Annotated in this window: 47 protein-coding genes and 1 tRNA gene (1 of these 48 only partly in view); 14 read left to right on the forward strand and 34 right to left on the reverse strand. The window is 70.5% G+C overall.

The genetic code is table 11. From position 1 onward, the window contains the following. On the forward strand, positions 1–537 hold the end of the coding sequence (locus BUB75_RS34570; protein ID WP_073263286.1) for a sugar transferase. Its footprint begins 1017 nt before the window's first position; 537 of the gene's 1554 nt are visible here — the last part of the coding sequence; the start codon falls outside the window, past its left edge; it ends in the stop codon at positions 535–537. A gap of 30 nt (positions 538–567) precedes the next feature. On the opposite strand, the gene BUB75_RS34575 is transcribed toward BUB75_RS34570, so the two are convergent. After that, positions 568–1347, reverse strand: a complete 780-nt coding sequence (locus BUB75_RS34575; protein WP_073263288.1) for a YveK family protein — start codon at positions 1345–1347, stop codon at positions 568–570. A gap of 73 nt (positions 1348–1420) precedes the next feature. Between BUB75_RS34575 and BUB75_RS34580 the strand changes: the two genes are divergently transcribed. Continuing rightward, positions 1421–2278: a phosphotransferase gene (locus BUB75_RS34580; protein ID WP_073263290.1), complete on the forward strand. Its 858-nt coding sequence runs from the start codon at positions 1421–1423 to the stop codon at positions 2276–2278. A 12-nt stretch (positions 2279–2290) separates the two neighbouring features. Here BUB75_RS34580 and BUB75_RS34585 read toward each other — a convergent pair whose 3' ends face one another. Beyond that, positions 2291–3412: a glycosyltransferase gene (locus BUB75_RS34585; RefSeq protein ID WP_218617951.1), complete on the reverse strand. Its 1122-nt coding sequence runs from the start codon at positions 3410–3412 to the stop codon at positions 2291–2293. A gap of 198 nt (positions 3413–3610) precedes the next feature. Here BUB75_RS34585 and BUB75_RS34590 point away from each other — a divergent pair, with 198 nt between their 5' ends. From BUB75_RS34590 to BUB75_RS34610, 5 genes are read left to right on the forward strand one after another with little or no spacing between them, the layout of a single operon-like run. Then, positions 3611–6034 carry a glycosyltransferase gene (locus BUB75_RS34590; RefSeq protein WP_073263293.1) on the forward strand — a complete coding sequence of 808 codons (2424 nt, stop codon included), beginning with the start codon at positions 3611–3613 and terminating at the stop codon, positions 6032–6034. Then, complete coding sequence (locus tag BUB75_RS34595) at positions 6031–7377, forward strand: O-antigen ligase family protein (protein ID WP_073263295.1); 1347 nt, start codon at positions 6031–6033, stop codon at positions 7375–7377. The genes BUB75_RS34590 and BUB75_RS34595 overlap by 4 nt, the downstream gene beginning before the upstream one ends. Beyond that, entirely contained in the window at positions 7374–9140 is a 1767-nt protein-coding gene (locus BUB75_RS34600; protein WP_143175607.1) for an oligosaccharide flippase family protein, read from the forward strand. The genes BUB75_RS34595 and BUB75_RS34600 overlap by 4 nt, the downstream gene beginning before the upstream one ends. After that, positions 9137–10123 carry a sulfotransferase domain-containing protein gene (locus BUB75_RS34605; protein ID WP_218617952.1) on the forward strand — a complete coding sequence of 329 codons (987 nt, stop codon included), beginning with the start codon at positions 9137–9139 and terminating at the stop codon, positions 10121–10123. Before BUB75_RS34600 ends, BUB75_RS34605 begins: the two co-directional genes overlap by 4 nt. Positions 10124–10172: 49 nt before the next feature. After that, on the forward strand, positions 10173–11960 hold the full coding sequence (locus BUB75_RS34610) for an NHL repeat-containing protein (protein ID WP_073263301.1): 1788 nt from the start codon (positions 10173–10175) through the stop codon (positions 11958–11960). Positions 11961–12006: 46 nt separating this feature from the next. Here BUB75_RS34610 and BUB75_RS34615 read toward each other — a convergent pair whose 3' ends face one another. The 9 genes from BUB75_RS34615 to BUB75_RS34655 form a co-directional block, all read right to left on the reverse strand. Next, the gene (locus BUB75_RS34615; protein ID WP_073263464.1) at positions 12007–12750 is read right to left on the reverse strand and encodes an inositol monophosphatase family protein; all 744 of its coding nucleotides are present in this window, start codon (positions 12748–12750) and stop codon (positions 12007–12009) included. 247 nt (positions 12751–12997) lie between these two features. Continuing rightward, positions 12998–13399: a hypothetical protein gene (locus BUB75_RS34620; RefSeq protein ID WP_073263303.1), complete on the reverse strand. Its 402-nt coding sequence runs from the start codon at positions 13397–13399 to the stop codon at positions 12998–13000. A 93-nt stretch (positions 13400–13492) separates the two neighbouring features. Continuing rightward, positions 13493–14077: an RNA polymerase sigma factor gene (locus tag BUB75_RS34625; protein WP_073263466.1), complete on the reverse strand. Its 585-nt coding sequence runs from the start codon at positions 14075–14077 to the stop codon at positions 13493–13495. A gap of 173 nt (positions 14078–14250) precedes the next feature. Then, positions 14251–14631 (reverse strand): hypothetical protein, encoded by a 381-nt coding sequence (locus BUB75_RS34630; RefSeq protein WP_073263305.1) that lies wholly within the window; start codon positions 14629–14631, stop codon positions 14251–14253. Between the two features lie 40 nt (positions 14632–14671). After that, positions 14672–15265 carry an aminoacyl-tRNA hydrolase gene (pth, locus tag BUB75_RS34635; RefSeq protein WP_073263307.1) on the reverse strand — a complete coding sequence of 198 codons (594 nt, stop codon included), beginning with the start codon at positions 15263–15265 and terminating at the stop codon, positions 14672–14674. 66 nt (positions 15266–15331) lie between these two features. Then, on the reverse strand, positions 15332–15955 hold the full coding sequence (locus tag BUB75_RS34640; RefSeq protein ID WP_073263308.1) for a 50S ribosomal protein L25/general stress protein Ctc: 624 nt from the start codon (positions 15953–15955) through the stop codon (positions 15332–15334). A 433-nt stretch (positions 15956–16388) separates the two neighbouring features. Further along, positions 16389–17366 (reverse strand): ribose-phosphate diphosphokinase, encoded by a 978-nt coding sequence (locus tag BUB75_RS34645; RefSeq protein WP_073263310.1) that lies wholly within the window; start codon positions 17364–17366, stop codon positions 16389–16391. Between the two features lie 72 nt (positions 17367–17438). Further along, on the reverse strand, positions 17439–18938 hold the full coding sequence (glmU, locus tag BUB75_RS34650) for a bifunctional UDP-N-acetylglucosamine diphosphorylase/glucosamine-1-phosphate N-acetyltransferase GlmU (RefSeq protein WP_073263312.1): 1500 nt from the start codon (positions 18936–18938) through the stop codon (positions 17439–17441). Positions 18939–19078: 140 nt separating this feature from the next. After that, positions 19079–19150, reverse strand: a tRNA-Gln gene (locus tag BUB75_RS34655). Positions 19151–19376: 226 nt separating this feature from the next. On the opposite strand from BUB75_RS34655, the gene BUB75_RS34660 reads away from it, so the two are divergent. After that, positions 19377–20384 carry an acyl-CoA desaturase gene (locus tag BUB75_RS34660; RefSeq protein ID WP_218617954.1) on the forward strand — a complete coding sequence of 336 codons (1008 nt, stop codon included), beginning with the start codon at positions 19377–19379 and terminating at the stop codon, positions 20382–20384. A 246-nt stretch (positions 20385–20630) separates the two neighbouring features. Next, positions 20631–21233 (forward strand): TetR family transcriptional regulator, encoded by a 603-nt coding sequence (locus tag BUB75_RS34665; protein WP_084742104.1) that lies wholly within the window; start codon positions 20631–20633, stop codon positions 21231–21233. A 46-nt stretch (positions 21234–21279) separates the two neighbouring features. Here the strand turns inward: BUB75_RS34665 and BUB75_RS34670 are convergent, their stop codons facing one another. The 9 genes from BUB75_RS34670 to metG form a co-directional block, all read right to left on the reverse strand. Then, complete coding sequence (locus tag BUB75_RS34670; RefSeq protein WP_073263316.1) at positions 21280–21759, reverse strand: hypothetical protein; 480 nt, start codon at positions 21757–21759, stop codon at positions 21280–21282. A gap of 111 nt (positions 21760–21870) precedes the next feature. After that, positions 21871–23709, reverse strand: a complete 1839-nt coding sequence (locus BUB75_RS34675) for an ABC-F family ATP-binding cassette domain-containing protein (RefSeq protein WP_073263318.1) — start codon at positions 23707–23709, stop codon at positions 21871–21873. Further along, positions 23709–24704, reverse strand: coding sequence for a 4-(cytidine 5'-diphospho)-2-C-methyl-D-erythritol kinase (locus tag BUB75_RS34680; RefSeq protein ID WP_073263320.1), 996 nt, complete (start codon positions 24702–24704; stop codon positions 23709–23711). Before BUB75_RS34680 ends, BUB75_RS34675 begins: the two co-directional genes overlap by 1 nt. Positions 24705–24839: 135 nt before the next feature. Next, on the reverse strand, positions 24840–27677 hold the full coding sequence (locus BUB75_RS34685) for an immunoglobulin domain-containing protein (protein WP_084742082.1): 2838 nt from the start codon (positions 27675–27677) through the stop codon (positions 24840–24842). A gap of 301 nt (positions 27678–27978) precedes the next feature. Beyond that, positions 27979–32109 (reverse strand): beta strand repeat-containing protein, encoded by a 4131-nt coding sequence (locus tag BUB75_RS34690; RefSeq protein ID WP_143175608.1) that lies wholly within the window; start codon positions 32107–32109, stop codon positions 27979–27981. A gap of 126 nt (positions 32110–32235) precedes the next feature. Further along, positions 32236–33267 carry a ribosomal RNA small subunit methyltransferase A gene (locus tag BUB75_RS34695; RefSeq protein WP_178380064.1) on the reverse strand — a complete coding sequence of 344 codons (1032 nt, stop codon included), beginning with the start codon at positions 33265–33267 and terminating at the stop codon, positions 32236–32238. Between the two features lie 165 nt (positions 33268–33432). Next, positions 33433–34533, reverse strand: coding sequence for a ubiquitin-like domain-containing protein (locus BUB75_RS34700; protein ID WP_084742084.1), 1101 nt, complete (start codon positions 34531–34533; stop codon positions 33433–33435). Positions 34534–34775: 242 nt separating this feature from the next. Beyond that, positions 34776–35597, reverse strand: a complete 822-nt coding sequence (locus BUB75_RS34705) for a TatD family hydrolase (protein ID WP_073263328.1) — start codon at positions 35595–35597, stop codon at positions 34776–34778. Then, entirely contained in the window at positions 35594–37384 is a 1791-nt protein-coding gene (metG, locus tag BUB75_RS34710) for a methionine--tRNA ligase (RefSeq protein ID WP_073263330.1), read from the reverse strand. Before metG ends, BUB75_RS34705 begins: the two co-directional genes overlap by 4 nt. Positions 37385–37500: 116 nt before the next feature. Here metG and BUB75_RS34715 point away from each other — a divergent pair, with 116 nt between their 5' ends. Beyond that, positions 37501–38526: a hypothetical protein gene (locus BUB75_RS34715; protein ID WP_143175610.1), complete on the forward strand. Its 1026-nt coding sequence runs from the start codon at positions 37501–37503 to the stop codon at positions 38524–38526. 43 nt (positions 38527–38569) lie between these two features. Here the strand turns inward: BUB75_RS34715 and BUB75_RS34720 are convergent, their stop codons facing one another. The 9 genes from BUB75_RS34720 to BUB75_RS34760 all read right to left on the reverse strand — a co-directional run bounded on the left by BUB75_RS34720 (position 38570) and on the right by BUB75_RS34760 (position 48897). Beyond that, positions 38570–39679, reverse strand: coding sequence for a hypothetical protein (locus tag BUB75_RS34720; RefSeq protein ID WP_073263334.1), 1110 nt, complete (start codon positions 39677–39679; stop codon positions 38570–38572). Continuing rightward, entirely contained in the window at positions 39612–41540 is a 1929-nt protein-coding gene (locus tag BUB75_RS34725) for a glycosyltransferase family 2 protein (RefSeq protein WP_073263336.1), read from the reverse strand. Before BUB75_RS34725 ends, BUB75_RS34720 begins: the two co-directional genes overlap by 68 nt. Before the next feature lie 12 nt (positions 41541–41552). Beyond that, positions 41553–42422: a 16S rRNA (cytidine(1402)-2'-O)-methyltransferase gene (gene rsmI / locus BUB75_RS34730; RefSeq protein ID WP_073263338.1), complete on the reverse strand. Its 870-nt coding sequence runs from the start codon at positions 42420–42422 to the stop codon at positions 41553–41555. Positions 42423–42443: 21 nt separating this feature from the next. Then, complete coding sequence (locus tag BUB75_RS34735; RefSeq protein ID WP_073263340.1) at positions 42444–43100, reverse strand: hypothetical protein; 657 nt, start codon at positions 43098–43100, stop codon at positions 42444–42446. Between the two features lie 77 nt (positions 43101–43177). Then, on the reverse strand, positions 43178–44164 hold the full coding sequence (locus tag BUB75_RS34740) for a DUF6879 family protein (protein ID WP_073263342.1): 987 nt from the start codon (positions 44162–44164) through the stop codon (positions 43178–43180). A 29-nt stretch (positions 44165–44193) separates the two neighbouring features. Continuing rightward, entirely contained in the window at positions 44194–45144 is a 951-nt protein-coding gene (locus BUB75_RS34745) for an SCO2521 family protein (protein ID WP_342761166.1), read from the reverse strand. 28 nt (positions 45145–45172) lie between these two features. Next, on the reverse strand, positions 45173–46144 hold the full coding sequence (locus tag BUB75_RS34750) for an SCO2522 family protein (RefSeq protein ID WP_073263347.1): 972 nt from the start codon (positions 46142–46144) through the stop codon (positions 45173–45175). Then, complete coding sequence (locus tag BUB75_RS34755; RefSeq protein ID WP_073263349.1) at positions 46141–47058, reverse strand: SCO2523 family variant P-loop protein; 918 nt, start codon at positions 47056–47058, stop codon at positions 46141–46143. The genes BUB75_RS34750 and BUB75_RS34755 overlap by 4 nt, the downstream gene beginning before the upstream one ends. Positions 47059–47064: 6 nt before the next feature. Continuing rightward, positions 47065–48897: an SCO2524 family protein gene (locus BUB75_RS34760; RefSeq protein WP_073263351.1), complete on the reverse strand. Its 1833-nt coding sequence runs from the start codon at positions 48895–48897 to the stop codon at positions 47065–47067. A gap of 687 nt (positions 48898–49584) precedes the next feature. On the opposite strand from BUB75_RS34760, the gene BUB75_RS34765 reads away from it, so the two are divergent. After that, on the forward strand, positions 49585–50490 hold the full coding sequence (locus tag BUB75_RS34765; RefSeq protein WP_143175611.1) for a GNAT family N-acetyltransferase: 906 nt from the start codon (positions 49585–49587) through the stop codon (positions 50488–50490). Positions 50491–50492: 2 nt separating this feature from the next. Here the strand turns inward: BUB75_RS34765 and BUB75_RS34770 are convergent, their stop codons facing one another. Next, positions 50493–51296, reverse strand: a complete 804-nt coding sequence (locus BUB75_RS34770) for an SCO2525 family SAM-dependent methyltransferase (RefSeq protein WP_073263355.1) — start codon at positions 51294–51296, stop codon at positions 50493–50495. A gap of 114 nt (positions 51297–51410) precedes the next feature. Between BUB75_RS34770 and BUB75_RS34775 the strand changes: the two genes are divergently transcribed. Next, positions 51411–51899 carry a GNAT family N-acetyltransferase gene (locus tag BUB75_RS34775; protein ID WP_084742086.1) on the forward strand — a complete coding sequence of 163 codons (489 nt, stop codon included), beginning with the start codon at positions 51411–51413 and terminating at the stop codon, positions 51897–51899. Here BUB75_RS34775 and BUB75_RS34780 read toward each other — a convergent pair. The 3 genes from BUB75_RS34780 to glgA all read right to left on the reverse strand — a co-directional run bounded on the left by BUB75_RS34780 (position 51896) and on the right by glgA (position 54788). Continuing rightward, the gene (locus BUB75_RS34780) at positions 51896–53104 is read right to left on the reverse strand and encodes a GNAT family N-acetyltransferase (RefSeq protein ID WP_073263357.1); all 1209 of its coding nucleotides are present in this window, start codon (positions 53102–53104) and stop codon (positions 51896–51898) included. The two genes, BUB75_RS34775 and BUB75_RS34780, sit on opposite strands and share 4 nt — an antisense overlap. A gap of 112 nt (positions 53105–53216) precedes the next feature. After that, a complete protein-coding gene (locus tag BUB75_RS34785; protein WP_073263359.1) occupies positions 53217–53612 on the reverse strand; it encodes a VOC family protein in 396 nt (131 codons plus the stop codon). Positions 53613–53648: 36 nt separating this feature from the next. Beyond that, positions 53649–54788, reverse strand: a complete 1140-nt coding sequence (gene glgA, locus BUB75_RS34790) for a glycogen synthase (RefSeq protein WP_073263361.1) — start codon at positions 54786–54788, stop codon at positions 53649–53651. 30 nt (positions 54789–54818) lie between these two features. Here glgA and BUB75_RS34795 point away from each other — a divergent pair, with 30 nt between their 5' ends. Together BUB75_RS34795 and BUB75_RS34800 are read left to right on the forward strand one after the other, a co-directional pair. After that, positions 54819–56009 carry an ROK family transcriptional regulator gene (locus BUB75_RS34795; protein WP_073263363.1) on the forward strand — a complete coding sequence of 397 codons (1191 nt, stop codon included), beginning with the start codon at positions 54819–54821 and terminating at the stop codon, positions 56007–56009. After that, on the forward strand, positions 56006–56812 hold the full coding sequence (locus tag BUB75_RS34800) for an inositol monophosphatase family protein (protein WP_073263365.1): 807 nt from the start codon (positions 56006–56008) through the stop codon (positions 56810–56812). Before BUB75_RS34795 ends, BUB75_RS34800 begins: the two co-directional genes overlap by 4 nt. On the opposite strand, the gene BUB75_RS34805 is transcribed toward BUB75_RS34800, so the two are convergent. After that, positions 56797–57660 (reverse strand): haloalkane dehalogenase, encoded by an 864-nt coding sequence (locus BUB75_RS34805; RefSeq protein WP_218617956.1) that lies wholly within the window; start codon positions 57658–57660, stop codon positions 56797–56799. The two genes, BUB75_RS34800 and BUB75_RS34805, sit on opposite strands and share 16 nt — an antisense overlap. Between the last annotated feature and the right edge of the window lie 11 nt (positions 57661–57671).

Consider the following 57671-nt stretch of genomic DNA (forward strand, 5'->3'; position numbering starts at 1 on the left):
TCGCCGCTGCTGCTCGGCGTCGCGCTCGTGGTGAAGCTGACCAGCCCGGGGCCGGTGTTCTTCACCCAGCTCCGTACCGGCCAGGGCGGCAGGCGGTTCCGGCTGCTGAAGTTCCGGACGATGGTCGCGGACGCCGAGGCGCTGAAGGACGCGCTGTCCGGCGCGAACCAGTACACCGCCGGGACGTTGTTCAAGGTCAGAGACGACCCGCGGATCACACCGGTCGGCACGATCCTGCGCGCGCTCTCGCTCGACGAGCTGCCGCAGCTGGTGAACGTCGTCCGCGGCGACATGGCGCTGGTCGGGCCGCGACCCACCGCGACTCCACCCGAGCAGATGCCGCCCGACTACCGGCGCCGCACGCTCGTGAAGCCGGGGATGACCGGGCTTTGGCAGGTCAGCGGGCGGTCGAACCTGCCGTGGGAGGAAGCGGTCCGGCTCGACCTGCGCTACGTGGAGAACCGATCGCTCGCGATGGACATCGACATCGTCCGCCGGACGCTGCCCGCGGTGCTCTCCCGCGACGGCGCGTACTGAGGTTCCGGGGGGCCGCCCCCGGAACCCAGCTCAGCGGCTGCTCGGCGTGGCCGACCGGGTGACCACGGTCGCCGGGTCGAAGTCGACGGTGTCCTGCTCCTCGAGCGGCGGCATCTCGACGGTGTCCTCCGGCGGGACCGGCCGGGGCAGGGCCGCGGTGCCGAGCACGGTGTCGGGGCCCGGGCGTCGCATCGACGGAGGTACGACCGGCACGGTGACCGGCGGATACCGGCGCCGCACGTACCACCGCACTCCACAAGCCGCGAACGCCCCGACCACCAACGCCCCGACCGCCGCCCCACCGAGCAGCGTGCTCTCGCCCGGCCCGGCCGGGCTCGTCGGCACCGTCGCCTCGGCGAGCATCCGCGCGGCGAGCACCGGATCGGCCGACGCCCGCTCCACCACCAGCGCCGCGATCCGGTTCGCCGCCTCGGCCGCCACCGCCGCCGACCGGCCGGACACCGTGATCGCCACGTTTGCGGTCGTCGCGGGCATCGTGACGTTCAGCCCGCCCTGCAGCTCGGTCGACGGCACCCCGACCGCAGCCGCGGCCTGCCGCACGACGTAGGGCGACGCCGCGTAGGCGACGTACCGCGGCACCATCAGCGTCACCGAGGTCGCGCTCACCGGCCGCTCCCCCACCGGGACGAACGCGATGACCGATTGCGCCGACCAGGTCACCGGCCTGGTGACGACGTGGGCGGCCGCCCCACCCAGCACCGCCACCGCGGTTACCAGGAAGAAGAGCCAGCCACGGAGCAGGGCCGGCGGGCGGTGCCGGGCGGGCGGCGGGGCGTCGAGGGTGGTCAAGACGAGTCCCTTCAGTGAGGTTTTGCGCTCTTTGTATAGTTTGACCCATCTTCGTCCCTTAGGCTGCCGACCCGTGACCCCCTCCCTCCCGCCTGCCGTCCGGACGCTGCTGACCGACGCGGGGATTCCGCCGGAAACGCTGCGAACCGCTGCGTTCGCGGGGCCGCGGCGGCCGGTCCAGCGACTGCTCGGCGACGGGGTGGTGGTCGAGGTCGCGTCGACCGAGACCGGCAGGCTGCGGCTGCGCCGAGAACTCTGGGGACGCGAATGGGCGCGGCAGGTCGGCGTGCCGACCGTCCCGGTACTGGACGCCGACCCGGGCGGCGGCTGGATGGTCGCCGAGTGGTGGCGCCCGCACCCACCCACCGGCACCGAGTTCCTGGACGCCGCGGTCACGACCGCGCTGCGGATCGCCGGTTCGCCGCCACCGCAGCCGGGTCCACCCCCGGCACGGTGGACGTCACCCCGGTGGGCGGCGCCGATCCGGCTGGCCAGGGGCGCGCTGGGCGGGGTTCCGACCCGGCTCTGGCTGGCGGCGCGCCGGGCCGCCGCCGCACTGCCGAGCGTCCCGGTGGCGCACGGCGACTTCTACCACCGCAACGCGCTGTGGTGTCCGGAGCAGGGCGGCGTCCACGTCGTCGACTGGGAGTACCTGGGGCACGGACCCAAACACGGCGACCTGCTGCGGCTCTGGACGCTGCTCCCGCACCGCACCGACCGGGACGCGCTGCTCGACCGGCTCTTGGCCCTGACACCGCCCGGCGAGCACCGGGCGGTGGGGACGTTGGCGCTCTATCTGGCGTTGCGGCTGCTCGGCGAGAACGTCAAGGGCCAGCGGGCCGACCGGCACCGGGCCGACCTGGACCACGCCCGGACGATCCAGCCGGAGGCCCGGGCGGTGGCGCGATCGCTGGACGCCTGGCCCGTGTGAAGCCCGCGCCGGTCAGCTGCTCACGGTGGCCGGGGGACGGCGTCCGCGGAGTAGTTCGCCGTAGAGGTCGAGCAACCTCGCCGACGAGTCGTCGCCGATCGTCAACGCGGCGCGGCGCCGGCCGGCGTCTGCCGCAGCGCGGGCGGCCTCGTGATCGGTGAGCACGGTCACGACGGCCCCGGCGAGCGCCTCCGGATCCTCCGGCGGCACGATCCACCCGGTTCCCGGCGGTACCGACTCGGCCATGCCGTCGACCGCGGTGACGACCACCGGACGCCCGAGCGCCATCGCCTCCAGCGGCACCAGCGACATGCCCTCCCAGCGCGAGGGACAGACCACGACGTCGGACGCGTAAAGCCAGCTCAGGGCTATGGAACGGTCCACCGGGCCGGTGAAGTGGACACCCTCGGCGCCGACCTCCTCGACCGCGGCCTCCAGCGCCGGCCGGGCCACCCCGTCGCCGACCAGCACCAGGCGCGCACCCGGGATCGCCGCCCGGACCGCGGGCCACGCGTCGATCAGTACGTCCTGACCCTTCTGCCGGGCCAGCCGGGCGGTGCAGACCGCCACCGGGACGCCGGGCTCGACCCCGAGCGACTCCCGAACCTCCTGGCGCGAACGCGCCCGGATCGGCTCCACGGCGCCCGGCAGCACGGCGTTGGGCAGCACCTCCATCCGGCCGCGCAGACCGTGGGCTACCCCGGTGTCCCGCTCGGCCGCGCTGACGCAGACGACGACGTCCGTCCACCTCATCGCGTGTCTCTCCCAGCCGAGCACCAGGCGTCTGAGCGCACCGTCTACCGCCTGGAACGACCAGGCGTGGGGGCTGAAGACGGTCGGAACCCGGCCACGCAGCACTGCCCGCCCGATCAGCCCGGCCTTGGCGCAGTGCAGGTGGACGACGTCCGGCCGGATGTCCTCGAAGATCCGCCGGAACTGCTGGGCCTCGGCCAGCATCCCCGGCCCCGGCCCTCGCGCGGCGCGCCAGGTGACGACGTCCGCGCCGCGGGCACCGGTGAGCGCCGCGAGCCGCCCGCCGGGGCACGCGACGGTCACGTGCACGCCGTGCTTGGCCTGGTACTCGACATAGTCCCCGACGCAGTGGGCCAGACCGGTGTTGACGGCATGGGACACATGCAGAACCTGGACGGACGACACTAATAACCCTCCAGTACACAAAGTCTTCGTTCTTGCTTTTATCGTCGTAAAGAGACTAAAACGACCCAGGCGACCAGTGAGCGTGCCACAGCCGGAGCCACCGACGCGAGCCACGCCACGCCGGGGCGGGCCCGCACCCCCACCGCGACCGGCCTACCGGGAGGACAAGCACCGATGGCTCATTCCGCGATCACCCGACCGCTCGAAGCGCTGGTCGTCACGCCCAGCGGGGTTCTCGGGGGTGCGGAGTCCTGGCTGCTCTCGATGCTCGACCACACCGATCGCCTGCAACCGCGGGTGGTGATGCTGGAGGACGGCCCGCTGCGGGCCGAGCTGATCCGGCGGGGCATCCCGGTGACCGTGCGGCCGGTGGGACGCACCGGCGCCGCGATCGCCGCCGCCACGGCCTGGCTCGCGCGGGCGCTGCGCGCGGTCGACCCGGACGTCGTCATCGGCAACGGCGTGAAGGCCCAGTGCGTGGTGGCGCCTGCGGCGCTCGCGGTCGGTGTCCCGTCGGTGTGGGTCAAGCACGACTACAGCTACGACCGACGACTGGCGCGCGGGCTCGCCGCGGCATCCGGCCGGGTCGTCGCGACCGCCGACGACGTGGCGCTCGCCGCCCGCCGCGCGGACACGCTGACGATCACCCCGCCCCGCCCCCGGCCACCGCACTCGCGGGACGAGGCCGTGCAGGTCCTCCGCGCGCTGAACGTGCCCGCCGACGAGCGGCTGATCCTGGCGATGCCGGTGCGGTTCGTGCCGTACAAGGGCATCGACACCGCGATCCGGGCGCTCGCCGAGCCGTACGCCGCCGGCTGGGACCTGCTCGCGATCGGCCCCGACGACCCGAGCCGCCCCGGCGAGCGGGACCGGCTGGCCTCGCTGGCTGCCGACTGGGGTGTGGCCGACCGGGTCCATCTCCGGCAGAGCGTCCCGTCGGTCGGCCGGTTGCTCGCCGGTGCGGACGCCGTGGCGGTGCTCACCCGCCCGGACGGTCCGCGCACGCCCGGCCGCGAGGGTTTTGGTCTCACCGCGCTGGAAGCCCAGCTGGCAGGCGTCCCGGTGATCGCGGTCGACGACGGCGGGCCGGTCGCCCGGCGGATCGGACCGCAGCCGTTGGGCTCGGTCAGCCGGTCAGCGGGGATCCTGGTGCCGCCCGCCGACCCGGCCGAGGTCGCGGGTGCGCTGGCCGCGCTGGACGACGCCGAGGTCCGGGCGGCGCTCGGCGCCGAGGGCCACCGGCGGTCGGCCCACCACCCGGACGCGGTGACCCAGGCCGCCCGGTTCGCCGCGCTGCTCGCCGAGGTCGCGCGCCGGCCGGGCGCCGGGCTGTGCCGAGTCTCGGCACCGGCGATCAGCGTGGTCAGCCCGGTGCTCGACGAGGCACCGGTGATCGACGGCCTGATCGGCACGCTCGCCGCCCAGCTCGGCCCGGACGACGAGTACGTGCTGGTCGACGGCGGGTCGACGGACGGCACCGCGGAGCGCATCGCGGCGTGGCACGCCGAGGACCGGCGGATCCGGCTGGTGCGCCACGGCGGCGGGACGATCGGCTTCAGCCGCAACCGCGGGGTGGAGGCGGCACGGCACGAGTTCATCGCCTGCACCGACGCCGGCTGCACACCGTCGGCGACCTGGCTGGACGGGTTCCGGGCCGCCGCCGCGGAAACCACCGCGGCGGCACGGCGGCTCGGGGAGAACCCGGCCGAGTTCCCGATCGAGTTGTACGTCGGCGTGTACTCGGCCGCGGTGCGCGCCGGGCGCTGGTTCGAGCCCGCGATGGCGGCGATGAACTGGCCGGACCCGGAGGAACTGCGGCGGCGGACCGCGCTGCGCGCGCTCTACGGGCGGCTGTTCGGCCGGTCGTTCTCCGCGTCCCGCGTCGACGGGCGGTCGGTCGGGTTCACCCGGGATGTCTGGGCGGCCGCCGGTGGGTTCCCGGAGGACCTGCGGACGGCCGAGGACGAGGCGTTCGGCCGCGCCGTGCGGGCCGTCGGCGCCCGTACCGCGCTGACCCTGGACGCCGCCGTGACGTGGTACCAGCGCGTGGGCGTCCGGGCCGCGTTCGCGCAGTTCCGGGGCTACGGGCGGGGCGGTGGCACCGGCCGGTCGGGCGCGCTGCTGCAGCGCGACGCGATCCGCTTGGGCGGTTACCTGGGCGCGACGGCGGCGATCGTCTGGGGCGGGACACCCGGCCGCGTGCTGGCGGCCGCGGGTGCTGCGGCGTACTTCTCGCTTCCGGTCGCGCGGGTGCTGCGACGGGGTCAGTCGCCGCTGGTGCTGCCGCTGGTGCCGGTGGCTGCGGTGCTCAAGGACGGGGCCAAGCTGGTCGGCACCGCCGAGGCACTGCTGGCGTCTCTCACCGCCCGCGACCTCGCCACGTGGACGCCAGGGCGCCACGACGCCCCTCCCCGTCCGACGCCTGAGACCGCCCCGCCCGGCTACCGGCCACGCCACCGAGCCGACGCCCGGCCCGGCGCGACGGCGCAGCACCTGGTCACCGCACACACCGCCCACCGGCATGTCGTCGAAGGGCAGGTCGTCGCGGAGGGCCGGGTGCCTGCGGCGGCCGGGCAGGTCGCTGAGGCGGAGACGTGAGCGCACCGCCGGCGCAGAGCCGAGCCGTCCGCGGCGCCCCGGCAGCCACCGTTGCCCGGGGCGACCTGGTGCCGCTCTGCGCGGTGGCACTCGTCTTCGCCGGCCCCGCCGTCGGTGACCGGCCCGTTCCCGGTGGCGGCGGTGACCTGCAGGTCGTCCACGTCGTCTGCGTGACCGCGATCGCCGTCACCGCGCTCTGGGCGCTCGCCGGGCGACTCCCGATCCAGGCCGCGCTGAGCAGACGCGAGATCCGCCCGCCGCTCTGGTTCGGGCTGGGCCTGGTCGCCGCGGCCGCCGCCGCCACGCTCGTCGCGGTCAACCAGTTCCGCGGGCTGAAGGTCACCGCCACCTACGCCGCCGGGTGGTTGCTGCTGGTGGCGGTGCTGCTGGTCGCGACGTCCCCCGGTCGGCTGCGGACGCTCGTCGGCACCGCGGTCGTCGGCTCGCTGACCGTCACGCTCCCGATCCTGAGCCAGGCCGAGCGCTTGAAACCGGTCTACGGCGGCGCGGTGGTCCGCAACCGGGCACAGTCGATCTTCGCCGACCCCAACCAGTTCGGGTGCTACGCGGCGCTGATCGTCCTGCTCGCGGTCGGCTGGTTCATCGCAGCGCCGAGCCGCTGGGAGCGGGCGCTCGCCCTGGCCGGTGGGTCGGGGGCGGCGGCCGCGCTGGTGCTGTCGCTGAGCCGCGGCGCCTGGCTCGGCACCGCGGCGGGGCTCGTGGTGGCGGCGGTGCTGCACCCGGCGGTGCGGCGGGCGCTGATGACCGCGGCGGCGCTCGGGGCGACGCTCGTGGCCGCCGGGGTGCTGCTCACGTTCACGGGTCCGGCCGAGGTGCGCGGTGGCCCGGCGGCCGGCGTCGTCGAGGTGGTGGTGGACCGGCTCGCGGTGATCGACGACCGCGCCGCGAACCCGCACGACGTCCGGCCGATCACGTGGCGGGAAGCCGTGCGCCAGTTCAGCACGCACCCGGTCCTCGGCAACGGGCCCGGGTCGTTCAGCACGCTCGCGGCGGAGTCCCCGTCGGTCATCCAGTTCGCGCCGCGGCTGCACGCGCACAACGCGCTGCTGCACCTCGGCGCGGAGACCGGCGTCGTCGGGCTGTTCGCCGGGGTGGGGTTCGCCGCCGGCTGCGGTCTCGCGGCCGTGGTGACGGCCCGCCGCCTGCGCCGCACGGCGGTCACCGCGGAACGCCGGACGTTGGGTCTGGTCGTCGGCGCGACCGGCGCGCTCGTCGCGCTGTCGGTGCACCTGATGGTCGACTATCCGATCCGTAACCCGGTGCTGATGGTCACCGCGTGGTCGGTGGCCGGCCTGCTGCTGGCCGCCGGTGCACGCCGATGACCTCGCTCCCCACCCGGCCGCCGTCCACCGGCACCGAGGACGCCCAGCGCAGCGCCGAGCTCCGCGGGATCGCCAGGGCCGGCACGATCAGCCTGATCGGGTCGGCGGCCTCGGCCCTCCTCGGGTTCATCCTGGTCGTTCAGGTGAGCCGGGGGCTGGGCGCGGCGGGCGCCGGGGCGTTCTCGGTGGTCGTCGCGGTCGCGATGACGCTGGCGGTGGTCGGCCGGTTCGGCACCGACACCGCGCTCGTGCGGATGGCGCCCCGGTTCCGCGCGCTGGGCCGCACCCGTGACATCAGCGCCGCCGCGGTGGCCGCGTTGGCCCCGGTCTTCGTCGGCACGACGCTGCTCGCAGTGGCGGCCTGGTGGGCGGCTCCGCAGCTGGTCCACGCGGTGTTCGAACAGCCGGCCCCACCCGGGGCGGTGTGGCTGATCCGGGTCGGCGTGGCCACGGTGCCGCTGGCCGCGACCGGGTACGTCGCGCTGGCCGTCACCCGCGGACTGGGCAGCGTCGTCCCGCTCACGCTGGTCGAGAGCATCACGAAGCCCGCGCTGCGCTGCGTGTTCGTCGGGGTGGCGGTGGCGGCCGCGCACCAGCAGTGGCCCGCCGCGCAGCTGTCGGCCGGGCCGGTGCTGTGGACGACCGTGGCCTGGGCCGTCCCGACGCTGCTCGGTGGCGTCTGGTCGGCGGTCCTGGCCCACCGCGCCCTCCGCGAGGTCCGCGCCGAACTGCCCACGCCCGACGGCGCGAACGGCCCGGCGCACGCGCCCGACAACCCCGCGAACGCCGCGGGCGGCCCCAGCGGCGCCGCCGCCACATGGCGGGAGCTGTGGTGTTTCGCCACGCCGCGCGCCGCCGCCTCCGCCTGCGAGATCGCGGGCATGCACGCCGGCCTCATCCTGGTCAGCGCGCTCGCCGGGGTCGCCGACGCCGGGGTCTACAACGCCGCGCTCCGGCTCGCGCTAGCCGGGACGCTGGCCCTGCAGGCGCTCCGGCTGGCGATCGCCCCGACACTGGCTCGGCTGCTCACGGTCGGCGACCTGGCCGGCGTCGAACACCTGCACCGCACCGCCGCGGTCTGGATCACCGTCGTCTCGTTCCCGCTCTACCTGGTCTTCGCGGTCTGGCCGACCGAGGTCCTGCGGCTCTTCGGCCCCGGGTTCTCGGCGGGCGGTCCGGCGCTGGCGCTGCTGGCCGCGGGCACGCTGGTCAACTTGGCGACCGGGCCGGTCTCCACGCTGCTGCTGATGAGCGGCCGGTCGACGTTCACGCTCGCCGTCACCGCCACGTCACTGACCTGCGGAATCGCACTCGCCGTGCTGCTGATCCCGCAGTACGGCGTCACCGGTGCCGCGCTCGCCAAGGCGGCGGCCGTGGTCGGTGAGAACCTCGCGGTCACGCTGATCGTGCGCGGCACGGTCGGCGTCCGGACGCTCTCCCGCCCGCTGTTCCGTGCCGCGTTCGCCGGCGTCGCGTGCTTCGTGTTCCCGGCGCTGGCGTACGACCTCGCGACCGGACACCCGGTGCCGGACTTCCGGGCGGCGATCATCCTCGTCCTCCTCGGCAGCGCGGCCTACCTCGTGCTGCTCCGGCGGTGGCGGACCGAGTTCGCGCTCGCCGATCTCGCCGCCGCACTCCCCACCCACCGACTGCGGCTGCCCGGCGTCCGACGACGCCGCCCGGCTGAGCCGGAACGTCCGGTCGAGCCGCCACCGCGCCGGACCGACACCCCTCCGTCCGCTGCGAGCAAGGAGTTCCGATGAATCCTCCGAGCATCCCTGACGTCGAGCGACCCCAGCAGTCACCGGTCGAAAAGAGTTCGTTGAGCATGCTTCGCCACGTCGAGGTGCCGGATCCGCTGCGCGCGGCCAAACGCCGGGTGCCCCGTCCGGTGAAGCGGGTGATCCGCCGCGCGGTGCGCCGCTACGGCGAGCACACCGCCGACCAGCGCACGCTGCCCGACTTCCTGATCATCGGCACCAAGCGCGGTGGCACCACGTCGGTCTGGAACTGGCTGGTGCGGCACCCCAACGTCGCGCCGATGTTCCCGGCGCTGCAGCAGATCAAGAGCCCGCACTACTTCGACATCCACTACCACCGCGGCGAACGCTGGTACCGCTCGCACTTCCCGAGCCGGGCCGCGCTCGACCGGGCCGCCCAGCGCAGCGGCATCCGGCCGCTGACCGGCGAGGCCAGCCCGTACTACCTGTTCCACCCGCTGGCACCGGAGCGCGTGCAGCACACCGTTCCCAAGGCGCGGCTGGTCGCGCTGCTCCGCAATCCGGTCGACCGCGCGTACTCGAACTACTGGGAGCGGCGCGGCTCCAACGCCGAGTGCCTGCCCACGTTCGAGGCCGCGATCGACGCCGAAGAGGAGCGGCTGCGCGGCCAGACCGAGCGGATCCTCGCCGACCCGGACTACTACTCCTACCACCACGACTGGCACAGCTACCTGGCCCGCGGCCGGTACGTCGAGCAGGTGGCCCGGTGGCTCGAACGGTTCGGCCGGGCGCAGCTGCTGGTCATGCCGTTCGAGGACCTCCGCAAGGACCCGATCGAGGCCTACCGGACCGTCCAGGAGTTCCTCAGCCTGCCCGTCGTCGAGCCGCCCCGGCTGCCACACCACAACAAGCTGCCGGCTCCGCCGATGGCGGCGGCGACCAGGGAGCGGCTCGTCGAGTACTACCGCCCGTTCAACGCCCGCCTGACCGAACTGCTCGGCACTCCCTTCGACTGGGACCGCTGAGCCCGTCAGCAGCCGGTCGAACCCGATCGGCGGACTCCCGAGGAGAAACGTGCGCCAGGACCCCCATTCGACTCAATCCCGCCGCCCGCGTCTCGGACGCGCCGCCACGGCGCTCACGCTGCTCGGCGCCGCGATCGGACTGTCCCCCGCGGCGCCGGCGCCCGCGACCGTCAGCGCCGCGGGCACCGCGTCCACCCGCGTCTTCACCGCGGACGCCCAGCCCACCTGGCAGACGAACGGAACCGTGTGGGCGGTCACCCACGTCGCCGGGGTGATCTACATCGGCGGCAGCTTCTCGACCGTCCGCCCGCCCGGCGCGGCACCCGGCACCCGGGAGGTCGCCAGGGACAACCTGGCCGCGTTCGACGCCCGCACCGGGAACTTGCTGCCGCTCTCCCACCGGTTCGCCTCGCCGCAGCACACGTTCGGCGAGTCGAAGCCGGACGTGTCCTGCGACGTCGACTGGGACGCTCAGACCTACACCTGCGACACGATCTACCGGATCAAGGCGTCGCCAGACGGTTCGGCGATCTACGTGGCCGGCGACTTCACCACCGTGGACGGTCAGGCACGAAGCAAGATCGCCGCGTTCCCCACCGCGAACGCGACCCGGGTCAACCCGTCGCTGGATCCCGGCTTCGTCCCGACCGGCGTCAACTCCCGCGTCCGCGCCCTCGCGGTCGGGTCGAGCGCGGTCTACGCCGGTGGCCTCTTCACCCAGGCCGGCGGTCAGGCGCGGGAGCGCGTCGCCGCGTTCGACCGGCGTACCGGCGGGGTGACCGCGTTCAACGCGAACGCGGACGGCGAGGTGATCGCGATCTCGCTGTCCGCCGACGAGACGCGGCTGGTCGTCGGCGGCAACTACAACACGCTGAACGGCGTCGCCCAGCACGCGCTCGGCGCGGTCAGCCCCACCACCGGCCAGAGCACGGCCTGGGCCTGGCGTGGCGTCCCCCGCACGTCGTACATCACCGACATGACCGCGGACAGCAACGCTGTCTACCTGACGGCCAACGGCGAGGGGACGTGGGACGGGCGGGCCGCGGTCGACCCGCAGACCGGCAAGCTTCTCTGGTTCGACAGCTGCCTCGGCGCGTCGTGGGCGGTGGCGCTGCACGGCGACCTGCTCTACACCGGATCACACGCGCACAACTGCAACGACACCGACGGCGGCTTCCCGGAGCAGGCCACCGACCAGGCCGAGCCGCGCTACTACCGCCTGCTGGCGCAGACCACCCGTGGGAACAGCACGACGATCCAGTACTGGTTCCCGTCGACGAACGGCGGTGACCCGAACATCCCGGCGACCCGGTCGCCGTCGAAGCTGGGGCCACGCGCGATGGCCAGCGACGGCCGGTCGCTCTGGGTCGGCGGCCAGTTCACGACCGTCAACAACGTGCCGCAGCAGGGCCTGACCCGGTTCACGCTCACCGCGCGGTCGAAGGCACCGTCGACGCCGGCCGCGCCGACCGTCCAGAACAGCGGGCAGAACCAGGTGACGGTCACCTGGCGCGGGGTCGAAGACCTGGACGACCCGACCGTGACGTACCAGGTCTACCGCGGCTCGACGCTGGTCTACCGGGGCCGCGCGTCGGCCAAGCCGTGGGAGACGTCGAAGAGTTACTCGTTCACCGACCGCGGTCTCACCGCGGGCACGACCGTGCGCTACACGGTCCGCGCGGTCGACGCCCGCGGTACCGCGGGCGCGTTCTCCCCGGCGGCCACCGCGACCGTCGGCCGGAGCGTGGAGCCCGCCGAGGACTGGTCCGACCCGTGGAGCGGGGGCTGGAACCAGCAGGACCCCTGGTCCGAAACAGACTGGAACTGGGGCTGGTAGGCAGGCCCGATAGCGGCGGGGCCCGGCATCTGCCGGGCCCCGTTCACTATTTGGACGCTGCGATCGCCGACAAGATCGGGGTGGCGAGTTCGGGCCGGCAGATCAGCAGGTCAGGCTGGTACGGGTTCGGGTTGTTGTAGCTCAGCGGCGACCCGTCCACCCGGGACGTGTGCAGACCCGCCCCGCGCGCCACGACCACCGGCGCCGCCGAATCCCACTCGTACTGCCCGCCGTCGTGCAGGTACGCCTCGGCCTGCCCGCGGACGACCGCCATCGCCTTCGCACCCGCCGAACCCATCGGCAGCAGCTCGGCTCCGAGCTTCTCGGCCACCGCCTCGGCATAGGCGGGCGGACGGCTGCGGCTCACCAGGATCCGTGGCTTGGCCGCCGCCGGACGCAACTGGGGCGGCTGTTCGCTGGTCAGCGTCGGGCCGAGGCCGGGCAGCGCGACCGCGCCCGCGACCAGCTCACCGTCCTCCCAGAGCGCGACGTGGATCGCCCAGTCGTCCCGGTCGAGCTCCGAGTACTCGCGGGTCCCGTCCAGCGGGTCGACGATCCAGACCCGCCGGGCCGACAGCCGCGCGGCGTCGTCGGCGCCCTCCTCGGAGAGCACCGCGTCAGCGGGCCGGAGCTTGGCCAGGGCCGCGGTCAGAAAGTCGTGGGACCGCCGGTCGCCGTCGGCCTTCAGCCGGCTCGCGGGCATCGGCTTGCGGGTTCGCAACCGGAGCAGGATCACCCCGGCGTGCGTGGCCAGCAGCCGTGCTAACTCGACGTCCGAGTCACAGGTCATCCGTACCGCGACGGTATCCGGGAAATCGGGCTCGGAGAGTGTCACCAGGCCCTCCACTCAGTCGGCCGGGCTGCCGTAACCACCTGTGTTACCCCCTGACCCCGGTGCCGCTTGCTCGACACCCTGTCTCCTGAAGCCTTGCAGGCTAGGTCGCTGGCAGCCCCGAGGCTAATGGCTCGACGCGGAAGTGAACACCGGGACCCGTGCGGGGTTCTGGTCACCCGGACGGATGAGGTCCGCGGTCCGGTCATAGCCGGACCCACGACGTCTGCAGCGGTTTCGCCTGCGGCGACCGCAGCGGTCGCAGCACCACGCTGAACAAGCCGATCGGGACGTCGAACTCGGCGTGTCCCTCGTCGTCGGTGGTGACGCTGAACGTCGCACCGGCACAGCGCACCTCGGCGGACGCCCGCTGGGCAGGCAACACGTCCATGCTGACCCGCCGTCCGCCACTCCGGTCGGTGACGCGCAGGTCGGCGCCGCCGTTGCGGTGGCCGAACCGCATCGTCCGGACGGTCGGGTCGGCGGCAGCGCGGCGGTCGTGATCGAGGACCGAGTCGAACATCAGGTCGGCGACGAGCGTCTCGACCGGGCGAGCGTCGAACGCACGACGTGCGGCGGCGCGCACCGACTCGGGTACGACGTTCACGGGCCCTCCTTCATCCACCCGGACGTCCCACGGCCGGGCGTCCTCCTCGGAGGAGTGAGCCCTGCGCAACGGTTCCGGTGACACTGCTACCTCCTAGGAAGAGCCGGCAGTCGCCGGATTGATACCCGTGCCCTCGACGATTGCCCGCAATTTCTCCAAGCAACGGCCACGGGTGGGGCCGATGCTGCCGATCGGGATGTCCAGCGCCGCCGAGATCTCGTCGTAGCTGGGCGCCGGGTCGAGCAGGAGCAACTGCAGCAGCTCCCGGCAGCGCGGGGTGAGCCGTCCGAAGGCCTGACGCATCTCGGCCTCCTGCTCGGCGGCGAGCAGGGCGGCGTCCGCCTCGGGGGTCGCCAGGCGGAGCCGGTCGGTCGCCGGGTCGAGTTCCTCGCCGGAGAGCACGGTGCGCTTCGCCCGGCCCAGCAGGCGGAGGCATTCCCGGCGCGCGGTCGTGGCGAGCCAGGCGCCCACCCGGCTCGGGTCGCTCAGCCGGTCGATGTTCTCCACCAGCCGCAGCCAGGTCGTCTGGCTGATGTCACCGGCGTCACCGGGGCTCAGCCGGTGATTGCGGGCGACGGTCCAGATCAGGCCGCCGTAGGCGTCGACGAGCGCGTCCCAGGCGCTCCGGTCCCCGTTGGCGGCGGCGCCCACGAGCATCGCCGCTTCCTCCGGCGCCAGGTTCGCGCGGCGGCCTCCGACCGGCTGGTGACCGGTCTGCGGTTCGTCGGGCTCGTTCACCAGGTCGGTGAGGCCCGCCACCTCGTCGGGTTCGAGCTGCGGCGGTTCGGACGCCTCGGGCGCGGCGGCCAGGCCGATCCGTGCGACCGAGGTGCGAGCCATCGGATCGGGGGTCATCGGTTCTGGCCGCCGACGTCTGCCGCCTGGAAGCCCGGCGCCATCCGCACGACGCCCCCACCGGCGAAGACCGACTCGTGCCGACGCCGCTGCTCCTCCCGGATCCAGGCGTCGACCTCGGAGCGGGCCGTGTGCAGGATCCACTCGTCGACCTGGGTGGTGGGCTGCTCGACCGGGTGCCGTGCCGGGTCGTTCGCGCCGGACAGGGCGCGGACGGTGGTCCAGCGCTCGGCCATCCGGAGCCAGGTCAGCTGCGAGACGACGGCGGCCTCGGCGCTCTCCAGGCCGGCCGTCGTCGCGATGCTCCAGATCGTGTCCATGTGCTGGTCGACCAGCGCGTCCCACAACTGGTCCACCCCGTGCGCGTCCCCCGACATACCGGACAATATACGCGGCAAACCGCGCTGATCGGGGGCGCTACTTCGCGTGGAACGTGTTCTGCACGGTCGCGAGGTCGGCGCCGAACAGCGCCTCGACGGCGTCGGCCGCCGTGTCGACGAGGAACGGCAGGTCTTTGCGCTCGGTCCCGCTGAAGTCCCGCAGCACGAAGTCGGCCGGGTCCTGCCTGCCGGGCGGCCGGCCGATCCCTACCCGGACGCGGAGGTAGTCCTTGGTGCCCAGCGACGTCGAGATCGAGCGCAGCCCGTTGTGGCCGTTGTCACCACCGCCGCGCTTGAGCCGGACGGTGTCGAACGGGATGTCGAGCTCGTCGTGGACGACGATCGTCCGCTCCGGCAAGACGCGGTAGTAGCTCCGCAGCCCGGCGACCGGACCGCCGGACTCGTTCATGTACGAGAGCGGCTTCGCCAGCACCACCCGGTGCCCACCGAGCCTGCCCTCGACCACGTCGGCACGGGACTTGTGCTTGGTGAACCGGCCACCGACCCGTTCGGCGAGCAGGTCGACGACCATCTGGCCGACGTTGTGCCGGTTGCCGGCGTAGCGCGGGCCGGGGTTGCCCAGCCCGATGACGAGCCAGGGGCCGTCGGCGCCTGCCTCAGTGGCCGCCACAAAATCCTCCTGGGACGAGTCCGGCCGGAACCCCGCAATCGGGGCCCCGGCCGGTCGGTATGTGGATCAGGCGTCGGCGGTCTGCTTCTCGTCCCGCTCGATGCCCGCCTCTGCCTCAGCGGCCTCCATCTCGGCCTCGGCCTGCGCGGCGCTCTGCTGGGCGACGACACCGACGACCCCGGCCTCGGGGTCGGTCACCAGCGTGACGCCCTTGGGCAGCTCGATGTCCTTGGCCAGCAGGTGCTTACCGATCTCCAGACCGTCGATGTTGACCTCGACACCGTCCGGGATGTTGGTGGCCTCGGCCTCGACCGTGAGCGTGGTGAGGTCCTGGTTGACCAGGCCACCCCGCTGCACCTGGCCGGTGAGGACGAGCGCCAGCTCGACCGTGACCTTCTCGCCCTTGCGGACGAGCAGCAGGTCGACGTGGTCAATGGTGGCCTTGATCGGGTCGCGCTGGACGGCCTTGGGCAGCGCCAGCTCCTTGCCACCGTCGATCTCTATCGTCAGCAGGGTGTTGGCACCGTGCTTGATCGCGGCGGCGAATTCGCGGGCCGGCAGGGCGATGTGACGAGGCGCCTGACCGTGCCCGTACAGCACGGCGGGGATCTTTCCGGCCCGGCGCGTGCGGCGTGCGCCGCCCTTGCCGAACTCAGTGCGCGGCTCGGCGGCGATTCGGACCTCGGACACGACGTAACTCCTCGAACGCAAGCGTGATCATCGATTGACGTTGGGCGAGGGGCCGTGTCGTGGGCACCGCAGACGACGCGAGAAAGAATCAGCGCGTCGATCACGGAGCCTGCGACACAGCCCCCTCGCCGGGCAACCTCGCCATCCTATCTTGCCCGGCCGGTCCAACACGAACCGGTCCCCTGGAAGCCTACAAGCTGCACAGACTCCCGCATACCCGGACACATAGGGTTATCGAACACATCTCATGTGCACCACCGGTGTTAACCGGCCCCCGGCGTCTCAACCCCAGCGTCCACAATTAGACACAAAAGCGCATTCAAGCGCCGCTCTTGCGTGAACGTGGAGCCCGCCCAGGGCGGCGCTGACATCCGCGCGCGAGGCCGCCTCGTATTAGTCGCGGCTGTCAGCGTCGTTCTGGGCGGGCAGCCCACTAAGAGGCGCCGCCGAAGAGGGAGGTGACGGAGCCGTCGTCGAAGACCTCGCGGATCGCGCGGGCGATCAGCGGAGCGATCGACAGCACGGTCAGCTTGTCGAGTTCCTTCTCCGGCGGGATCGGCAGCGTGTTCGTGAGGATCACCTCACTGATCGGGCCGTTCTTCAGCCGCTCGGTGGCCGGGTCGGACAGCACCCCGTGGGTGGCCGCGACGACGACGTCCGCGGCCCCCTCCTGCTTCAGCGCGTCGGCGGCCTTCGCGATCGTGCCGCCGGTGTCGATCATGTCGTCGACGAGGATGCAGGTGCGCCCCTTCACCTCACCGACGACCCGGTTCATGACGACCTGGTTCGGCACCAGCGGGTCCCGCGTCTTGTGGATGAACGCCAGCGGCGTACCGCCGAGGACGTCCGTCCACCGCTCCGCGACCCGCACCCGCCCGGAGTCCGGGGCCACCACGGTCAGGTCCCGGCCCGCGTACCGCTCCTTGACGTACTCCGCCAGCAGCGACAGCGCGAACAGGTGGTCGACCGGCCCGTCGAAGAAGCCCTGGATCTGGGCCGTGTGCAGGTCGACCGTCAGGATCCGGTCGGCGCCGGCGGTACGGAGCAGGTCGGCGACCAGGCGCGCGGAGATCGGCTCGCGCCCCTGGTGCTTCTTGTCCTGCCGCGCGTACGGATAGAACGGCAGCACGACGGTGACCCGCTTCGCCGAGCCGCGCTTGGCGGCGTCCAGCATGAGCAGCACCTCCATCAGGTGCTGGTTCACCGGCGCGCACATGCTCTGGATGATGAAGGCGTCCGACCCGCGCACGGACTCCTCGAACCGCACGAACAGCTCTCCGGAGGCGAACTCGAGGGCCCGGGTGGGAGTCACCCCGGTCTCGAGATCGACAGCGATCTCCGCGGCGAGCTCAGGCGCGGCCCGACCGGACAGGAGCACCAAGCTCTTGCGGCTCTTGGCGTGAAGTGCCATCGGTTCTGCGTCGCTTTCAGTGCAGCCGGGCGGCGGAGATCCGACCGGTTCGGCGTGAGGGGAACTCAGTGTTCACTGCCCAGAGCCGGGGATGTCGGTTGTGGCAGGAGGAATCGACCCCTCGACGGTACCCTCCCCGGAAGCGACGCGCCGAGCAGCCGCCGCCGCGTCGGCCGCCGCTGTGCCTGGTCGGCGCCGTTCGACCCACCCCTCGACGTTGCGCTGACGCGCCCTCGCGACCGCCATCGCGCCCGGCGGAACGTCCTCGGTGATGACCGAACCGGCCGCCGTGTACGCGCCGTCACCGACCGATACCGGAGCGACGAACATGTTGTCGCTACCGGTACGGCAGTGATCACCGATCGTAGTGTGGTGTTTCTTCACACCGTCGTAGTTGACGAACACGCTCGCCGCGCCGATGTTCGAGTGCTCACCGATCGTGGCATCGCCCACATACGTGAGATGAGGCACCTTCGAGCCCTCGCCGATCCGCGCGTTCTTCGTCTCGACGTACGTCCCCACCTTGGCCTTGCGAGCCAGCACCGACCCCGGCCGCAGGTAGGCGTACGGGCCGACGGAGGCCTCCGGGCCGATCTCGGCCTGGGTGGCGTGGGCCCGGACGACCGTGGCACCGGCCCCGACCGTGGTGTCGATCAGCGTCGTGTCCGGTCCGATCTCGGCGCGGTCCTCGATCACGGTCGCGCCCCGGAGCTGGACGTTCGGGTGGATCGTGACGTCCCGCCCGACGACGACGTCCACGTCGAACCAGACGCTGGCCGGGTCGATGACGGTGGCGCCCGCCCGCATCGCGGCGGTGACCAGCCGGTCGCGCAGCAGCGCGCGCAGGCCGGCGAACTCGACCCGGTCGTTGCAGCCGAGCGTCTCGCGGTAGTCGGGCGCGACCATCGCGGCGACCGGGTGCCCGTCCTCGACGAGCAGGCCCAGCACGTCGGTCAGGTACTCCTGGCCCTGGTCGTTGTCGGTGGTGAGCCGGTCGAGCATGGCCCGCAGGTGCTTAGCGTCGAACGCGAACATGCCGGAGTTGATCTCGGCGATCGTCCGCTCCTCGGCGGTGGCGTCGCGGTGCTCGACGATCCGCCGTACCCGGCCCTCGGCGTCCCGCACGATCCGGCCGAGGCCGGTGGGGTCGGGCACTGACGCGGTGAGCACGGTGGCGGCGTTGCCCGCCTCCACGTGGCCGTTGACCAGCGCCTGCAGGGTCTCGGCGGTGAGCAGCGGGGTGTCGCCGTTGAGCACGACGATCGGACCGTCCAGGTCGGGCAGCTCGGCCAGCGCGCAGCGGACCGCGTGGCCGGTGCCGAGCTGCTGGTCCTGCACCGCGGTCACGACCCGGCCGTCGAGGCCGGTCACGTGCGCGGTGACACGTTCACGCTGGAAGCCGACGACGACCGCCAGGTGTGCGGGCTCGAGCCGGCCTGCGGCCGCGAGCACGTGCCCCACCAGGCTGCGACCGCACAGCTCGTGGAGGACCTTGGGGGTGTCGGACTTCATCCGGGTTCCTTCGCCGGCGGCGAGGACCACGACGGCAGCCGGGCGGGCCGGGCTCGTCACAACGGTCTCCTGAGAACTAGGCGGCTGTGGGTGTGATGCTGCTGACTCAGCCGCATGCTAACCAGCGGGCGCGGTACCCGAATGACCGACGGCCCGCCTCCGTGCGGACCTCAAAGAGGGCACGAATCGGGAAGAAGGGGCTCGGCCGCCAGGATTCGAACCCGGACAAGCGACACCAAAAGACGCTGTGCTGCCTATTACACCACGGCCGAAGGCATCTCGATTCTTCCACAGGCCGCCGCGAACGGCTGGCGTAATCCCCCGCACCGATCCGATGCGTCCGTTTGGGCATCGGTACCAACCGTTCGTGCGCAGCGCGCAAATTCGACTCGCCCCTTGCCAAACTTACGGCTCCGTAGGTTACGCTTCCGTAAGCGTCGGTTGCTCGAAGCCGAGCAACGGCGTCCGCACTATCGTCTGATGCTGAAGGGAAGGCCATTGACTCCGACGACCGCAGCGGCCGCAGAGGCGACCGCCACTCCGGCTCCGGAGGGGACCGAGGCCGCCGCAACCGAAACCAAGCGTTCCGGTCAGCGTCCGCTCATTTTCGGGCGTAAGGGCAACATCGAGATCGCGTTCCTGTGGTTCTTCGTCGTGGCGCCCTTCGTGGCGCTCCTCGCGGCCGTGCCGTGGGCCTGGGGCTGGGGCCTCACCTGGACCGACGTCGCCATCTTCGCGGTCTTCTACATCACTACCGGGTTCGGCGTGACGGTCGGTTTCCACCGCTACCTCACGCACGGCGCGTTCAAGGCCAAGCGCTGGCTGCGGATCGCGCTGACCATCGCCGGCACGATGTCGATCGAGGGCGCGCCGATCCGCTGGGTCGCCGACCACCGTCGGCACCACCAGTACAGCGACATGGAGGGTGACCCGCACTCGCCGTGGCGTTTCGGCGAGTCGACCAAGGGCCTGGTCAAGGGCCTGGTCTGGGCGCACGTCGGGTGGCTGTTCGAGCGGGACAACTCCAACGCTCGCCGGTTCGCGCCGGACCTGATCCGCGACCCGGACATCAAGCGGATCCAGAAGAACTTCGTGCCGATCATGCTGTTCTCGCTGTTCGGCCCGGCCGTCATCGGTGGTCTGGTGACCTGGTCCTGGTGGGGCGCGGTCACCGCGTACTTCTGGGCGTCGCTGGTGCGGATCGCGCTGGTGCACCACGTCACCTGGGCCGTGAACTCGGTCTGCCACGTGGTCGGTGAGCAGCCGTACCGCTCCAACGACAAGGCTCACAACTACTGGCCGCTGGCGATCCTGAGCTTCGGCGAGTCGTGGCACAACTCCCACCACGCCGACCCGACCTGCGCGCGGCACGGCGTCGACCGGGGCCAGATCGACTTGTCGGCCCGCCTGATCTGGGTGTTCGAGAAGTTCGGCTGGGCCTGGGACGTCCGCTGGCCGAAGCGCGAGCGCTTCGAAGCACGGCGCGTCGAGAAGGTCGCCGCGTAACCACCGCACTCCCCGACGGCCGCCGCGAGGTCCTCGTGGCGGCCGTCGTGTGCTTCCCCCACGTCTGTGCGGCATATGGACGCTGCGGCGCGCGGCGTAACGTCCATAGGACGTCACGGTCACCCGGTAACCACGGACGTGGCGCGCAGCACGCAGGTCCGGCACGCCGCGCAACTCGCTTCGCGCGGCTGACAGGATGGAATCGTGACGGACGACCACGAACGCAGGCGCGGAGCCCGGGTCCGGATGACCGGCAAGGAACGACGCGAACAGCTGCTGACGATCGCCCGGAAGCTCTTCGCCGACCGCGGTTTCGAGGCCACTTCGATCGAGGAGATCGCCACCCGCGCCAGCGTCAGCAAGCCGGTGGTCTACGAGCACTTCGGCGGCAAGGAAGGGCTGTACGCCGTCGTCGTCGACCGCGAGATGCGACACCTGCTCGACAGCATCACGAACGCGCTGACCGGCGGGCACCCGCGAATCCTGCTGGAGCAGGCCGCGCTCGCGCTGCTCACCTACATCGAGGACGAGACCGACGGCTTCCGGATCCTGGTCCGGGATTCGCCGGTCGCCACCTCGGCCGGCACGTTCTCCAGCCTGATCAGCGACATCGCCAGCCAGGCCGAGTACATCCTGGCCGGCGAGTTCAAGAGCCGCGGTTACGAGAGCAAGCTCGCCGGCCTGTACTCGCAGGCGCTGGTGGGCATGGTCGCGCTGACCGGCCAGTGGTGGCTCGAGGCACGCAAGCCGAACAAGGAAGACGTGGCCGCCCACCTGGTGAACCTCGCCTGGAACGGCCTGTCCAACCTGGAGGCCAAGCCCCGTATCCGCGGGCCCAAGGACAGCTGACGCACAAAGGCCGGCCCTTTCGGGCCGGCCTTTGTGCAGACGGACGTCAGTGCGCGGCGCCGACCGGCTCCTTCTCCGACGAAGCCGCGTGCGACGGACGGCGGACCGTCGCCGAGCCGGAGACGCCGCTGTAGAGCGCCGCGGTGAACCAGAGCGTGCCCAGCAGGTACATGACGCAGACGCTGGTGACCGTGAACGCGAGGAAGTTGTCGCCGTTCCGGATGAAGATCAGGCCGATCGTGCCGACGACCCAGAGCACCGGCCCGAGGACCGAGTTGACCTTGGCGTCGATGTTGCGGCCGGCCAGCGCCGCCAGCAGCGCGATGCCGCCGACGACGATCCAGAACACGCCTGCCGCCGGGTTGGCGACCATGCCCCAGACCTTTTCACCCTCGTTGTCGGTGAACGAGCCGCCCGACGTCTGGATCAGTGCGATGGCGCCGTAGGCGATGGACGCCGCACCGGTCACGATGGTCAGGCCCCGGTACAGGCCACGAAGCGGATGGTCGACCGGTAGGTGGGACATTCAAGGGCCTCCCTGTTCTGCGGCCGAGCACGGTCGTCGGCCAGATTCTGCCCGAACTCATCGGCGGACCGTCGACCAGGTGTCGGCAATCCGTGGAATCAGTGCGCCGGATCACACGTGCTCGGAGAGCTCCAACCATGATTCCTCAGCCGCCTCGCGCTCCGCCTGCAGACCGCGCAGCTCGGCGTCCAGCTCGGCGACCTTCGCAAAATCGGTCGAGTGCTCGGCCAGCCGGTCGTGCAGCTTCCGCTCGCGCTCCTCCAGCTTCGCGATCTGCCGCTCGAGCCGGCTGAGCTCCTTCTTCGCGGCGCGCTGGTCGGCCGCGGACAGTCCTGCCGCCTCCCCATCGGCCGCCGTGTCGGATCCGTCACCCACGCCGGCGGGACTACCGGCTCCCGACGATGCGGGGCCCGGCCGACCGCTACCGGCGCCCGCGGCCGCGCGTCGCTGGAGGTACTCGTCGATCCCGCCGGTCAGCATTCGCAGCGCCCCGTCGCCGAGCAGCGCCCACACCTGATCGGTGACGCGTTCGACCAGGTAGCGGTCGTGGCTGACGACGACCAGCGTCCCCGGCCAGGAGTCCAGCAGGTCCTCCAGCGCCTGGAGCGTGTCGATGTCGAGGTCGTTGGTCGGCTCGTCCAGCAGCAGGACGTTCGGCCCGGCCATCAGCAGACGCAGCAGTTGCAAGCGCCGACGTTCACCGCCGGAGAGGTCGCCGACCGGCGTCCACTGCCGGGCGGAGGAGAACCCGAACATCTCCGCGAGCTGGGAGGCCGTGAGGTCGCGGTCGCCGACGGTCAGCCGCCGGGCCACCTCCTCCACCGCCTCCAGCACACGCAGCGTCGGCGGTAGCTCGACGACCTCCTGGGACAGGTACGCCGCCTTCACGGTCTTGCCGACCTTCACCTCGCCCGAGTCGGGGCGGTTCTGCTCGGCGAGAAGGCGCAGCAGGGTCGACTTGCCCGCGCCGTTGACGCCGACCAGCGCGTACCGGTCGCCCGGCCCGATCCGCCAGGTGACCCGGTTCAGGATCGTCCGGTCGCCGAAGCTCAGCGACGCGTCCTCGACGTCGTAGACCTGCTTGCCGATCCGGGTGCCGGCCAGCCGCTTGAGCTGAACCGTGTCGCGCGGCTCGGGGACGTCCGCGATCAGGGCGTTCGCGGCCTCGATCCGGAACTTCGGCTTGCTGGTGCGAGCGGGCGCGCCGCGCCGCAGCCAGGCCAGCTCCTTGCGCATCAGGTTCTGGCGGCGTTCCTCGGCTGCGGCGGCCTGCCGGGACCGCTCGGCACGCGCCAGGACCCAGGCGGCGTACCCACCCTCGTACTGCTCGACCTGACCGTCGGTCACCTCCCAGGTCCGGGTGCAGACCGCGTCGAGGAACCAGCGGTCGTGCGTCACGACGAGGAGCCCGCCCCGCCGGCCCACCAGGTACTCGGCCAGCCAGGCCACACCCTCGACGTCGAGGTGGTTCGTCGGCTCGTCGAGCACCAGCAGGTCGGTGTCGCGGACCAGCAGCGCCGCCAGCGCCACCCGGCGGCGTTCGCCACCGGACAACGGCCGCACCGGAGCGTCCAGACCGATCGTGTGCAGGCCCAGGCCGTCGAGGACGGTCCGGATCCGCGCGTCGCCGGCCCACTCGTGCTCGGCGCCGAAGGCGGCGGGCAGCCAGGCGGACCCGATGACGACGTCGCGCACCAGCGCGTCGTCGGGGAAGACGACCGACTGCGTCAGGTGACCGAGGCGGAGGCCGCCGCGGTGGGTGACCCGCCCGGAGTCCGGCTGTTCCGCCTTCGTGAGGACGCGCAGCAGCGTCGACTTGCCCGCGCCGTTGAGGCCGACGACGCCGATCCGCTCGGCCTCCCCCAGCCCGAGCGACACCTGGTCGAGCAGCGTCCGGGTGCCGTGGCTGACGCTGACGTTCTCCACGCTGACCAGGTTGATGGCCGCCATCAGTCCTCCACCGTCAGCCGAGCGCCCTCGACCGGACCGTGCGCGATGAGCACCGCGCTGACGCCCGGTACCGCCGCGTTGCGCAGTTGTTGCGCTATCCGTTCCGCGTGGGCGGCGTCGGCCGCGAGGAACGCGCAGGTGGGGCCGGAGCCGGACACGATGCCGCCGAGCGCGCCCGCGGTGCGGCCGGCCGCGAGCACGTCCGCCAGCTCGGGACGGAGTGAGAGCGCTGCGGCTTGCAGGTCGTTGCAGAGCGCCTCGGCGAGCGCGGTGGGATCGGGATCGTCGAGCGCCTTGACGACGGCCGTCGGGTCGGACGCGCTCGCGTCGGCGCCGCGCAGCCGGTCGGTCTCGGCGTACACCGCGGGGGTGGACAGCCCTTCACCGGCCACCGCGAGCACCCAGTGCCGCCGGTAGGGGTGGCTCAGCGGAGCCAGCCGCTCGCCGCGGCCGGTGCCGAGCGCGTCGCCACCGTGGAGGGCGAACGGGACGTCCGAGCCGAGCCCGGCCGCGAGCGCGTGCAGCCGCTCGATCGGCGTCGCGAGGTTCCACAGCGCGTCACCCGCGAGCAGCGCGGCGGCCGCGTCGGCGGAGCCACCGGCCATGCCACCGGCGACCGGGATGCCCTTGCGCAGCCGGACGGTGACCGCGGGCTCGACCTTGGCCGCGGCGGCCAGCGCGTGCAGCGCTCGCACGGCGAGGTTGCGCTCGTCGGTAGGGACGCCGTCGGTGGACACGCCGTCGACCGGGTTGTCGTCGACCGGGTTGCGATCGGCCGGCGGCTCGGCCGCGGCGGCGTCGAGGATCAGTCGGACGCCTGGCGGGCCCGGCTCCAGCGTGAGCTCGTCGTGGAGTGACACCGCGTGGAAGACGGTCGCCAGATCGTGGAATTTGTCGTCGCGCAACGGCCCGACGCCCAGATGCAGATTGATCTTGGCCGGGACCCGTACGCGGACCGCGGAACGGGACGGAACGGTCAGCGGATACTCCTCCATCGAACGGGCGTGCGCCCTCAGGCTACCGGTCCCCCGAGGTCCGCCCGTCCCAGGCGGCCCGCCTGTGGACACGGAACGGGGCCCACCCCGGCTGGGTGGGCCCCGTTACTGTGTGTTACTTCACTGCGACGTTATTCAGCGAGGAAGCGGCTGGTCGCCGTTCTTGCCGAACTGAATGTCGTCGTCGCCGTTGGCGAAGTACCACATGGCGTTCGAGCCACGGAACACACCGACATCGGTGGTGCCGTCGCCGTCGAAGTCACCGGCGAACGGAGTGTCCGTTCCCCGCCCGAAGCGGAGGTTCGAACCGCCCTGGAAGTACCAGGTGCCGTTCGACGGACGGTACACAGCGATGTCGTCGGACTCGTCACCGTCGAAGTCGCCGCGGACCGGGATGTCACCGCGGGTGCCGTACTTGTAGTTGCCGACGCCCTTGATGTACCAGGTGCCGTTCGACGGGCGGAACACGGCGAACTCGTCGTCGCCGTCACCGTCGTAGTCGGCCGGAACCGGGATGTCGCCGTTGGTGCCGTACGGGACGGTGGCTCCGTCCTTGACGTACCAGGTGCCGTTCGAGGGCCGGAACACCGTGAGGTCGGTCTCCTCGTCACCGTCGAAGTCACCGGAGACCGGGGTGTCGCTGGACCGCCCGTGGCTCACCGGCGCCTCACCCTCGACCTTCCAGGTGCCCCCGCTGAACACGGCCATGTCGAACTCGGCGTCGTCGTCGAAGTTGCCGACGACCGGCTTGTCACCGGCCTTGCCGAATTTCTCCTGCTGGCCCGGCCAGTTGAACGAACCGTCCGACGGGCGGAACGTGGCGACGTCCGACTCACCGTCGGCGTCGTAGTCAGCCCAGACGGCCTTCTTCTCGCCCGGCTCCTCCGGCTCCGAACCGACGCCCACGGTCAACGTGGCGAGACCGTTGGTGAACACGGAGTCAGCCTCGTTGGTCGCGATCGCGCGGTAGCGCGTGCCGGACTGTTCCTTGGTGAGGTTCCGCACCGTGAGGCGCGGCGTGTTGGCGCCCTCGATGTTCGGGCCGTTCGTGATGTCGTTCCAGATCTGCGACCCGGGTGCCTGCCACTGCCAGGACCACTCGGGCGTCGGGTCACCGCTGGCCTCAGCGGTGAACGTCACCGAGTGACCGATCGCGCCGGTCTGGTTCTCCGGCTGACGGGTGATCGTCGGCGCGATGCCCAGGATGGTCAGGGCGACCGGCGACGCCGCCGCCGCACCGGCCGGGTTGATCGCGACGGCCCGGTACTCCCAGCCGTCCATGTCCCCGCTGGTCATGATCCGCAGCGACCGCCCGTTGGAGCCGCTGATCGTCTCCTTCGGAGAGTTCTGCACGGTGACGTAGGGCAGCGTGGAGTTGCCGGGAACTCCCGGCAGGCCCCGACGCTCCCAGCGGAACGTCGGTGTCGGCACGCCACCGGTAGCCGACGCCACCAGGGTTACGGCGGCTCCGGCGACCACGGTGGTGGACGACGTCGGCGTCACCGTCGCGGAGATCGGTCCGACGGCGGTTCGCACCTGGACGGATGCCGCGTCGGCACCGTTCGGTCCGGCGGTGCCGAACCGCAGGATGTCCGTCGCCGGGTTGACGACCGTGACGGCTGCGCCGGTGACCGGGCTGTCGGCCTTCCACACCGAGCTTCCGCTGTTGAAGTCGGTGTCCAGGATGCCCGTCGGGTAGATCCGGGAGAGTTCGATCTTCTCGTCCGAGCAGCGGTTGGCGACATAGACGTAGTTCGTCGTCGCCGTGATGTGCGACCGGCTGCCGGAGCAGGGCGTCGACCACGTCGTGACGCCACCGCCACCGGTGGCCACCGTGCCCGTTCCACCGAGCCGGCCGAACCCGGAGTCGTCCAGCGCACCTGCGGCATCGAGGCTCGCCACGAACGTGCTACCGCCGGTGCGGCCGGTCACCAACACGCTGTCGCCGATCGCGCCGGACGGAATCAGGTCGCCGAGAACCTCGTCGGTCCACCGCTGCTTGGTGGTGCCGCCGGTCGGGCTGGTGTCCTCGGCAAAATTGGTCTCAAAAGCATCGCTGATGCCGTCCGCGTCGAAAGCGGTCTCCAGCACACCGGCGTCGTCGATCTCGAAAACGCCGGAGTCACCGGAGGTCTCCCCCGGGTCGGCCGCGAGGACACCGAACGTCGCGCTCGGCGCCTGGTAGGTACCGACGACGTTGCCCGGGTTGGTGGCGGTGCTGGGACGGACCGCGATACCGCCCAGCGAAGTGGCACTCGGCACCACGAAGTAGCCGGAGGTGCCGCCGAAGTTGGTGGTGTCGAGCCCACCGTTCTCCAGGATCCGGACCACCCGCGCCGTCCGGGCGCCCCCGGCGGAGACCGAGTTGATGCCGATCACGAGGCCGTCGTCGCCGGAAGTCGTCTGCAGTTCGGCATCGACGATGTTCAGCGGCGCCGACCCCGCCAGTCCGAACGCCGTGGGTGAGATGGGCGCACCGGCGAAGCCACCAACGGGTGCACCGGTCGTCGAACTCAACTTCAGAACGACCAGCCCGGCGCTGTTCGTGCCGATCACGTAGAAGGCGGTGTTGGCGCTGTCGAGGAGCAGGCGCGACACGGTCGTACCACTCGGCACGGTGACGAGCACCTGGCCATCCAGGCCCCAGGTGTCGTCCAGGTCGTCGCCGGCAGTGACGAATCGGGTCAGCGTCACCCGCCGCTGTCCAGTGCCCTCCTGGCCGAGGACCACTCGCTCGGTGCCGTCGTCGACCGCGTCGACACCCCGGGTCGGGATGAGGCCCGCAGCGTTACCGCTGATGGCCCCCGCGATCGCAATACCGTCGTCTCGCCCGCCGTAGGACGGGTCGAGGACCAGACCGGCCGCATGGGCAGCGGTAGGACTGGCGAGCATTGCCGCAACCGTGCCGATGCCCGCCGCAGCCGCCACCAGTGGCGTCGTGCGTCGGGCGGCACGGCGTGCATGTACCCCCATGCTGGTTCCCCCCAATGTGTATAACCCCCTCCCGACGGTAATCGGGAGTCTCGGGACACGCTAGCACTTTCGGTACATATCTGACTTATTGCCATATAGCGGCGAGTTCTTCTTCTATGCCCCATGACCCGCCTGATCGTCATGAAGGACATAAGACTGACGCCGCTGCAAAAAAGGAACGCCGTTTACTAGCGCTACGCTCCAGCGCCGTCCTGATCAGAGGACGCAACAGATGACTGAGGGCTCCGTCCCCGACCCTCTTCGTCGGGGGCGGAGCCCTCAGTGGAACGACGCTTGCGGACTACCGGACGGTCAGCGTCGCTGACGGCGAGGTCACGGTGGCTGCCGTCGTCGTGGCTACCACTCGGTACCGGTATCCGGTCCGAGCAGTGGTCAGGCCGGTCAACGTCAAGGTGTTCGACGTCGCCCCCGATATCCCGGTGCCATTCGTCAGATTCGCCCAGGTCGCGCCCGCCGCGGGCGGGAGCGCCTGCCACTGCAGGGTGGGCGCCGGATCACCGGCGACCGTGACGGTGAACGTCGCGGTCCCGTTCACTGCCGTCACCGACGTCGGCGCGGTAACCGTCGGAGGAGTGACCTGGACAGTCAGCACCGCCGAGTCAGATACGGCCGGGTTCCCGATTCCATTGGACGCGATCGCCCGGTAGCGATATCCGCTCTGCGCGGTCGTCAGGCCCGTCAACGACAACGTCGTGGACGTCGCTCCGGAGACGTTCGTCCAGACCCCGTTCGGGATCTTGCGCTGCCACTGCACAGTCGGCGTCGGCGCACCGCCAAGAGACACCGAGAACGTCGCCGCCCCGCCCGACGCCGTCACGCTGTTCGGGTCAGTGACCGTCGGCGCGATCCCCACCGAGAGCGTTGCCGGTCCGGAGTACACGGTCCCGAACGTGTTGCTCACCGCCGCCCGGTACCGGTAGCCGAAGCTCGCATCGGACAGTGAACTCAGTTCCAACCGGTCCGACGTCGCTCCGGCCACGCCAGTGCCGTTCGTCAGGTTGGTCCACGTCGCGCCGTTCGTCGCGGCGAGCTGCTGCCACTGCACGGACGGCGTCGGCGTGCCTGCGACCGTCACCGAGAAGACTGCCGAACCTCCGGACTGGACAATCGCGTTGTTCGGATCGGACGACACGGTCGGCGGCTGCCCCACCGTCAACGTGGCCGGCTCGGAGGCCACCGGCCCACCAGCCGAGTTGGTCACCGTCGCCCGGTACTGCTCCCCGTCCTGCGCCGACCGGACTCCGGAAAGCACCAGGGTCGTGGACCTCTCCCCCAGGATCCCGGGACCGTTCTCCATCGGCGTCCACGAGTCGCCGGACCTCACCTGCCACCGCACCTGCGGCAACGGCGAACCCGTGACCGATACGCTGAACACCGCGGTGCCACCGGCCACCACACTCTGCGCCGATGGGTTCGTCACCGTGGGAGCCGCGCCCACCGACAGCGTTGCCGAGTCCGAGTTCACGGTTCCGGCAGCGTTCGTCACCACTGCGCGGTACCGATACCCGTCCTCGGCCGGGGTCAGGCCCGTCAGCTCCAGCGTCGCCGAGGTGGCGCTCTCGACGCCCGTCACGTCGGTCCAGCGCGCACCCTCCGAGGCAGCCAGGTACTGCCACTGCACCTCCGGCACCGGCGTGCCTTCGACCGCTATCGAGAACGTCGCCGCGCCGTTTCGCGCGGTCGCGTTGAGCGGGTCGGTGGTGACGCTGGGCGGCGTCCGCACCGTCAACGTCGCCGACTGGGACGGCACCGGCTCCCCGGCCGGGTTCGTCGCCATCGCCCGGTACTGCCGCCCGTCCATCTCCGCGGTGACGCCGGACAGCACCAACGTCGTCGAGGTAGCCCCGGATACCCCGGAACCGTCCTGCAGATTCGTCCAGGCTTGGCCATCGGTGGTGGTCTCCCACTGCACCGACGGCAGCGGAGAACCGGTGACCGACACGCTGAACACCGCAGTGCCGCCTGCCGACGTGGTCTGCGACGCCGGGTCCGTCACCGATGGCGCCGTCCCCACCGTCAAGGTCGCCGAATCCGAGGGCACGCTGCCCGCCGAGTTCGTCACCACCGCCCGATACCGGTAGCCGTCAGAGCCTGAGGTCAGGTCGGACAGCGAGAGCGTCTCCGTCGTCGCACCGGACACGCCAGGACCGTCGCTCAGATCCGACCAGTTGCCGGCCGGCGTGCGGTACTGCCACTGCACCGTCGGGGCAGGGTCTCCCTCGGCGTCGACGGTGAAGGTCGCGGTCCGGTCGGACGCCGCGATGGCGTTCCCTGGCGTCGTCACGGTCGGCGGCGTCGGTTGCACGGTCAAGGTCCGCGCGTTCGAAACCGCCGACGTCACGCTGTTGGTCGCCAACACCCGATACCGGTAATTCGACATCGATGTGTCCACCGACGTCAGGTGCAGGGTGTCTCCGACCGCGCCGGTGATATTCGTGAACGACGAACCACCATTCGTGCTCCGCTGCCACTGCAACGTCGGCGCCGGATCACCCGCTGACACCGTCGCCGTGAACGACGTCGACGAACCCGCGACCACGGTCCGATCCGGCGCCACCGACACCGACGGCGCGATGCCCGCCACGGTCAGCGTCCGCGCCACGGAATTCGTCGACGTCACGCTGTTCGTCGCCACCACCCGGTATCGATAGTCGGTCATCGACGCCGTCACAGACGGCAGAGTCAATGTCGTCCCGGTCTCGGTCGCGATATCGGCGAACGTCGAACCACCGTCCGTGCTCCGCTGCCACTGCAACGTAGGCGCCGGATCACCGGCCGACACCGTTGCAGTGAAGGACGCCGGGTTTCCCGAAACGACGCTCTGATCCGCCGACACCGACACGGCGGGTGCGATGCCCGCTACCGCCAGCGTCCGCGCCTCGGACGGCGTCGACGTCACGCTGTTCGTCGCGACCACCCGATACTGGTAACCGTTCATCGACGCCGTCACCGGTCCCACGGTCAACGTCGTCCCGGTCTCGGTCGCGATATCGACGAACGTCGAACCACCGTTCGTACTCCGCTGCCACTGCAACGTCGGCGTGGGATCGCCGCTTCGTGTCGCCGTCAGCGTAGTCGAGTCTCCTGAGTTCAGCGCGACGGTCCCCGATATCGACACCGCCGGGGTCGTCCCCGTCACCGTCAGCGTCTTCACGTTCGACGTTGCCGTCGTCACGCTGTTCGTGGCGACTACCCGGTACTCATAGCCGGTCATCGACGTACTCACCGAGGACACGGTCAACGTGTCCCCGGTCTGGGTCGCGATGTCGACGAACGTCGAACCACCGTCCGTGCTCCGCTGCCACTGCAGCGTCGGCGTCGGATCACCCGACTTCGTCGCGGTCAACACCATCGAATCGCCCGAGTTCAGTGCGGCGGTACCCGCGATCGACACCGAGGGCGCGATGCCGGCCACCGTCAGGGTGGCCACGTTGGAGGTAGCAGAGTTGTAAATGTTGGTCGCTCTCGCCCGGTACTGGCGATTGTTCAGCGCAGTCGTCACATTCGACAGCACCAACGTCGTCGCGGTCTGGGCCTGAATGTCGTTGAACGTCGAACCACCGTCCGTGCTCTGCTGCCACTGCAACGTCGGCGTGGGATCGCCGCTTCGTGTCGCCGTCAACGTCGTCGAATTCCCCGAGTTCAACGTCACGTTCCCGGCTATCGAGACCGTGGGGCTGGCGCCGATCTCCAGGGTGACCGGGTCGGAAATGTCGGTGCCAACACCGTTCGTGACCAGCGCCCGGTACTGAGCACCGTTCAGCGCCGCGGTCACGTTGCTGATCGTGAGCGTCGCCGATCGGGCACCAGACACACCGGGCGTACCGGTGGCGTTGGCAACCGACGTCCACGCGTTGCCGACGAGGCGCTGCCACCGCCAACTCAGCGGCGTGGCCCCCGCCGTCACCGGGGCGGTGATGTCCAGGGAGGTGCCCGCAGCCGACCGGACCGGATCCGCCACCGCTGCGCCGACGTCCGGCGCGGCGCCCACCGTAAGTGTCACTACGTTCGAGAAGGTGTCGCCGTCGCCGTCGGCGTTCGACAGTTTCACCCGGAACCGGGTCCCGTTCAGACCGGCGGCCAGGTCCGAGAGCGAGAGCGTGTCCGTGGTCGCGCCGCTGATCGTCGCGCCGAGCGGCGCGCCCGTACTCGTCGAGCCGTCGGTGACCGCGGTCCATGTCCCGGCCGCGTCGTACTGCCACTCGTAGGAGGTGGCATTGCTGCTCTCCACGGTGAACTCCACGCTGCCGTTGACGGCGCTACCGTCGTTCACCGGCTGGAGCTGGATTGCCGGCGGCACCGCCACCGCCGGGACCGGCACCGCGACGAAGGCCAGCGCTGTCACCAGGCCGACCGCGAACGTCAATGCGCGCCTCCGCCGACGGGCGCCGTCACCCGTATCTGTTCCCATCTGCTTCTCCCCCGACCCCAGTTACGGCGCTTACACCGAAAACTGATCATAGGAGCGGATGGTAACATTTGCCCTATTTGCGAATATTATAGACGGGTCCCCATGGCTGGCTGCGGTCGCGCAGAGTCAGCGGCCCCGCTGATTCTGCGCTGCCGCGATGCGGGCGAACGTCGTGATGTCGACCGTCTCACCGCGTGCGCTGGGGTCCACCCCGGCGGTCCGCAAGGCCGCCTCCGCTTGCGGCGCTCCCCCGGCCCATCCGGCCAGGGCGGCCCGCAGCGTCTTGCGGCGCTGCGCGAACGCGGCGTCGACCACCGCGAACGTGTCCTTGCGCGACGCACCGACCGGTGGGTCGCGCCGTTCCAGCCGCACCAAGCCGGAATCCACATTGGGAACGGGCCAGAAGACCGCGCGCGGGACCGCGCCGGCCTTGGTCACCGCGGAGTACCAGGCCGCCTTGGCGCTCGGCACGCCGTACGTGCGCGAACCGGGTGGCGCGGCCAGCCGGTCGGCGACCTCGGCCTGGACCATCACCAGCCCGGTGCGCAACGTCGGCACGGTCTCCAGCAGGTGCAGGACGACCGGCACAGCCACGTTGTACGGCAGGTTCGCGACCAGCGCGGTGGGCCCGGCGGTGGCCGGCGTCCCGCCACCCGCGTGACCGGCCGCGGCCGGTGCGGTCGCCGCGCCCCGCGGCTCGGCCGATGCGTCAGCCGAGACAGCGGCCGGGGCCGACGCGTCAGTCGAGACGGTCGGGAGGGCTGCCACGTCAGCGGCGACGGCGGCCGGGTGAGGCGCGCGGACGCGCTGGGCGGCGTCGGTCAGCTCCGCGAGCGAGACGGTCATCGCGTCGGCGGTCAGCACCGCCAGGCGCGCGGAACGGGACGGCAGCCGATCGGCGACCGTGTCCGGCAGGGCTGCGGCGAGCACCGGGTCGATCTCGACCGCCACGACGCCGGCAGCGGCGCCTAGCAGTCCGAGCGTCAACGAGCCGAGGCCGGGGCCGACCTCGAGCACGACGTCGTCCGGGCCGATGCCCGCGGTGCGGACGATGCGCCGGATCGTGTTCGGGTCGTGGAGAAAATTCTGGCCGAGCGTCTTGGTCGGACGCACGCCGAGCCGCTCGGCCAGCGCACGGATCTCCGCCGGCCCGAGCAACCCGTCCTCGGAGGATGAGCGCTCGCGCGAAGACCGTGATGGAGCCACGCCCGGAACGATACCCAGGCCCTTCCCTGCGGGACGGCGCCGGATCACGCGAAACCGGTCTCTAAGGCGCAGCTTAGAGACCGGTTTCGCGTCGATCAGCGCGTTGTAGCCGACGGCCTAGGAGAACAGGCGCGAACCGCAGACCGGCCACTGACCGGCACCGGCGGCGTTGTACAGCTTGATCGCGCGGTAGGTCTGTTCCGCGGCGCTCGCCTGGCTCGGCAGACCGGTGCCGCCCACCCGCCGCCACGTGCTCACGCTGAACTGGTAGAGCCCGTGGTAGGTGCCACCAGCGGAAACCACGCTCACGCGTCCACCGGACTCGCACTGCGCCAACGCCGCCCAGTTCAGGCCGTTGCCGCCCGTGGGGTACGCCTTGGTGCCCTTCGCGACCACGGTCGTCTTGGCGGCGGTCAGCACGGTCTTGGAGACCACCTGCTGACCGGTCAACTTGCCGTCCGTGTAGACGTACTGGATGACGCGCCGCTCGGTTCCGGAGCGCCCCTGCGTCACCACCCGCTTCTCGCCGGTGAACATGCTCGAGTCCGAGCGCGTCTGGACCGGCGCCGCGATCTTCACGGTCTTGGCCGCGGTCTTCGTGGTGATCCGCTGGATCGTCACCTGCTGGCCGGCCGCCAGCACCGTCGTGACCGCCGGGATCACCCGGTCGTCCGCGTCGAGCGTGAGGCCCTTTTCGTCGAGCAACTCATCCACGGTCGCTGCGTAGGTGGTTGCGGTCGCGGTCTTACCGTCCGCCTTCAGCGTCACCTGCTTCTGCGTATTGACGCTGAACGCGGCGTTGACCAGCGGCAGGCGCGAGCGGCGCGACGCGGAGATCTTGACGTCCCGGCGGCCCATGCTGAGCTCGTTGAGCGCCTCGTCGACGGTCGGCGCGGTGACCCAGACCTCGCGGGTCGTGCCGTCGATCGTCACCTTGAGTTTGCGGGCCCGATCGATCTCGATCGTGTCGCCCTTCCGGACTTCGGCATCAACGGCGGGGATGACCTCGTCCCGTTCGCCGACCTTCACGTCTGCGGCGTCGAGGACACCGGCGACGTCGTCCGCGTGGGTGTGCACCGTCCGTTCTTCTCCGTCAACACGAAGAGTCACTGCGCGGTCGGTGGCTACCCAGGCACCTCCTCCGGCCAATAACGCCGCGACAGAGGCGATCGTGATTCCCGTAGCTACTTTTTTCGCGCGTGGCGAGCGGTACTCCACCCGACTCCAGACCTTGGCGGACCCGGGCAGGACGGTGAAACGAACTGCGGTCCATCCCGGCTTCGTGGGTCGCTAGGTGAACCCTGGCGACCCGACGGGCCACCGTACGTGCCCGTTCGCCACGTCGCCACCCACCTATCCGGGCACGATCAGGACATCTAGGCCCAGCGCCGTCCGGTTTGTAGCGCGCTGCGAGGTCACTTTCGTGGACTTACTCACGCCCCGGATCACGTCGCGACCGGCTATCCACAGGGGCCGAAGACGCGTTCGCCGGTGGCCCAGAGCGCCGCGGACAGCTCGTCCACGTCCTCTCCCCGAACCTCGGCCAACGCCCGCACGATCAACGGAATCAGATACGGAGCGTTGGGGCGCCCGCGGTACGGCATCGGCGTCAGGTACGGCCCGTCGGTCTCCACCAGCAGCAGTTCCCGCGGCGCCACCGCGGCGGCGTCCCGAAGGTTCTGGGCGTTCTTGAACGTCAGCGTGCCCGCGAAGCTCATCACGTAGCCGGCGTCCGCACACCGCCGGGCCATGGCCTCGTCGCCGGAGTAGCAGTGGAAGACGACCTTCTCAGGCGCGCCCTCGGATTCCAACACGCGGAACACGTCGTCGTGGGCGTCCCGATCGTGGATCACCAGCGCTTTGCCGTACTGCTTGGCCAGCTGGATGTGCGCGCGGAACGACTCCTCCTGCGCTGCGACACCCTCCGGACCCGTGCGGTAGTAGTCCAGCCCGGTCTCGCCGATCCCGCGGACTTCGGGGCGGGCAGCCAGCTTCTCGATCTCCGCGAGCGCGGCGTCCAGATCGGTGAGGCCGGGAACGTCGTTCGGGTGGATCGCCACGGTCGCCGCCACCGACGGGTACGAGGCGGCCAGGTCCGCTGCCCAGACCGACGACGGCACGTCACAGCCCACTTGGACGACCCGGGTGACGCCCACCGCTGCGGCCCTGGCCAGGGCCGCAGCGGGGTCACCGCCTTGCACGTCGAGGTGGGTGTGGCTGTCCAGAACCGCCGTCGTCAGCGGCTCGGGATCCGGCGGCGCCGAACCCTCGCGAGGGCTCACTCGCCCCCCAACCGTGCCAGCTCTTCCTCCACGATCGACTCGTCGAGCTTCTTGAACACCGGCTTCGGCGGAGCCAGCGGACGCCCCACCTCGATCGGCCGCGACGCCCAGCGTGCCTGCGCCGCCGCGTAGTCACCGGAGATGACCGGATAGTCCGGTCCGCCCTCCTCAGAGACCTCGCGGATCTCCGGCGAGCCCGACCAGACGCCGGTCTCTCCCAGCAGCTCGTGCACTTTCTGCGCCGAGTGCGGCAGGAACGGCGTCAACAGCGCTTTGCAGTCGTCGACGACCTGCAGCGCGGTGTGCAGCACGGTGTCCCGACGCTCGTGCGTCGAAGGATCCTTCAGCGACCAGGGCGCCTGGTCGGAGAGGTACTTGTTCGCCTCGCCGACGACCCGCATCGCCTCGCCGATCGCCGCCTTGAACCGCGACCGCTCCAGCAGCGCCCCGACCGACGCGAACGCGGCCTTCGACGTGTCGAGCAGGGCGGCGTCCGCCTCGGTGAGCGTCCCGGGAGTGGGCACCGCACCGACGTTCTTCGCGGCCAGCGAGATCGACCGGTTGACCAGGTTGCCCCAGCCGGCGACCAGCTCGTCGTTGTTGCGCCGGCGGAACTCCGTCCACGTGAAGTCCGTGTCCTGGTTCTCCGGACCGGCCGCCGCGATGAAGTACCGCAGCGAGTCGGCGTCGTACCGCGACAGGAAGTCGTTGACGTAGATGACGACCCGGCGGGACGACGAGAACTTCTTGCCCTCCATCGTCAGGAACTCGCTCGAGACGACCTCGGTCGGCAGCTCCAGGGTCCCGTACGCCCCCGGCGAACCACCGCGCGACCCGCGACCGTCGTAGCCGAGAAGCTCGGCCGGCCAGATCTGCGAGTGGAACGTGATGTTGTCCTTGCCCATGAAGTAGAACGAGGACGCCTCGGGGTTGCACCACCAGGACTTCCAGGCGTCCGGCTCCCCCGAGCGGCGCGCCCACTCGACCGACGCCGACAGGTACCCGATCACCGCGTCGAACCAGACGTAGAGCCGCTTGTTGGGGTTGTCCTCCCAGCCGGGCAGCGGCACCGGGACACCCCAGTCGATGTCCCGGGTCATCGCCCGCGGCTTGAGGTCGTCGAGCAGGTTCAGCGAGAACTTGAGGACGTTCGGCCGCCAGTCGGTGCGGGTCTGCAGCCAGGCACCGAGCGCCTCGGCCAGCGCGGGCAGGTCGAGGAAGAAGTGCTCGGTCTCGACGAACTGCGGCGTCTCGCCGTTGATCTTCGAGCGCGGGTCGATCAGGTCCGTGGGGTCGAGCTGGTTGCCGCAGTTGTCGCACTGATCGCCACGGGCGCTCGGATAGCCGCAGATCGGGCAGGTGCCCTCGATGAAGCGGTCGGGCAGCGTGCGGCCGGTCGACGGGCTGATCGCGCCCTTCGTCGTCTTCTCGATCATGTACCCGTTGCGGTACAGGGTCTTGAACAGCTCCTGCGCCACCGCGTAGTGGTTGCGCGTGGTCGTGCGGGTGAACAGGTCGTACGAGAGCCCCAGGCCCTGCAGATCGTCGACGATCACTCGGTTGTAGCGGTCGGCGAGCTCGCGCGCGGTCACGCCCTCCTGCTCGGCCTGGACCAGGATCGGCGTCCCGTGCTCGTCGGTGCCCGAGACCATGAGCACCTTGTTGCCCGCCATGCGCTGATACCGGCTGAATACGTCCGACGGGACGCCGAATCCGGAGACGTGGCCGATGTGCCGCGGGCCATTGGCGTAGGGCCACGCGACCGCAGTGAGGATGTGACGGGTCATGCCCCAAGCCTATGCCGTCGGTAGGAGACGTTTTTCCGCGATAGGCCACAGCACCCGCCACGCCGACAAACGGAACTATCCGTCATTACGGGCGGTGGTCGCGCTCCAATGGATCCGTGGGCACCAGCAACAACACTGCAGCGGATGCTCGACCGGCCGAGGAAGCGTCGGCTCTGTCCACGGAGGTGCCGACGTTCGCGGGTTCACCCGCGTCGGCCGCCGTGGAGGATCCGGTCCTGTTCGAGTGGGACGCGCCGGATCCCGGCGCCCGCCCGACCGGTGATCCGGTTACGGACGCCGACGATCAACCGCCGTCACCGGACGAGATGGCCGGCGCACAGGCGCTCCCGCTCGATCTGCCCGACGCACCGGCGCGTACCGCGGGGCAGCCGCTGGTCCTCTACCGGGCCGCGCCGCGAGGCACCGCCGACCGCTGGGTGGACGCCGGACTAGCGCTCCTGCTCCGCGACCGAGACCGCGCGGGCGGCGCAAGGGGCCGGGCCGGCGACGCGCGCGGCGGGCCGGTGGACGGGAACGGGCTGGCGGGCGGCGGCCCGGTGGTGGGTGAGCGGAGCGCCCGGCCCTCGATGCGCCGCGGTGCCGCGCACAGCAGCGGCCAGGACACCGTGGCCACTCCCGCGCACGACGGGCTGCGGCACCCCGCGACCGGGCTCGCGTCCGCTCTTGCGCTCGGGCTGCTCGCGGCGTTCTTCGGCTGGGTCAGCGCGGCGCCGTTCTGGCTGGCGAACGGCGTGGGCACGACCGGCACCGCGACCGTCGTCCGCTGCCAGGAGCAGACGTTCGGCGACCGCTGCTCGGCCCGGTTCGTCGCCGCCGATGGTGCGTTCATCCGGACGGTCCGGCTCGCCGACCTCGACCCGTCCGACCGGGCGCCGGGCAGCACCGTCCGGGCACGCGTTCTGACGAGCGGCGACGTCGCCTACGCCGGGCCGGTCGCCGGTCTGCACCTGCGCTGGATCCTCGGGTTCGCTGCGGTGCTGGCCTGCGGTATCGGCACCGGCGCTGCCACCGGAGTGCAGCGGCTGCGCCGCGCGGGCCCCCGCAAGGTCGCGATGCTCTGGGCGCTGTCGCTGGGCGGCCCCGCCGCGCTCGCCCTGATCACCCTCGTCGCCGCGCTCTAAGGCGCCGGTGGTGCCCGGAGCGGAAAACCGCGGCCGGGCGGCGTCAGAAAGAAGAGAGCCACGCTGAGGGGATCGTCGGGACCCACCACCAAGACAGCGCGATCTGCAGGATCGCGACAGCGATCAGCAGGCCGGCTACCAGGCGATTGTCCGGGCGGCGGAGGGTCACGACCGCGGTGTAGGCGAGGAGGACGTACGCCAGCGCGGGCGAGTAGCCCAGGCCGAGCCAGGCACCGAGGACCAGCGCGAGCACCGGCGCGAGGTAACCGACCAGGGACGTGGGGCGTCGCCAGGCGTGCAGCACCGCGGCGAGGACGTAGAGCGGCACGTGTCCGAGGCCGGTCAGGACGGTGCGGGCCGCGGTGTCGAAGCTCTCCAGGACGCCGCCGCGGAACGTGAACGGTGCGGTGTCGAGCTCGCCGGTGAAACGCCACTCGAGGAACGCCCAGGCGGCGGTGACGAACGCGACCGGGAACAGCACGACGGCGAGCGTCGCGGCGGCCGAGCCCGGTTCGGCGCGGTACCGGGCGCCGGCGATCGACGGAACGGCCACCGCCAGAGCGAGCGCGAACACCAGCGCGATGTCATCGAATCCGGCCGCCGCCGCGACCGACAGGCCCGCGACGAAACCGCCCTCAGTGTCCTTGTCGATGACGAACCGGGTGAACCCGTCGATCGCCAGCGCGAACAGCGCGGTCACGGCGATCGCGGGCAGTGCCTCGGACGCCACGAACGCGGCTGCCGGAGCGGCGACCAGCGTCAGCAGGAGCGGAACCGCGACCACCGCGGGCACCCGCCGGAGCACCAGACGCTCCGCGAGCACCTGCACGACGACGCCCGCGAACAGCGCGGCGACCACCGAGAGCGCGAGCTCACCGCCCGGCAGTACCCCGGCGAGGAACGTCGGGACCGGCGGGTACGCGTGGCCCAGTCCGCCGAGCGCCGCGCCACCGTCGACGACGGCGTCGGCCTGGCGCTCCAGCAGCCGATGTTCGCTGCTGACGTATCCGCTCGCGTCGGCCACGACCGCCAGCACGACCAGCGGCAGGGCACACGCGACGCGGAGCGCCCAGCGGGCCGTCGGGTCAGCCGGCCACCGGTTGCTTCTCCAGCCCGGCAGCGCTGCCGGTGGGAGCGACAGTACTGAGGCCATGGAGCGTCTTCTCCCAGTAGTGGGGCTTGGTCACCAACTGCCAGAGGGCCTTGTACGAGGCGACCGAGTGGAACAGCCAGTAGGCCGGGTTGAGCAGCGCCCAGAGCACCAGGCCGTACCGGCCGCGCTTGAACGCGCCCATCATCGAGACGTAGATCATCAGCCCGTTGCCGAGCAGCAGGTTGACCAGGCTGAGCCAGAGCACCCACCCCGGAAAGACCGCAGCCAGCGCGCCCGGCGCGAGAAACAGCGACACGGCGAACAGCGCGAAGAGCGGCGGCGTGGCCAGGAACGTCGCCGGGGTACCGCCGATCAGCAGGACGAACGCGCAGGTCTGCCGGGTACCCGCGGCGCGGATCAGCGTTCCGGGGCGGCGGGCGTGTACCAGCAGCGTCTGCAGGTAGCCCTTGATCCAGCGGGACCGCTGCCGGATCCAGTTCCCGCCCGCCCGGTTCGCCTCCTCGTACGTGGTGCTGTGGACGACGCCCACGGTCCGGCCGAGCGCGGCGGCACGGATGCCCAGGTCGGCGTCCTCGGTGACGTTGAACGGGTCCCAGCCGCCGAGCTCGCGCAGTGCGTCGACCCGGAAGTGGTTGGACGTGCCGCCGAGCGGGATCGGCAGCCGCAGCCGCTCCAGGCCGGGCAGCATGTAGTCGAACCAGAACGAGTACTCGAGGGTGAACATCCTGGTCAGCCAGTTCTCGTCGGCGTTCCAGTAGTTCAGCGCCGCTTGGACGCAGACCAGGTCGTCACCACCGCGCCGGAACGTGAGCAGCGCCTTCTTGAGCTGGTCGGGGTCCGGCCGGTCTTCGGCGTCGTAGATGACCAGGTACTCGCCGCGCGCCAGGTAAAGGCCGACGTTGCAGGCCTTGGGTTTGGTCTTCGGGAGGTCGTCGGGGACCACGACGAACGTGAACGTGGCCGGTGGATCGGCGGCGCGCGCGGCGGCGATCGTCTCGGTGTCGTCGGCCTCGAGGAGCAGGAGCACTTCCAGCCGCTCCCTGGGCCAGTCCAGGTCGCCGAGGTTCTTCAGCAGGTCGGAGACGACGTTCGCCTCGCGGTAGACCGGGACGAGCACGGTATACATCGGCAGGTTCTCGTCGGAGAGCGCGCGGACGTCGTCGTCGGTGACGGTCTCGTCCCGCTCGTGGCGGGCACCGACCATGCAGACGACGAACTTGAACGCGACGCCGGCGAGCAGGATGACGCTGAGCAGCGCCATCGTGGCGGCGGCCGTAGCTTCGGGGGCCAGGACTGCGGCGGCGACGATGACTGCGACGGCGGCGGCCAGGCCGACCTTCTGCGCGGGGAGCAGGACGGTCCTGGCGGACTGGGTGGCGTTGCGGCGCCAGAGTCCGAGCGACGCCTGGTCGGCGATGACCTCCTGGTAGCCGCGGTGGAGGCCCTGGATCAGGTCCCACTCGGTGGTGACGCCGAGGTCGACGGTCTCGCCGAGGGTCTTCTCGATGTGGGCTCTTCGAGCGGCGGTGGGGCGGTCGACGGTGGCGACGAGCACCGCGTCTGCGGCGGGTGCGGATTCGGCCGCGGAGGCGCGGGCTGCGGGGCCGCGGGCTGCGGGGCCGCGGCCGATCGGGATCCAGCCCTCGCGGGCGAGTTGCTCGGGGGTGACCCGGCCGAGCAGCGCGGGGTCGAGCGCGCTTCCGGCGACGTCGACGAACGGGCAGTTCCAGCGCTCGGCGAGGAACCGGTAGAGGGCCTGCCGGCGGACGATTCCCGCGGCCACCAGGATCGCGCCGAGGCGTGATCCGGTGCGGCGCTGGGTGTCGAGGGCCCAGTCACGCTGGGCCGGGGTGATGAGGCCTGCGTCGACGAGCAGCTCTCCGAGGGGCGGCTCGCTCACGCTTAGTACATATCACGTATTTCGGACGCTAGGGTCGTTCTTGGCCGCGGTCACTGCGTCATAAACGACGCTCTTGGGGACGCCGACCGCGGCGGCGACCGCCCGCATCGCCTCCTTGCGCGGCACACCGCTGGCCTCGGCGAGCGCCACCCTCCGCGCCAGCTCGGCAGCGTCCGGCGCGTCTTCTGGCCGGGGCGGCGGCGCGCCCGAGATCACGACCGTGACCTCGCCGAGCAACCCGTCCTTCGCCCACTCGGCGAGCGCACCGAGCGTCCCCCGGCGCACCTCCTCGTGGGTTTTGGTCAGCTCGCGGCAGACCGCGGCCGGCCGGTCGGCGCCGAACGCCGCTGCCGCGTCGACCAGCGAGGAGCCGATGCGCCGGGGCGACTCGAAGAACACCATCGTGCGTTGTTCGGCGGCCAGCGCCGCGTACGCGGACTTTCGCTTTCCCGGCGCGCTCGGCAGGAAGCCCTCGAAGCAGAACCGGTCGGACGGGAGGCCGGAGAGCGTCAACGCGGTGGTCACCGCCGACGGCCCGGGCAGCACCGCCACCGGGATGTCGGCCGCGATCGCGGCGGTGACCAGCCGATATCCGGGGTCCGAGACGCTGGGCATGCCCCCGTCGGTGATCAGGAGGACGGTGGCGCCCGCGGCGGCCCGGTCGCGGAGGCCGTCGGTCTGCCGCTGCTCGGTGACGTCGTCGTAGCGGACGATCTGCCCGGTGACCGTGACGCCCAGATCGGACGCCAGGCGGCGCGCCCGCCGGGTGTCTTCGGCCGCGATGACGTCGGCGGTGGCCAGCGCCTCCTTGAGCCGGTCGGTCGCGTCGCCCGAATTACCCAACGGCACGCCTGCGAGGATGACCCTGCCCTGAGCGCTCACCGCCCCAGTATCGACGCGCGTCTAGCGCCAGGGCTGCGCCGGTACCGAGTTGTCGTCGTTGACCCGGCGGGTGGCCCGGCGCACCACGACCGGACCCTCGGCGCGCAATCGGCGGCCGCGCACCAGGATCGTCGCCGCGAGACCCGCGCCGAGCAGCGCCAGATACGCGGCCCAGCCGTAGCCGGCAAAGCTCCAGGTATCCAGTGAAGCCAACACGATGAGGCTGCTGATCGCGAGGCACGCGTACTGAATCCAGCTCTCGCTCTCCGGGTTCGTGAACGACTTCTCGAACGTCGGAATAGCCGCTAGGGCGTCAGCGAGTATCGCGAATACGATCGCGTACCGGGCGTCGGCGAACACACCCCAGCAGACAACGCCCAGCGCGGCGAAAACACCGCACACAAAATCCGAGCGCGAGGTCCGCCAGTGCGCAGATCTGCTACGCATCGAAACCAGTAGGGTGAGGGTCGGATTGACCCCGGCGACCAGCGTGATGAAAGCCGGAAGATGCACACCCTCGCTGAGCTGAGCGACGAACGCGATGTACGGAACGATCGCCCACAACGTCCAGGTGACCAAGTGCGGCTTGACCCGGCCCTGTAAGGCCTTTCGGACGTAGACGCTCGTCCCGAGAATGTTGAACAGTAGCGCGACAAAGACGAAGTACGGATCGATCACGGCCCCTCACCCGGTTATCGTCGACAGCGCCAATACCCGAGTGACGCTAGTAACGGCTACCGATAAGACCTCACCTCCTAGACCGCGGGCACGAGGTATTCCTCCAGGGACTTCCCCAGCGACCACAGATATTCAAAATCAGCCGCCCGCTTCCGGAGCTGGCCGATATCGAGAACCAGCTTGGTATTGAGTATCGCCGGGACCGCGTGGTCCACCCGGCTCGACGAGGCCACCGTCTCGTAGCTGACCTCACCGTCGAAGATGATGAAGTCACGCAGGTCCATGTGGGACTGGTTGATGCGGTGGTAGTCGAGCACTCGAAGCTCGATGCCCGCGGCGCGCTGCATCGCGCAGATGTCGCCGAAGCCCTCGTCGGTCACCATGTCGGGCTTGTCGAAGATGAAGATCCGCCGCACCGTGACGCCGCGGCGGCGGGCGTCCTGCTGGGCCTGCAGATACCGACGCCCCAGCGCGCTCTGCCAGAAGCCGTTGCCGAAGCTGTCACCGCCCCCGTCCACGGTCGCGAAGCTCGTCGCGTCGATGTGCGTGCGCGTGCAGTCGGTCAGGCCGATCAGCCAGTCCCGGTCCTCACCCTCGTACGTCGCCTCACCCGCGGCCAGGGCCTTCAAGAACGACGACGTCCGGTTGATCTCGTTCTGCGCGAATTGGTACACGAGGGCGGGCTCACCAGGCTTGATCAGGATCGCATGCTGGACCATCTGCGTGACCGCATCGGAGCGCGCCGCGGTCTCCTCCAGCAGCCCGAACAGGCGCGCGGACTCACTGATCTGCATGAAGGCGCGATTGACCAACTCGTGAATGTTCTGCTCGTGCTCGATCTGCCGTTCTTCGATCGCCCGTAACCGGCCTTCGAGTTCCATCAGGAATTGCACGACGAGTACGACGCCGCCGAGGAAGACCGACAGCGTCAGCGACGTCAGCGCGGCTTGATCGACGCTGCCCGAGCCGCTGCGATTCGTGAGCGTGGTCAGGCCGTAGGTGAGGCCGCCGATTCCCAACGAGACGATGATCCGCCGAGCTATCCGTGCGTTGCTCGTCCCCATGGGACTCCTCGCGCCCCGCGAGTCCCTGCTCATACGTTTCCCGCCGCCGACCGCAGGGAGCCCTCGAGTGGCTGCGCCGTCACGTCGAGACGATCGAGCATGCGCACCGCGAGGTGATTGCGGATCCGCTCGACCTGCGCCTGCCACTGCCGCGTCAGGCCGGAGGCGCGGTCCACGCCGTCCCAGAACGGCTGCATCCCGCCTCCCAGCCGGGCAGCGGGCATCCAGTGGTGCAGCACGTTGTCGATCGCGTCCCGGAGCGGGTCGACCGTCATCCGATCGCCGGACGAGTCGAGCCGGCTCCGGTCGATGATGTCGAGCAGCACGCTGAGCAGCCAGTCGTGCAGCGCCAGGTCAGCACAGAAGTCGGCCACCTCGCGGGGCTGGAGGCCGGTGCCCGCCATCCGCACGGTCCGCAGTTCGTCGGACTCCATCGAGAATTCGATCCGCGGGTTGTCCGCGTCCTCGGTCAGGACCCACCGCAGCCGGGTCCGGGTGGCCCGGAACGGTGGCCTTCCGCCCAGGTCAGGTGAGCGTTGCACCGCGCTGAACAACCGCTTACCGATCGCACCGAGGTTGGGAGTGTCGGCGGCGGGCCAGCCGGTGGCGACGCGCTCGTCCGGGAACGAGCCGAGCGTCTCGATCACACCCGGCCGCGCCAGGTAGTGGGACCACGGCATCCGTCGGCTGGTCTCGCCCCGCTGGGCGGTCACGGTGGTGGCCGTCTGCAGAATCTGCCCGCCGGTGATCGCGGCGAACGAGGCCGCGGTGCCGACCGCGCGCGGGCCCGCGCCGGAGGCGGTGCTCAACCGGCAATCGAGGCCGTCGTAGAGGTCCGGGGAAACGACATAAGAAACCGGTCGGACGGAAGACCGGACAGCATCGCCCAGACGACGCGAAAGGACGCGCTGCGCCATCGCGTTCGTGATTGGTGCGGAATGCCGCAGCAGTCCTGTGTGTATCTCGCCAAGCACCAGCACTCTCGCCCCCGGTTCCAGTCACGGCCGGCTATGGGTCGCCGACGACGCTCCCATCAAAAACGTAGTTGATGCGGTTGACGATTTCGCCCGGAAGACGGAAACCTTCGGCCACACTTCGCTGAGTGATCTCGGCGGCCACCGCATCGTCCACATTAATTTGACTGAGGATCACGCGCACCGCCTGCTCCGTCAACAAGAAGCGGGTCGAGAGCACGGAGAGTGTTTGGTACGCACAAAAAGGATCGGCGTCGGGATTCAACTGAACAACAGCCGGAAGATTCTCCCACTGATCTATGAACTCCGGCCGAAATGGCTGTGGAACGGAGACCGGCGCGCCCTTGAAACGCAGCACTCCCAAACGCACCAACTGCCACACCGCGGCGAGAAAAGCGCAGGACCAGACTCGTCTCTTGGGTTCTTCGCTCCACAGCTCGACGTCGACGAATACCGAGTGGCGGCGCGCGGAATTCTGTCGCGGCGGTTCCCATCCACGGCTTCGGCCCATCGCCTCGCCGCCGCCGATCGGCGAGCGGGTGCCGTTGCTCAGCCAGCCGGTCTCGGTCGCGGGTGGACGTGACCCATCGTCACCGACGGCGGGCTCCGGTACCAGGCGATCCATGACGAGCGAGGCCAACTCGACGTCGTCGGAGACGGCGCAGGCCGCTTCCCTGGCCAGATAGTCGATCCGGACGCCGGCGGCCGCGGCTGCCTCCTGCAACGCCGGGATGACGACGTCGGGCGTGCTGAACGGCGCGAAGTAGTCGTCGATCAGAAAGCAGGTGCTGACCCGCGTGCGGTTCCGCTCGGACGGCGAGCCGAACGCCCGGGTGGCGCTCTCCACCCACGGCGCGACCCGGCGGAAATGGTCGACGAGATCCTTACCGGGCCGGAAGTCCTCGCGATAGAGGTGCCCCAGCTCGATGGACAGATGCGACAGCGGTAGCGAGTCCACCTTGCCGCGCGCTGACGCTTCGCCGTAGGTCGCCTCGACGGCGTTCACAGGCGCTCCCACCGGGCGTCTTCGGCGAGCTTCCCGGCGAGCGCGATGAACGCCTCGATCGTCGCTCTGTTGGCGACCTGCCGCGCGTACACGTCGTCGTCGAGGATCAGTTGCTCCCGCCACTGGAGGACCGGATCGAGCGGGATGCTGCCGAGCAGGTTCGTCCGGCCGAGGTGGTGCCGGCCGGCGAGCTCCTGCAGTTCCCGATTACACCTGCGCAACCACGCCACCTGGGCCGCACGAAGGCCCGACAGCTGGTCCGAGTCCGGGTCGACGACCGCGGTACGAACGAACCGGATCGCGTTGGTGAGCGCCGCACCGTCCAGACCGATGGTCTTCCCGCCGTCGATGATTCCCCGCTCGCCGTACACCAGTCCGTTCGCGGCGATGATGTGCTGCCTGGTCCAGCGGTGGAACACCAGCCAGCGCCACCCGACCTGGCCGAGCGCGGGGTCGGTCAGGGCTTCCAGCACGAGCTCGGTCGCGTAGGACCGGCCGGCGCTGAGATCGACGATGCAGAGGTCGAACTCGTCGTCGAGGTTGGCCAGCAGGGTCGCGCAGCGTGCGGCGTCCCCCGGCAGGCGCGCGAACTCGCCGCCGCCCTCATCGCCGGGGAGGAGCACCAGCCGACCGGCGCCGCGGGGCCGGTCGAGCTCCGCGCGGTTGGTCTGTTTCCAGATGTCGCACTGGATCGGGTCGCTGGCGCCGCCCCGCAGGTACGTGTGCGTCCCCGGACGCTTCTTCACACCCCGGGCCACGTCGCTGAGCTGGAAGATCGCGCCCGCCGTCGGCGATCCGAAGTCGAAGTCCAGATAGCACACGTTGATGCCGTCGAGCGCGCGACGATACGCGACGTTACTGACAGTCACCGATCGGCCGGTACCGCCCTTGTCCGAGGTCGCGAAGACGATCATGTCCGCTCACTCCGCAGCGCTCTGGCGGGCGGCGTCGAGTTCGTCGAGGCCGCGCAGTACGTCCGCCACCAACGCGGACGCCGTAGCCGGCTTGTCGTTGACGATCTCCTGGGCACGGCGGAGGTGGGCTCGCAGCCGCTGCATGCTTCCACGCATCGCCGGACCGGCCTCGAGCGAGCCGCTGAACAACTCCCGGTCGAGGAGCTGCGCGGCCTCGCTGATCTGGTGGGTGGCCGTCTGCAGCAGCAGGTCGCTGCGCGGCGGCTTGTCGAGCACCAGGTCCGCCATCATGACGAGGCACTCCATGACCCGCTCGGTCTGGTACCAGGACGGCTGGGTGTAGGTCGCACCGCGTCCGAAGACCTCGGCGGGCTGATCCCAGAGTGAGCCCTCCGGCCGCGCGATCCGCCGCGTCGCCAGGTGATCCCAGACCTGGTCGGCCAGGCGCCCCAGGTCGCTCCGCAACTCGGGGCTCCGCGTCAGGCCGGCCAGCGTGATGACACGCTTGAGGAGCATGACCGAGAAGTCGGAGACGACCCAGGTCAGCGACGGGCCGCCCTCGGTGTCGCTGCCGGCCAGGCGCAGCGGGACGCCCGGGTCGTGCAGGTCGAGCGCCTGGTCGCGGGCGAGCGGGCGACGGGTGACACGCCCGCGGCTGGCCAGCTCCAACAGCACGCTGAGCACCCGCTCGAGGTCGCTGTCGGGCGCCTTCCGCTGCGCGAGGTCGTGGGTGACCAGCGAGGTGACCAGCAGGCTGAAGTACTCCGACTCCTCGCCGTCACTGGTCCGCCAGGGAATGTCTTCGAGCGGCCAGCGCTCGGACTCAGAACTCGCGATCGTCGCCCAGTACGAGCGCACGAGGTCGTACCGGAGCTGGAGCGCTGCCGCCAGCCGCTGCTGCTCCTCGTTGAGCAGGCGCAGGACTCGCGTTCGCTCGCTGGTGAGGTCGACGATGCCGGCCAGGGCGATCGTCGTGAAGTACAGCAGCGGTCGGCGCTGCGCGAGGCCCTCGCGCTGCACCCCGACGGGTTCCGTGGTCTCGATCTCCGGAGCGCCGCGCAGCGTCCCCCAGGTCCAGCCGCACTCGAACAGCAGGTTCGGCTTCTCCAGCTCGGACTGCTGGCCGGAACCGATGCTCAGGTCACGCAGCCCGGCGCGGACCTCCTTGAGGCGGGTCTGAAGGTCTTCGACGACCTGGGCCTCCGGCGCCCGACGCTGGTTGACCGTGCCGATCAGCGTCTGCCAGGGAAGCGAGCCCTCTTCGAACACGTTGACGGTGAAGCTCCGCAGCAACCCCACCATCGCCGCGCTCAGCCGGACGCTCGCCAGCCGCTCCAGCTCTTTCGCCTCGTCGATCAACTCTTGCCGGGTCAGGCTGGCCCGGAGGACCCGGACGAAACCGATCGTGGCCAGCGTGAGCGTGATCGACATCGAGTACGCGTCGACGACGTGCAGCTTTCGCTGTTCGTCGGAGATTTTCTCGGGATCATCGGCGTTGAAGTACGAGCCGCCGGAGAAATCCGGCGCGCCATCAGTATCGACGTACTCGTGCAGATATTCGGTCAAGTAGCGGATCAGACGGCGCGGAATGTCGATGCTGTCGCCGATCTTCCGCAGCGCGTCGGCCGCCTCGTCGTCCGTTTCGTCCGGCTGGTCGAGACGGAAGATGTTGACGAGTGAAGCGGGATGCATGATGCAGAGCAGTTGCTCCGCGTCGGAAATGGAGTTTCGCCCGTCGCGGCCGCCCCACTTCCAGCCGCCGGCCTTTTCGCCGTTTACCCCGAGGCTCGCGACCGCGCGCCAAATGTCGAGGATTTGCTGCCGTGGCTGCACTCTCATCGCGTCATCGCCACCCTCCCCCATCCGAGACGTCAATGGCGAACGCCGAGCCGCCGCCGCCACGGTAGATGCGCCACAAGCGACCGTTTAACACGCTACTACACCGGGCACGCCGTACAGAACGGACCGACGGACGCCCATTGCCCGTCGACCGACGAACTTCACACGGGCGACCCGTGCAAACTCATGACTCTCACGGGACATCTGATCAACCCCGCGTACATTGATCAGTCATGAGGCATTGGACGGCTCATCGCGCACCATCACACTCAAAAAGTCCTATGGTTTGCAGAACCAACAAAGGGGATAAACAACTCATAGAGAGAAGCGATCAACAAACCTCACACACGGGAGTTGTCGAGCACTAGCGGCGAGAGTGAACCCGAACCCCGTACGAGCCGTAACACGATCGAGTGCCCGACAATCCGTCCGCTAAGGAAGGCGTGAGCTGCGGATGAACGTTGCGGCCGGACGAAAGGCTTGTAACAGGCTTGTGCCCAGGTCGCGCGGCTGCTTGCGCGCGCGACGTGAGCGGGTGCAAGATCTCCAGCCAGTGCCCCTGAGGCTCCGGCTGCAGGAGCGTAAGAATCGCTCTTGCCGCTGTAGTCGACAGTGTCACCGCGCGCACAGTCGGCGCCTTGGACGGGTGGTAGGTTCAGTTGTCTACGACTACTGCGAAGGAACGACGTGACTGCGGCCATCCACGAGCAGGCGACGACCGAATCAAGCTCTGACGGGTATTTGGTTCGCGTCGGCGAGACGCGTGACCTGGACGCAGTATATGCCATCGCCTGCGCTAAGTTTGCTACAGCAGATGTCTACCCCCAATTCCTGTTCGGGCAGTTCGCCGACATTCTTGGGGAAGGCTTCGTCGTTGCCGAGTATCGCGGCGAAGTAGTCGGTTATTCGGTCACCATGCTGGACGCCGCCCACCCCGATCACGGGGTCGTGCTGTCCTCGGCCGTCAACCCGGCGCACGCCCGCAGCGGCGTCGATGAGCTGCTGCACGCGAGGGCGATGCGATACCTCGCCGAACGATCCCGTGAGGTCGACCCGAAGAAGCCGGCGCCTCCGCGCGAGCCGTATGTCGGGCAGACCTTCGGCCCTTATCGCGTGCGAGAGTTTCGCGCCTCCGACCTTGCCGGCGTGTACGGCGTCGAACTCAGCGCCTTCGGCGACGATCCCTATCCGGTGCTGTTCTTCGAACAGCTCGCCACGGTGCTGGGCGGGGGCTTTCTCGTCGCCGAGAGTCACTCAGCGGACGGCCCGGCCGTGGTCGGGTACCTCCTCGCCGTTCTCGACGCGCGCTATCCGGACCTGGGTTGGGTCATGTCGGTGGCCGTGCACGCCGAGCACCGCGGGCACCACGTCGGCTACCACCTGATGGACGCTGCGGAGACCTACTTCAAGAGCCAGCGTTGTAGCGAGGTCATGCTGACCGTCGACCCGGACAACGTGCCGGCGGTGACGCTCTACAAGAACCTGGATTACCGGGAGATCGAGCGGAACGACAACCACCACGGTCTCAACCTCTCCCGCCTGGTGATGAAGCAGCACACGTTCGTGGACGTACCGCGGCTGAAGGGCGAGTAGCGCTACTCGCGAACAGCTCGGGGCCCCGCTCGGCCCGTCGCAACGATCATCGCCTCGTGCCCCTCTCGCAACGACCCGTCCGCCCCGTACGGAACGCGTTGGACCGACACGTCCGTCGCGACGCGTGTGAGCACGTCCTCAACGGCCGCTTTGTCGACCGCATGCGCCGGGAACGGCACGCCGTGCACGCTGTATCCATGAGAGTTTTCCATGTGCGACGTGGCGAACGGCGCACCTTGGCGCAGCGATCCGACGAAAGACTCCATCGCACCGATGAATTCCGCCTCTTTGGTCGACAGCGACTCAGCGACGAAGAACATCGTCCCCAAGTCGTACTGCCGACCTTTCAGCCGAAATAAGTCATCGTGACGAATGTGCGCCTTCTGTCGAAACAGCTGCCGCGGATCGCGCACGCGGCGATAAGGCCGCCTCGTCGTCAACTCGTTCCAGAACAGGAGCCAGTTGTCGTCGAACTCTGCCTGCTGCCGGTCCAGCCAGGCGACGTTCGCCGCGCCACGCTCGACCAGCACCAGGCGGTCGACGAACGGCAGCATCGCCAGCGCCGGGTAGAGATTGGCACCGGTGCCGACGTCCACCGCGGTTCGTTCACCCCGCCGGATCCCGAACCGACCGCGCCTGAATCCGGCGTCAGTGAAGAAGTCCCGGACTACCCGTAGGATGTGTCGGTCGTCGTCGCGGACCTGCAGGTAGTTGTCATCTACATAGGACGACGGGTCGAAGCGATCCCAGTCGGCATCGGCGTTTCGTACAGCCGGCCCCGCCCCGGATCGGTCGTCTTGTGTCACCCGTGGCTCCGCTCGACGTCGGTCGCTGCAGTAACCGGCCAGTAACCAGTCCTATCATGGAATCACGGATGGCACGGGCGCGATCACACACTGTGGACTCCGCAGGGGGCAAGCATGAAGCACCATGACCCGACGGCGCCCCTACCGCCTGAGTACCGAATCAGGCAGTGCCGCCGGGAGGACCTCTTCGGAGTTATCCACGTCGACGCCATGGCCTTCGCCGGGCACGATCTGTTTCCAGGCTTCTTCTTCGTTCAGGCACTGGACATTTGTGGCGACGGCTTTTTGATTGCTGATTTCCACAACGAGATCGTTGGATACGCCATCGCAGCACGGAGGCAGGACGAAGTCTTACAGGGATGGATATTGTCGACCGGCGTTCTACCGGACCACCAGCGGCGTGGGATAGGAAGCAACCTCACCGCGCAGGTGGAGTTGTTTCTGGCGCGCGCGGGAGTATCGGCCACTGTACTGACCGTAGACCCAGAGAATGCGACGGCGCTCCGCTTCTATCAGCGCCTCGGGTACGAGCAGGTCAGCAGATTCCCGGACCACTTCGGCGAGCGCGAGGACCGGATACTGATGAAACGGCGATTGAATTAGCGTCGGATCTGCCAGCGCTGCATGCCATCTCGGGTTCCCGCCTCGCTCCGGCGCGCGAACAGGAAGACCGTCGATTGGGCGATCAGGGAGCCCGCGAACGCCAGCGTCCACGGCCAGCTGATCGGCGAGTACCGGACGACAACGGCGCCGGCCGCGGGCGCGATGACGATGACAGCGGTGAGAAGGTGGGTCCACACCGACTGGGTGAACCGGCTAGCGAGCGAGAAACCCGACCGGAAGTAGCAGCCCAACGCCACCGAGGCCACCCCACCGGTGATCAGGGCCGGCACCCAGGACGGCGTCAGCTGCGCGTACGTCACTTCGAGCGAGACGACGAACGGTAGAACTCCGCCGTACTCCGAGAGGACGTTGCCCCACTTCATGTTGTCGACGAATGCATTGGACCGCAGCCGCGCCAGCTCGCCCGACGTGTTCGCGTAGATGATCAGCGCCAGCGTCGTCGTCAACGCCGCGCCGAGCAGGAGCACCTTGATGTCGTCCGGGTACTTCCCCGACGTGAACGAGAAGCCGAGCACGAACGTGATCGCCGCCAAGATGCCGGCCGCGAACGCAATGCCCGCCATCGACTCGTCGGACTGGAGCGTGGCGATGTCCTCGTTCTCGAAGCGCGCCACCTCGAGCACCCGCCGGCCGCCGAGGTGGTACGCGCCGGTGACCGCGTAGCTCTCCTCGTCGATCAGGCGTTGAATGGCCTGCCAGGACGTCAGCGCGAGGAGGTACCGCTCATCCGGGTCGAGGTACTCGTACCGGCTCTTGTAGACGCAGTAGAGGCCGTGCCGCCCGGGCGCGAACAGGTTGTCCAGCGCTCGCCGTCCGACGAACCCCTGTTCGAACAGAGCATGCAGCAGGTCCGTGTCGTCCACCGCTACCTGCATCGAGACTGCCGGCCGATCGCGGACGTCGCGCCCCTTGGCCTCCTGCAGCACGTCGGCGATCAGCAGTTTCTCATCGCCGTGGCTCCGCCGTTCCGGATGCACGACGAGGGACGACAAGAAGACGTGGGAACCGGGCGGCCGCTCGACCACCAGGTAGGCGACTGGGACACTGCCGACCTCGGCCAACCGGACGCCTTCAGAAGTATCCGGTGGCGGCGCGCCCAGGCCGGGCCCCGCTAACCCGTGCAGCTCCGCGAGTGCGTCCAAGTCGGCGGTCGTGGCAGACCGAACCGTGGCATCTGTGGTCATGACCCCCCAGTCACCGCGCGTACCCCGGGGTCCATTATCGGTATTCGCGGCGCCGCAAGGACGCCATTCGCGCTAGGCATCCGTGGCCGCGCCGGACGCCGTACCGCGCGGGCTAGCGAGGGCCCAGCAGGTCCCAGCGGTTACCGGCGATGTCGAGGAACACGACGACCCGTCCGTAGGGCTCGTCGCGCGGCTCGCCGACGAACTCCACCCCGGCTGCCCGCATGCGCTCGTAGTGCGCCTCGAAGTCGTCCACCCGGAGGAAGAAACCGACCCGGCCGGCGAACTGGTCGCCGACCGCCGCAGCCTGACGCTCGCCGTCGGCCTGGGCGAGCAGGATGCCGGTCTGCGCGCCCGGCGGCCGGACCACGACCCAGCGCTTCGGGCGGCCGCCGTGGGTGGTCACCGCCGGTGAGTCTTCGACCAACTCGAAGCCGAGAACCTCGGTGAAGAATTCGATCGCCGGGTCATAGGACTCCACCACGATCGCGAACGACTCGATGTGCACGTTCGCAGCCTACGGACGCGGCGGTGGCACTGCGGATCAGCCCTGGACCTCGGTGTAGAGAGCCGCTGTCCGGGCCGCGACCGCGTCCCAGCCGAACTCGTCGAGTACGCGCCTGCGGCCGGCCGCTCCCATCGCGGTGGCCGTAGCGGAGTCGGCCACCAGGTGGGTGATCGCGGCCGCCAGATCCCGTTCGAAGGACTGCTCGTCGGCCGCGTCGTACGGGACCAGCGTGCCTGTGACGCCGTCGGCGACCACCTCCGGGATGCCGCCCATCGCACCGGCGACGACCGGGGTCCCGCACGCCATCGCCTCCAGGTTGACGATGCCCAGCGGCTCGTACACCGAGGGACAGCAGAACACTGCGGCACTGCTCAGGACCTGCCGGACGTCGTCCGGAGGGAGCATCTCGGGAACCAGGACGACGCCCGCGCGCTCGGCCGCCAGTTGCCGGACCTCGGCCGCGGCTTCCGGAGTATCGGCGGCCCCAGCCAGCAGGACAAATTGGACGTCCGGGTCGACGAGCCGGGCGGCCCGTAACAGGTGCGGCAAGCCTTTCTGCCTCGTGACCCGCCCGACGAACGCGACGTACGGCCGGGCCGGATCCACGCCGAGCCGCCGGAGGACGGCCGGATCGGGGTCCGGAAAGTACAGATCTGGGTCGACGCCGTTCCGGATGACCACGACGCGGGCAGGGTCCAACACCGGGTACTGCGCGAGCACGTCGGCCCGCATGGCCGCGCTGACCGCGATCACCGCGTCGGCGCTCTCGATCGCCGTGCGCTCGGCCCAGGACGAGAGCCGGTACCCACCGCCGAGTTGCTCGGCCTTCCACGGACGCAGCGGCTCCAGGGAATGGGCGGTAAGGACGTGCGGAACGTCGTGGAGCCGCGCGGCCCAGTGCCCGGCCATGTTCGTGTACCAGGTGTGCGAGTGAACGAGGCTCGCGCCGCCGAGCCCGCCGGCGATCGCCAGGTCTCCGGCGAGCACGTCGAGCGCCGGGTTTCCGCCGAGGTCGCCCAGGGCGTACGCGGCCGCGCCGGGGCGCGGTTCTCCCAGGCAATGCACGTCCACGGCGACGCCGCTGCGGCGCAGGTGCCGGACCAGGAACTCCACGTGAACACCGCCGCCGCCGTACACGAACGGTGGGTATTCCCGGGTCAGCATGCCCACTGGCATTATGTTCACGCCATGAGCATAATCGGCGGCGTGAGGACGTCAACGGCTGCCGATCTGCGCAGCGCCAACCTGTCCCGGGCTCTGCGGGCGGTCCACGAGGCTGACAGCCCGCTGACCCGTGCCGAGCTCGGTCGCCGGCTGGGGTGCGTTCGCGCCACGGTCGGCGCGCTGGTCTCCGATCTCGACGCTCTGGGACTCGTCCGGGAGCGCGCCGCCGAGACGACCGGTCGACGTGGCCGCCCGAGCGCGCGGCTCGGCCCGGCCGAGGAGGGCCCGGTCGTCGTCGCGCTGGAGATCACGACCCACGCCGCTCGCACCGCCACCATCCCGATCGGGGGCGCTCCCTGCGACGTGACCACCGAGGCGCTGCCCGGCCGCGAGGTGGACGCCGTGCTCGACACCGCCCGGTCCCTGCTCGCGCGCCGGCTGGACACGCTCACCGGCCGCCACGCCGGCGTCGGGGTGGCGATGCATGGCCTCGTCGACCGCCGCACCCGGCGGGTCCTCTCCGCGCCCGGACTCGGATGGGCCGACCTCGATCTCGACGTCCTCGACCGGCTCGGGCTGCCGGCCGACCGCCGCGCCCGCATCGACAACGTCGCAAACAGCTCGGCGCTGGCCGAGAGCGTCCGCGGCCGGGCCCGAGGGGTCGGCACGGTCCTGTACCTGCACGCCGCGGTCGGGTTGGGCGGGGCGCTGCTCGCCGACGGCCGTCTGGTCGCCGGGCGTCGCGGGTTGGCCGGTGAGTACGGTCACCTGCCGTTCGGTACGGGCGACCGGCTCTGCCGGTGCGGGAACCGGGGATGCTGGGAGACCTCGGTCGACCAGGTGGCCCTGGCCGAGGCCGCCGGCCGAGACGCCACGCCCTGGACGGCCGAGACGGTCGCGGGCGAGGTCCTCGCGGACGGCTCTCGGAGCGCGCGGGACGCGGTGGCTCGCACGGCGAGCGCGCTCGGCCGGGGCATCGGCGCGCTGGTCACGGCCGTCGACCCGGACCTGGTCCTGCTCGCCGGGCACGCCGCGACGCTCTTCGCCGCGGCGTCCGAACGGGTACACGAGGCCGCTGCCGCGGCCTGCCTGCCGCTCCACCGGTCTGACCTGCCGCCGATCGAGACCAGCACACTCGGGGACGACGCCGGGCTGGTCGGCGCAGCCGAGTCGGTCTACGCCGTCCTCCTCGACGACCCGGCCACGCTCATGACGCCCTGGACAGCCGCATGACCGGCTGGGAGGCGGAGCTGGACTTCGCCCGGACGTTCGCCACGCTCGCCGGTCAGGAGATCCGGCAGATCGTCGCGAACGGCTATCGCGTCGAGGCCAAGGCGGACCGCAGCCTGGTGACCACCGCCGATCGGCAGATCAACGACCGGTTCATCAGCGCGGTCCAGGAGCGATTTCCCGGCGACGGCGTACAGGGCGAGGAGGCCAGCCACGTCACCGGCGGCGACCGCACGTGGGTCATCGACCCGGTGGACGGCACCCAGCAGCTGATCCTCGGCATCCCGGTTTTCATGGTGTCGATCGCGCTGGTGCTCGACGGTCGGCCGGTGGTCGCCGTTGCTCACAACCCGTCGACGCGGGAGTCGTACTGGGCCGGCCACGGCGGCGGGGCCTACCGCGATGGCACCCCGCTGACGGTGTCCGCGCACGACGGCGTCACCGCGCCGACCACGGTCAGCGCCGCGGGCACAGTGGCGTCCCCGAGCGGTCTGAACGCGGACGGCCTGCTCCGGGTCACCACCGGCGCCGGCTTCGACTCCGAACCCCGCCGGTTCCCGTGGCCGAGCGTCTTCTCCGGCTGCAAGGTGGCCGAGGGAGCGTGGGACGCCGATCTCTACAGCGGCACCGCCGCGCACGACGTCGCCGCCGTTTGTCTACTGGTGCGAGAGGCCGGTGGGACGGTTACCGACCGCACCGGCGCCGACCAGCGGTACGACCGCCCGGTCAACGGTTGCCTGCTCTCCAACGGTGCGATTCACGAGGCATTGGCCGCGGAATGGAATCGCGTCTACGTTCCGCGGTGACCGAACTGTCGGTTCAGCCATCCACACAACGCCTCGGCGATCGGCCCGGGGAGATCCTCGGGCAGGAAATGCGAGCCGCGGCCCACATTGACCACGTCGAGGTTCTGGCCGTGGGCGCGGCACCACGCCACCTCGGCCGCGCCGACCACCGCGCCCGGTTCGCCGTGCAGCAGCAACTTCGGTGCTGACGACTCGGCGATCGTGCGCTGGTTCGTGCGGACCACCGCCGTCACGTCGGCGGGCTCGCCTTCGATCGGGATTTCACGTGGCCACTGCAGCAGCGGCCGACGGCTCGCCGCGTCCGGGTAAGGGGCGCGGTAGGCGTCCAACTCGTCGTCGGTGAGCCGACGCAGCACGCCGCTCGGCAGAACCGTCTCGACGAAGAAGTTCTCCTCCAGCACCAGCTGCTCGCCGACCCCGGGCGTCCGCAGCCGCCCGAACAGCTCGCGGCCGCCGGCGTCCAGGTCCGCCCAGCGCTCGATCGGATGCAGGTGGCCCTCGCAGAACGCCACGGCGACGATCTGGTCGGGGCGGGTCCGCAGCAGGTCCAGGGCGATGACCGCGCCCCAGTCGTGGCCGACCAGCGTCACGTCGTCCAGATCCAGCGCGTCGAGGAACGCGTTGACGTAGCGGAGGTGGTCCACCAGGCGGTAGCCGAGATCCGGTTTGCCGGATTGGCCCATACCGATCAGGTCGAGGGCCAGGCAGCGGTAGCCGGCGTCGGCGACCGGGCCGATGACGTCCCGCCAGAGGTACGACGAGGTCGGGTTGCCGTGCAGGAACAGGACCGGTGGCCCGGCGCCGTGTTCGGAGTAGTGGAGCCATGAGTCGAGGACCGGAAGCCTCACGTCCACCGACG

Source organism: Cryptosporangium aurantiacum (assembly GCF_900143005.1).
Lineage (GTDB): Bacteria > Actinomycetota > Actinomycetes > Mycobacteriales > Cryptosporangiaceae > Cryptosporangium > Cryptosporangium aurantiacum.

Coding starts and splice junctions, on each gene's coding strand:
- BUB75_RS34590 (WP_073263293.1), top strand. CDS start 3,611: ATGGCTCATTCCGCGATCACCCGACCGCTCGAAGCGCTGGTCGTCACG.
- BUB75_RS34600 (WP_143175607.1), top strand. CDS start 7,374: ATGACCTCGCTCCCCACCCGGCCGCCGTCCACCGGCACCGAGGACGCC.
- BUB75_RS34605 (WP_218617952.1), top strand. CDS start 9,137: ATGAATCCTCCGAGCATCCCTGACGTCGAGCGACCCCAGCAGTCACCG.
- BUB75_RS34615 (WP_073263464.1), bottom strand. CDS start 12,750: ATGACCTGTGACTCGGACGTCGAGTTAGCACGGCTGCTGGCCACGCAC.
- BUB75_RS34630 (WP_073263305.1), bottom strand. CDS start 14,631: ATGTCGGGGGACGCGCACGGGGTGGACCAGTTGTGGGACGCGCTGGTC.
- BUB75_RS34645 (WP_073263310.1), bottom strand. CDS start 17,366: ATGGCACTTCACGCCAAGAGCCGCAAGAGCTTGGTGCTCCTGTCCGGT.
- BUB75_RS34665 (WP_084742104.1), top strand. CDS start 20,631: ATGACCGGCAAGGAACGACGCGAACAGCTGCTGACGATCGCCCGGAAG.
- BUB75_RS34670 (WP_073263316.1), bottom strand. CDS start 21,759: ATGTCCCACCTACCGGTCGACCATCCGCTTCGTGGCCTGTACCGGGGC.
- BUB75_RS34675 (WP_073263318.1), bottom strand. CDS start 23,709: ATGGCGGCCATCAACCTGGTCAGCGTGGAGAACGTCAGCGTCAGCCAC.
- BUB75_RS34680 (WP_073263320.1), bottom strand. CDS start 24,704: ATGGAGGAGTATCCGCTGACCGTTCCGTCCCGTTCCGCGGTCCGCGTA.
- BUB75_RS34685 (WP_084742082.1), bottom strand. CDS start 27,677: ATGGGGGTACATGCACGCCGTGCCGCCCGACGCACGACGCCACTGGTG.
- BUB75_RS34690 (WP_143175608.1), bottom strand. CDS start 32,109: ATGGGAACAGATACGGGTGACGGCGCCCGTCGGCGGAGGCGCGCATTG.
- metG (WP_073263330.1), bottom strand. CDS start 37,384: ATGACCCGTCACATCCTCACTGCGGTCGCGTGGCCCTACGCCAATGGC.
- BUB75_RS34720 (WP_073263334.1), bottom strand. CDS start 39,679: ATGGCCTCAGTACTGTCGCTCCCACCGGCAGCGCTGCCGGGCTGGAGA.
- BUB75_RS34740 (WP_073263342.1), bottom strand. CDS start 44,164: ATGGGGACGAGCAACGCACGGATAGCTCGGCGGATCATCGTCTCGTTG.
- BUB75_RS34755 (WP_073263349.1), bottom strand. CDS start 47,058: ATGATCGTCTTCGCGACCTCGGACAAGGGCGGTACCGGCCGATCGGTG.
- BUB75_RS34760 (WP_073263351.1), bottom strand. CDS start 48,897: ATGAGAGTGCAGCCACGGCAGCAAATCCTCGACATTTGGCGCGCGGTC.
- BUB75_RS34775 (WP_084742086.1), top strand. CDS start 51,411: ATGAAGCACCATGACCCGACGGCGCCCCTACCGCCTGAGTACCGAATC.
- BUB75_RS34780 (WP_073263357.1), bottom strand. CDS start 53,104: ATGACCACAGATGCCACGGTTCGGTCTGCCACGACCGCCGACTTGGAC.
- glgA (WP_073263361.1), bottom strand. CDS start 54,788: ATGCCAGTGGGCATGCTGACCCGGGAATACCCACCGTTCGTGTACGGC.
- BUB75_RS34800 (WP_073263365.1), top strand. CDS start 56,006: ATGACCGGCTGGGAGGCGGAGCTGGACTTCGCCCGGACGTTCGCCACG.